This window comes from Paenibacillus camerounensis, from assembly GCF_000723885.1.
GTDB classification, from domain to species: domain Bacteria; phylum Bacillota; class Bacilli; order Paenibacillales; family Paenibacillaceae; genus Paenibacillus_AQ; species Paenibacillus_AQ camerounensis.
In genome coordinates, this window is sequence record NZ_CCDG010000037.1 from 1 (window position 1) to 57,671 (window position 57,671).

A 57,671-nucleotide genomic window follows, 5' to 3' on the forward strand; every position below is an offset into this window, starting at 1 on the left:
ACAGCGGCCAGGAGCAGCTGCTGGCGGGCAGCACGCAGCTGACGGGGGCGCAGCAGCAGCTGTATGACGGCGCTGCTGCACTGAGCAGCGGCGGAACGCAGCTGGTCACCGGCCTGAGCACATTCGGCGACAAGCTGAATGCTGCGACCTCCGGCAGCAGCAAGCTGGCTGCCGGGGCTTCGGCCCTGAAGCAGGGTGCTTCGCAGCTGGCTGAAGGGCTGACGAAGCTGTCCGGAGGCGTCGACGGCCTGTCAGAGGGCGCCGGCAAGCTGACGGACGGCGCCGGTGAGCTGCAGGACGGCTCCGGCAAGCTGGCCAGCGGCAGCGGGGAGCTGGCGCAGAAGCTGAATGATGCTGCTGCTGATACAGCAAGCGTCAATTCCGGCGATGATACGGTAAGCATGTTCGCTGAGCCGGTCAAGCTGGTCGAGAACACTGACCGTAAGCTGGATCATTACGGGCTGGGCATCGCCCCGTATTTCTTATCGCTTGCGCTCTTTATGGGAGCTCTGGTGTTCACAACGGTATTCTCCCTGCGGGAATCCAGTGTACCGGATGCATCCCCGATGGGCCGGTTCGCCAGCCGTACGCTAATGTTCATGCTGGTCAGTGTACTGCAGTCAGTGCTTGCCGATGCAGTCCTCCTGTACGGCTTGAAGCTGGAGGTGCAGAGCGTACCGCTGTTCTATCTGTTCACGCTGATCGTCAGCTTCACCTTCACGATGATTGTCCAGGCGCTCGTAACCTGGCTGGATAATCCGGGCCGCTTCCTGGCGATCGTGCTGATGATCTTCCAGCTGACCTCCAGCGCCGGAACCTTCCCGCTGGAGCTGCTTCCGCAGTGGATGCAGAAGGTTAACCCCTGGCTGCCGATGACCCACAGCATCGTGGGCTACAAAGCGATCATCGCCAGCGGTGACTACGGATTGATGCGTGAGCAGATTGTCTATCTGCTTAGCTATGCCGCCGTGTTCCTCGGCCTGACGTTCTTCTACTTCCTGCGCCAGAGCGGCAAACGGACGAAAACCTCCGTTCAGGAGCTGACAGTTTAAATGAAATGAAAAACTCCCGCACGCCTGCTAAGGCGGTGCGGGAGTTTTGTTGTGAGGAGCGGCGGATGGCTGCGGGCAGCGCAGCTGTGGGGGAGGGGGACGGCTAATCCAGCATGTACTCCCTGTATTTGTTCTTTCGTGGATTCAGGACAAACCAAATGCCGCTGGCATAACCGGATACGGCATTGAAATTGCGCTTCAGCGTAGACTTGCCGGTCAGATAAGTAAGCGTCCAGAGGAGGGCGGCGTAATTTTTGACCGGTGCTTTGCGCAGATTAAGCAGATAGTAATGATTCACCGCCGTGGCCCGGGCTACCCGTCCGGCTTTATCCCGGGAACTCGGCGACTCATGATGGGTAATCTTCATCTCAGGGTTGATGACAAGCTTGCCGTATCTGCTGGCCAGGTGGCACATGTAGATGTCGTCAGCCACGGCATAGCTGGTCATCCATGGATAAGGCTTCATGTCCTTGAGTGCCTCACGCTTGAATGACATGTTGCAGCCGTGGAAGAAGTCGGTCTCAAAAATATTCTCCGTCTCCCCCCAGAGCAGCAGTGAGCCTGCAAGGGTGCTTGCTGACAGTCTGCCCGGTGAAGCTGACATCTGGCAGGTCAGTCTGCCGAGCAGCTTCCCGGATGCACTGCTGGACAGACCCTTGGCGATGCCGCCGACGCCGGCAATAGAGGGATCGGATGTATAGGTGTCGAGCATCCGGCGGATATAGAGCGGGTCGTCCAGCTCGGCATCATCATCGAAGCTCAGCACGATCTCACCGTCAATCAGCCCGAGTGCTTCATAGCGGGAGAGCCAGACGCCGGGCTTGGTTTTGCGGTAATAATGCAGCTCGGCGTTAGGCATCTGGGCCAGCACCTTACGGAAATGCGCCAGGACACTGTCCTCAATCTCGCCGTCATCGACAATCAGCAGCTCTATTGAGACATCCTCCAGCTCGGTTTGCCTGCCGATGGATTCAATGCACAGCGTAAGATCGCTGATCCGGTTGCGCGTGGGAATGACTATGGATACATCATGCATGCTGCCTGCTCCTTCCGGGACGCCCTGAGCCGTCCGTTTGACTTGGATTAAGAATGCTTCCGGATAAAATCTTGTTAACCCAAGTGTACCCTCACCCCCGGGAGGCCGTATATACCACTTTTGTGTACTTTTTTGCTGCAGGATTGCACCAGAATGACGTTTTTTGCCTGCTGATTACGCTGTGTTAAATTTAGTTGGATAATCACTGCTTAATTCCTCTGTACTAATCCGCAGGAAGATATTATATAGATTGAACTTGAAACCTTAAAGTAAGGGAGAAGTGGCGGAAGGAATTTTGGAACTGTAGGAGCGGAGCGTCCGCCTTTATGTTTGGATTTCTACCGCGTTCAGCGGTTTAAATTAGGAAATCCAAACATAACAGCGGCCGGAAGTCCAAATATTCCTGGAGCCACGGCCGACCCCGAAATAAAAAGTTATCAATTCAATCTATATATTAGGAAAAACGCCGCTTAAACGTATTGAATGTACCCTCAAAGCCGCTAATGTACCGAATTAGCTGTTTTTTCTATTCAGCTGAATTTGTGCTTGTTCCTCCATGTGCAGAGTCAAATAATGCGTTTGTAATTTTCGGTTTATAACTATATAATAGTAAGTGACATATTATTTGTTAATGAAGCCTGGAGAAGTGCGCGGTTGTTCCGGTACGAACAGGCACCATTAAATAGCTTTATCAACAATTAGGAGGTACTCACAATGAGAATAGATGTATGGTCTGATTATGCCTGCCCGTTCTGCTACATCGGCAAAAGACGGCTGGAACACGCGCTGAGCCAGTTCCCGGACCGCGATAAGGTGGAGGTTGTATTCCGCAGCTTCCAGCTCGACCCGACAGCCCGGACGGATGAAAGCAGAGATATTCATGAAATGCTGGCCTCCAAGTATGGAATGACCCGTGATAAGGCTGTAGCGATGAACGAACAGCTTGCAGAGCAGGCACAGGGCGTCGGCTTGCAGTTTAACTTTGATACACTGGTGCCAACCAATACTTTTGACGGACACCGCCTGAGCCATTACGCTGCCACCAAAGGCAAAGACAAGGAGCTGACTGAACGTCTGCTGCAAGCGTACTTCACCGACTCGGTGAACATCGGCAAGCATGATGTCCTGGCTTCGCTGGCTGCCGAAACGGGCCTTGATGCGGAAGAGGTATCCGCCGTCCTGAACAGCGATGCTTATTCGGCTGAGGTGAATCAGGATATTGACGCAGCCCGCCAGCTGAATGTGACCGGTGTACCGTTCTTTGTCTTCAATAATAAATATGCCGTATCCGGTGCACAGCCCGGCCCGGTATTTACAGAGGTGCTTGGCACCGTCTGGGCGGAAGAGCAGAGCAAGCCTGCATTACAGGTTGTCGGCCAGCCCAAGTCCCAGACGCCGGAAGGCGAAGGCTGCGATGACGGCTCCTGCAGCATCTGATTGATTGCTGAACCGCAGCGGATTAAAGAGTCCGCTGCAGATGGCTAAATCGACCGGAGAATGCCGGATTTAATTGGGAAACTGTTCCAGCCGCCCCCCGGCTAACAGACAGCAGGGACGTTATTATGCCTCTACTTAGTAACTATGGATTCTAACGGACTCAGATGACGCTATTGGCTTCCTTAATCTGAATTTATGGTATTTTCGGCAAATTGGTTAGAATTACCGGCGTAGTTATTCCCTGCGCTGTGCAGCTTACACAACAAAACGCCAGACCTCGCAAATGGAGATCTGGCGTTTTTGCGATAGATTCACATGATATGTGACGATGATTCCTGTAAGCCTGCAGATTACAGCATTAAACCGCAGCAAATATCGCAGCAGCGCCCCGTCCGCTATCTGAACGAAGTCACGAAGCTGGCGAACAGCGTCCGCACATCGTAATGGTACTGGCGGATCGGTTCCACAGGACGGCCCATGCCGAGAAGGGTGTAGACAGCGGTCCGCGCTGCACGTACAGAGTACTCCTCCGTGAACACAACGTCGTCCGGAATTTCACAGAACTGGCTGATAAATGCCAGATTGGTTGAGCCGGCCGGAACTACCTGCGGCCGGTCAGTGCCAAGCCGCGGCATGAACTGGGATGTAATGTACGGCATCATGCACGGGATACAGTTGGCTGTCGCCATGATCTCGTCCCGGTGCGCCTCAAAATGCAGATGGCCGATCAGCTCCTGCATAATCTCTTCCCCGGTACAGTCGCACATTCTTTTGTTGACGAAATCACCGACCTTGTCCGGGTAGAGCCCGTAGCCCCAGAATACCTTGACATGCTCCGGCTGATTGCGGAAATGCGGCTGGAAGGCCAGCACCACCGACATGAACCAGCTGGAATCCTTGAAGGTGACAAGCGCGCCTGTGCCGGCCCGGTTGCGGGTGAACTGCTCCATCAGGTCAAAGAAGACGGAATCCTGAAAGGTGACGGTGAACGATTCCCATTTTGATTCATCCACACAATCAGCGAAAGGAGACGGATTGCCAAGCCCCGGCTTTTTGGCGGCGATGTTCTCCCACAGCTTCCAGGAGCTGCCTTTGCCGTTCAGTTCAGGGGCAGCAGTCATGGAGCCGAGGCTTGAGCCCTCGGTCATGGAGCCGTTCGTGACGATGACGAGGTCATCTTCTTTTACCTCAATGACATCCGCAACGCCCTCGCGCAGCACGTTCATCTGAGTAACTGTAATGCCGTCGCCGTCCTTGAACTGCAGGTCGGTTACGGTACATTTTAATGAAAAGTCCACGCCAAGCGGCTCCAGATACTTTTGCAGCGGCAGAATAATGGAATCATACTGGTTATAAGGAGTGCGCGTTACTCCCTCCAGTGTCTGAATCCGCGGAAACTCATGCATGAAGCGGAGCATGTACCGTTTGAACTCAACTGCACTGTGCCAAGGCTGGAAAGCGAAGGTAGTCGCCCACATATACCAGAAATTTGTCTCAAAAAAATGCGGTCCGAACCAGTCATTAATCCGTGCCTTGCCCATCGCTTCCTCGGGAGTAATGATCAGCTTGCCCATCGCCAGCCGGTCGGCCATATCGAAGCCCATCGACAGCACATCCTGAACCTGGCCGCTACGGTCGATCAGCCGTGCATTGGAATGTGTGGGATTTGCAGTATCGAAGGCGATGATCTCCTCGCGCACCGATTGTCCCGGATGGTCGATAGAGGGGATGGTGCTCAGCAGCTCCCACAGATTTTCATATACTTCATCGTTAAGCATCCGCCCGCCGCGGATCACATAACCCTGATCCACATCGCCTATACCGTCATTGCTGCCGCCGAGAATGTGCATTTCTTCAATAATATGAATATCTGATCCCGCAAAATTACAGTCCCTGACGAGATAAGCTGCTCCCGCAAGGGATGCAATGCCGCCGCCTACAAAATAAACCTGCCGGTTACCATACTCTTTTGTCACAAAAGTCGCCTCCATAGGGTTGTTTGATGTGCTGTTCACTTGCTGCACCTAATGTAATCCAAGAGCGGAGCAGAGAGTATAATCAAAACACCCGGAGTGTCCAGATTTTGGTCATTTGGCATAAAGTGTCTAGTGATTTGACAACAATACCGAAAAAGGAACATTAATGTATCCCCCGAATAGTTAAGAGAGCCATATAGGCGCAAATTTGCTTGACAGACTGGAGCTGGATGCGATGATCAAGGGTTTTGGCGGAATATTCTGGAGAACAGGCAACCTGGAGGCAACAAAAAAATGGTACAGTGAAGTGCTGCAGCTGGATATCGGCGAGTGGAACGGGACGGTGATCAGACCACAGGCGGGAAATGAGACGGCCTTTTCCTTTTTTACCGGGGATGACGGGTATTTTCCGTTGGGGCAGCAGGTGATGCTGAACTTTGAAGTAGACAGTCTGAACGAAATGATGGGGCATCTTGAACACCTCGGTATCCCCCTTGCAAGGGAACGGCAGACCGGTGAATACGGGACATTTATCTGGATCGAGGACCCTGACGGCAGGCTGGTTGAGTTATGGGAGAAATAACGGGTATATACAAAAAAAGCTGCGTACCGGGAGGTTACGTCAGCTTTTTCTCGTATTTATGCAGCGCTTTGGTGAAATTGCCCTCAATCATCACGCTGAGCTGTTCAATCATATGCTTCGGCTGGTCCTTCATGCCGCTGCGCATCCATTGAATAATAAGTCCTGTGAAGGCCAGTGTGTAGAAATTGGCGATAAACGCCTTGTCCTCACAGCTGACGTCCATCCCGGCTGACAGCTCCTGAAGCACGCCCATAACAAGATCGCTGGTCACCTCATACAAGTAGGTATCCAGATGCGTTCTGCCGAGGGAATCCAGTGTATTGCAGCAGAAGGCTTTGTTATTTTCAATATAGCAAAAGATTCTGTAAAAGCCGTCCGTCCATGTGCTGTAGCTGCGGTACCGGGCAATGCCCTCAACTGCCTCTGTCCGGTATATCCAGCCGAGCAGCTCAAAAATATCCTGAAAATGATAATAAAAGGTCTGGCGGTTCAAGCCGCAGTCCTCCACAAGATGCCTGACGGTGATTTTGTTCAGCGGAGTGTGCTCCATCAGCTGCTTGAGGGAATTGGCCAGTGCTTTTTTGGTCAGAAAGGAAGTAGACATAAGGGTCACCTCATTTTGAAGTCCTTTGAAATAGAAGCATGTGTAGCTGCCGGGTACGTCACGTTCTAAAGCCCGCCTTAGGCCTGACGCCTGCGCCTAACCAGGAAATAGATTCCTTCTGCCGCCAGTCCCAGCGCGAAACCGCCCATTGTAAACAATACGAAAGTTAGAAAGCCCGCCAGATCCTCCCAGCCCGACATATCCCTGTACGAGTAGCTGAACATCAGAACAAGTCCGGTAATCAGCCCCGCCGTGGACAGGTACCAGACCAGCCGTCCGCCGAGCCAGCCGAGCAGATTGAACAGGCCGGACACCACCAGTGCAAGCAGTCCGAACCGCAGGGCGATCATTATGTCAAAAGGCTCAGCAAGCACAACAAAGCGGTAGAGAAGCATCACTGCCCAGAACAGGAGGCCGTAGACGGCCATCCAGCGGAACCAGATGTTGTTTTTGGCGGTTGGCAGAAATCTCATAGCCGGTTCACCCCGTGTAGTCAGATTAAATACTCTCCAGCTCTTCCGCACTCTGCAGCAGATGGGTCAGCAGGCTCGGGATATCCTCCATCTGCTCCTCGGTGATCTGCCGCTTGAACGTAAGCTGAATACAGTTGTTGTAGGTCTGTTCCTCTTGGGCATAGCGGAAGCTTAGAGATTGCTCAGGCTTCAGCTCAGGCCCCCAGATACCAGTCAGAACGCGTTCAATTGCCGGGCACTGGAGCGCTGTGTCGGTAATTTCCATATAAAAGCGGAGCAGCAGGCTGCAGCCGGGATCACTGTCCGGCGTTTCCATGATTTCATCGCTGAGCTCCTTCACAGAGGAGCGGAGGACGACCTCTGAGGTCACCTTCATTCCGTCCGTAAGCTTAAAGGCAAGCGTGAATTCCCTGGACATTACGGCCAGATTGAGCAGGTCGGTGCGGCCTGAAATCGTCAGGATACCGTCGAGATTATCGTAGTCGTACAGCTGATTTTCAAAGGCAATCTTGATGTTGTCAAAAACAGTAGGGTGGAACAAGAAAGCACCTTCTTACCTTTTTTTCTTTTTATTGTATCATGACGCAAAAGAGAGCGGAAATGTTCCGGCATCGGGCTTTCTTTAGAATGTCTGCAATACGGAAATGAAGGGATGATCGCCGGGCAGGCTGTGCTGTGCCGGGCCCGGTAGGCTAAGGGTAAAGGGGTGTCCAGGCGGTATTATTGTCCGAGCACCCCTTTTGCAGCTGGTGCGCTTCATGCGGGGCTGCCCCGAACTGGATAACTCAGGTCGCACACCGACATAGCTGCACTTTATACACTTATTTCGACGTATTATCGGGAAAATGAGAGAATAACTGTAGTTTGTGTATCTATATTCGCCAATTAAGCGATATTTACAGGAAAAACGCAAAAATAACTGCACAAAGTGCAGTTATTTTGGACAATCACCAGTAATCAGGCAGGATAGCTGCACAAAGTGCAACTATCTGCTTTGTTACTCGGGAGGCGGTGCAGATTCCGGTCAAATCATACTCAGATTGCGGTCAAACCATGCTCAGCCCCGGCCAATTTCATGCTCAGCATGCTCAGCCCCGGCCAATTTATGCTCTGCTTTCAGCTCATTCATTCTCTGCCCCGGTCATCTGCCGTCGTATTCTTTCTTAATTCGCCGGTGCCGGCGCGGTGTACTTCAGGAAAGTCTTTGGAATCGGGCTCTCGAAGGTCAGGAGATCACCGGTTGTCGGGTGAACGAAGGAGAGCACACGGGCATGCAGGCCGAGCCGGCCGACTGCCTTGGTCTCGGCACCGTATTTTTTGTCTCCGGCGATCGGGTGGCCGATGTCGGCCATATGGACGCGGATCTGGTTTTTGCGTCCGGTCTCCAGCCGCACTTCAAGCAGGGAGAAGTGGCGGTTCGCCTGGATCAGCTTATAGTGGGTCACAGCATGCTGGCCGTCGCCCTCATGCGGACTGGAGTACATTTTGAGTGTGGAGGTTTCCTTCAGCCAGGAGCTGATTGTGCCTTCGGCTTTTTTGACGGCTCCTTCCACAAGCGCCACGTATGAGCGTTCCTTGACGGTGTCCTTCCAGTTGATCTGCAGCTTCTGCTGCACGGCCTCGCTTTTGGCGAACATCATCACACCTGAGGTGTCACGGTCCAGCCGGTGTACTACAAAGATACGGTTACGCGGATTGCCGAGGCGCACATGCTCCATCAGCTGGCGGTATGCGGTTTGTTCATTCTCGTCGCCGGTGGCAATCGACAGCAGTCCGGCATCCTTCTGGATGACAATCAGATCATCATCCTCATGGACGATAGTCAGTCCGGCCATTTCCTTGGCCTGGACCTGCTTTTCAAGATCGAGGGCTACGGTCTGGCCCGGCTGCAGCAGATAGTTATGCTTTGTAACGGCCTTGCCGTCCACGGATATCTGCCCGCGGGACAGCAGCGATTTAACAGAATTGCGCCCGCGCCCGCTGAGCTTGTCCAGCAGGAACGGCAGGAGCTCGGACGGCTCGGATACGGTATAGCTTTTGACCTGAGGCGCAGCCTTTGCTCTGGCTGCCGGACCAGGCTTGTTGCCCGGTTTATTGGAACGGGTTCTTGCACCCGGTTTTGGCTGTGACTGTGCCTGGGAGGAGGCACCTGGTTTGGCATTCCGTCTGGCTGCTTCCTTGGGATTTCTTCTTGTGTTCATGGCCACATTCTCCGTCCTGTAATAGAGTACTCTTCAATATACCACGGGTGCTGAAGAAATACTATGGAGCCGCCGCGAAAGCCAAGCCTTGCAACCGGCACCGCCGCGCCCTGTGTTACAGATGAATCAGCAGTCCGGCGGGTATGAACCCGGCTGCACCTGTACAGGCCCGGCCCGTTACAGCTGCATATTTGGAATCGCTCGCCCGGCTGCTGGTCCGGCGGATATTCCGGTCAACCGCCAGCAGCACCAGAGGGTCCGCTCCTTTGGATTGGCAGTATGGAGGGGTTCCTTCTGGCTGGGCAATGCAGGCATAAGGCACTGAATAAAGAACAGGCAGCAGTACGAAGGGGGGCTTAAATTGTCCTTTCTGCGGTTGCTCAATGCCCCGTTGCCCGGTAAACTAAAGAGAGGATAAAAAGCAGATTGAATAACGGGGATTCTCAGAAACTTTTAGGAGTTATGATCGCGATGAATATACAAGCACCTACTATGGAACAGGCGCAGGCTGAACTGCAGAAATATTACGGCTATCCCGATTTCCGGGAAGGCCAGAAAAGAATCGTACAGCATCTGCTCGAAGGCGGCGATACGCTGGGTATCATGCCGACCGGCGGAGGCAAATCAATCTGTTATCAGGTTCCGGCGCTTTTGATGCCGGGCCTGACACTGGTAATCTCGCCGCTGATCTCGCTGATGAAGGATCAGGTGGATGCCCTGACCACGGCCGGTATTTCGGCCGCTTACATTAACAGCACCCTGAGCGGAAAGGAAGTGAACGAGCGGATCCGCGCCGCACGCCGAGGCGAGCTGAAGCTGCTCTACGTGGCGCCCGAGCGGCTGGAGCTGGACTGGTTCCGCCTGGAGATGGCGGGCCTTTCCATCTCCTGCGTGGCTGTAGACGAAGCCCACTGTGTATCGCAGTGGGGACATGACTTCCGAACCAGCTACCTGGCAGTAGCGCCGTTTGTCGAGGAACTGCCACAGCGGCCGATTCTCGCTGCCTTTACGGCGACGGCGACACCGGAGGTAATGGAGGACATGGTCCGGCTGCTGCGCCTGCGCCAGCCGGGCGTGTTCATGACCGGGCTGGGCCGGGACAATCTGGCGATGTCAGTGCTGCGCGGCGAGAACAAGCGCGAATTTGTGCTCGACTATGCTGCAAGCCATTCACACCAGCCGGGCATTGTGTATGCTGCGACCCGCAAAGAGGTCGATGATCTTCACCAGCGGCTGCAGGCTTCGGGAATTGCCGCAGGCCGCTATCATGCCGGAATGAGCGACCAGGAGCGGGCGGACAGCCAGGAAGGCTTCCTCTATGACGACATCCGGGTTATGGTTGCGACCAATGCGTTCGGAATGGGGATCGACAAATCCAACGTGCGCTATGTTATTCACTACAACATGCCGAAGAATATGGAGGCTTATGTCCAGGAGGCCGGGCGCGCCGGCCGGGACGGGGAGCCGAGTGAGTGTATCCTGCTGTTCAGCGCGCAGGATATAATGACCCAGAAATTCCTGATCGAGCAGAACCCGCAGGATGCTGAGCGCAAGGCCAATGAATACCGCAAGCTGCAGCAGATGATCGACTACTGCTATACGACCCGCTGCCTGCGCAGCGCGCAGCTTGCCTATTTCGGCGAAGATGATGAGGACAACCTGTGCGGAATCTGCAGCAACTGCACGGATGAACGCGAACTGGTCAATATGACCGTGGACGCGCAGAAGATCTTCTCCTGCATCCACCGCATGCGTGAGCGCTTCGGGGTGGCGCTGGTGGCGTCGGTGCTGAAGGGCTCCCGCAACCAGAAGGTGCTGCAGTACGGCTTCGAGCAGCTGCCGACGCATGGTGCGATGTCGAGCCGCACGGAGAAGGAAATTACCGAGAGCATCAATGTGATGATCTCGGAGGGGTATCTGGCCCTCTCAGAGGGCCAGTATCCTGTAGTGCGGCTGCAGCCGGCGGCTGCCGAGGTGCTGCGCGGCCAGCGCCAGGTGCAGCAGCGGGTGGCGCGGCCGCTGGTTACCGGCGGAGCGGGCTCCGGTCGGAGCCGCAGCCGGGGCTACGATCATTCACCGTCCGCCGTCAACGAGACGGTGTTTGAGCAGCTGCGCCTGATCCGCCGCGATCTGGCGGGGCGCGAGCATGTGCCGTCCTATATTATTTTTAATGATGCGACCCTGCGCGAGATGAGTGTGGTTTGTCCGCAGACGGAAGCGGAGATGCTGAGAGTGAAGGGCGTCGGGGAAGTGAAGTACCGGAAATACGGCAAGCCGTTCCTGGAGTTTTTTCAAAATGATATGTAAAGAAGGTTATAAGGCATGAGAATCGTCCTGGCCACATTAAACGCCAAGTACATCCACACCTCGCTGGCTATCCGTCTCCTTAAGGCGTACAGTGAGCATGAATTCCCGGATATTGTGCTGGCGGAATACACCATCAAAGATCCTGCGATGAATATCGTGTCAGACTTATTCCAGAAGAAGCCCGATGTGATCGGCTTTTCCTGTTATATATGGAACATCGAGGAGACGATCAAGCTGGTCGGTATCCTTAAGCAGGTGCTGCCGGAAGTTAAGATTATTCTGGGCGGGCCGGAAGTATCCTATGAGCCGCTCTACTGGATGAAGCGGGAGGCGGGCGTTGATTTTGTCGTTAACGGTGACGGGGAGGAGACCTTTCACCATCTGCTGCAGGAGCTGCGGGATGAGCGCAAATTCCATTTTGTCTATGGGGCAGCCTACCGTAAGGGCGAAGAGCTGATCGTCAACCCTCCGCGTCCCAAAAGCGATCTCAACACACTGCCGACACCGCACCGGTTCGCCGATGATCTGCCGGATCTAAGCAAGCGGATTGTTTATTTTGAGACCAGCCGGGGCTGTCCGTTCAATTGCCAGTTCTGCTTATCGAGTATCGAGGTCGGTGTACGCTATTACGATATTGAGCGGGTGAAGTCGGATCTGCTCTATCTGATCAATAACGGGGCGAAGGTCATTAAATTTCTGGACCGTACGTTCAACATCAACCGCAGCTATGCGATGGAAATGTTCCAGTTCCTAATTGACAACCATCAGGGCTGTGTGTTCCAGTTCGAGATTACAGCCGACATTATGCGGCCGGAGGTGCTGGATTTTCTGTCCGAGAATGCGCCGCCGGGTATCTTCCGCTTTGAAATCGGCGTGCAGTCGACCAACGATGAGACGAATGAGCTGGTCAAGCGCCGCCAGAATTTCACCAAGCTGTCCCGTACCGTGATGAAGATCAAAGCCAGCGGCAACATCGACCAGCATCTGGATCTGATCGCCGGGCTGCCGCAGGAGGATTATGCGACCTTCCGCAAGACCTTCAACGACGTGTTCGTGATGGAGCCGGAGGAGCTTCAGCTGGGCTTCCTCAAAATGCTGCGCGGCACCGGGCTGCGCTCCCAGGCGGCCAAATACGATTACACCTACATGGAGCATGCGCCATACGAGATTCTCAGCTCCCACGTCATGTCCTTCTCCGATATTATCTCGCTGAAGCGGCTGGAGGATGTACTGGAGAAATACTGGAACAGCCACCGGCTGGATCATACGGTCAAGTATCTGATCCGCCATGTTTTTGAGTCACCGTTTGATTTCTTCCAGGAGTTCGGTGATTACTGGGAGGAGCGGGGCTGGCAGAAGATCGGCCATCAGCTGGAGGATCTGTTCACCCGGCTGCATGCGTTCCTGACGGACAGGGACACCCCGCAGGTGGAGATTATTACAGGGCTGATGAAGCTGGATTATTTCCTGGGGCACAAGTACAAGCCGCGCAAAATCTGGTGGGACAACGCACTGGAGAAGCCGGATTGGGCGCGCCACATGAAAGAAATCGCCGCTCATCCGGAGCGTGTCTCCGCAGCACTTGCAGATGCCGGCTACAGCGAGCGTGAGCTGCAGAAATTCCTGGTGCTCGAGGTGCTGCCGTTCCGGCTTGCACCTGTGCTGGATTCGATCAGCGGGCTGCGGGCGGATACGGTGCAGGAGCAGGAAGCCCTGCTTGTTGCCGGAGGAGAAGACACAGGCAATACAGCAGGTGCTGATGCAGAGCAGAAGGCGCAATATGCGGCATCCGCAGCAGTAGCGGTAGCTGCGCCGCAGACAGAAGGCAGTACCCTGCTGATTGTGCTGTATCAGCAGGATGAGAGCCAGCGTGCGCAGTATTATGCTTTGCCTTTGAGTTAAATGCAGGGAGAGATGCTGAAGTGGCTGACGGATTCCAGGATTCACGGCAGGGGGATGAAACGGGCTTTCAAGGGCGGCTGTATCATGAACGTCTGACCGGCGTATTCCGGGAGAGCCCGCTGCTGATGGAGGTTTTCCGCAAGGCGCAATATCTGGATCCGCTACCTTATTATGTTGGGGCTGGCAGCCTTGTCCAGACCGTATGGAATCAGCTGACCGGCCGCCCGGCAGAGTACGGCATCAGCGATATTGATCTGGTTTATTTTTACCCGGATGACCTTAGCTTTGAGGCGGAAGGGGAGCGGATTGCTGAGGGGATGGAGCGCTTTAACGGGATCTCCGTTCCAGTGGATATTAAGAATCAGGCCCGTGTCCATCTGTGGTATCCGGAAAAGTTCGGTGTGCGGATCAGACCTTATTCCAGCTTAGAAGCAGCCATTGACAGCTGGCCGACAACAGCAACCTCACTTGGAGCCAGACTTGAGCCGGCCGGAGATTGGAATGTTTACGCTCCCTTTGGTCTGGAGGATCTATTCAGCCTGACAGTAAGGCCGAATAAGACACTGATCAGTGAGGCTGTATACCGCGGCAAGGCAGAGAAATGGCAGGCGAAATGGCCGGAGCTGCAGATTATCCCTTGGGAATATTAACGGGCCGACAGCATATTTTCATACACATTGTTCCGCGTAACTAAAGCAATAGAAAGCCCTCTTGTTCTGTAACAAGAGGGCCGTCTGCTGGAAAGAGTAATGCAGCCAGCACTAATTATAAAAAGCCGTTCCTTCAGCCAAACAGCGGCACAGGAACGGCTTCTTTGTGTTATATCACTTTAAATACACTTCAGTTCGCAGCCGGCTGCAGCAGAAGGGACTCTGCCGGAAGATGGCGGACCAGCCAGTCGAGGATATCGGCGGTGACCTCCTCGTGATTCACCTCATTCAGCATTTCATGACGTCCCTCCGGATACAGGCGGCATTCCACATCAGTCAGGCCCTGTTCCTCGTAGAGTGAGGCCAGGCGCAGCACGCCCTGACCGTTCATGCCTACCGGATCATTGGCACCGGAGAACAGATAGACCGGCTTATCCTTGCAAAGGCTCTGCAAAGTCTCACGGCAATGGATATCCCGCAGCAGCCGGAAGAAATCCCGGAAGAAGCGGGTCGTGCAGATCGCTCCGCAGAACGGATCGGCGATGAAGCGGTCGACCTCCTGCGGGTCACTGCTCAGCCAGTCAAAGGCCGTGCGGATAGGAGAGAACGAGCGGTTGTAGGCGCCGAATACGATACCGTTCAGCAGCACGCTGCGGTGGCGTTCGCCTTGAAGCCTTAGCTGCAGCGCCGCCAGCGATTCTCCGGCCCGCAGCATATTGCGGGGACCGTTGCTGCCGCTTAATATATAACCGGCATAGATATCACTGCCCTCCTCGCACATCAGCTTCTGGCCGAGAAAGGAGCCCATGCTGTGAGCCAGCAGGAAGACAGGCAAGCCTTCATGCCGGGAACGTGCGATATTCGCAAGCTGCACCAGATCGCGCCGCATCCAGTAGAAGCCGTTGTCACCGGTGTCACCAAGCAGGTTGACCTTTCCGGCCGTTTTGCCGTGACCGCGGTGGTCATTAGCGTAGACGGCATATCCGGCAGCAGTCAATGCTGAGGCAAAACGTGTATAACGGGCAGCGGTCTCACACATGCCGTGGGCGATCTGCACTACACCTCTGACCGGAGCCTCCGGTTCAGGCAGCCACACGTAGACATGAATGTTTACGCCTAAGGGATCGGTCATCGTAAAGCTGTTTTCCCTCATTGTATGTCCTCCTGAAAGTTTTGTAAGCGACTCTACTGTGAGATTACTCCGTACAAAACTGCTTCGAAAGCATATGCCTGGTTTTGTAGAAAATTCTTCGTGGAGACAACATCAACAAAACTCACTTCGGAAGCATACGCTTGTTTTGTAAGCGACTCTACTGTGAGATTACTCCGTACAAAACTGCTTCGAAAGCATATGCCTGGTTTTGTAGAGAATTCTTCGTGGAGACAACATCAACAAAACTCACTCCGAAAGCATATGCTTATTTTGTAAGCGACTCTACTGTGAGATTACTCCGTACAAAACTGCTTCGAAAGTGTACTCGAAAGCATACACCTGGTTTCCTCGCTCCTACAGCATATTCCTATGGCAAATAAGAGCGAAGCACAGTGGAATGTCCTTCAATACCATATGCGCCAAGCGTAGACGGCAGCAGGTAGCATTCGCCTGCGGCATACGGCTGGGAGCCGCCCTCCCAGGTCAGATGGCCGCTGCCTTCGCAGATGACCAGAATAGTGAAGCTGTCCGGGGTTGTAGAAAGATTCCATTCCCCGTTGACAATCCCTTTTTCGACGATGAAATAAGGGGAGGAGGCGATTCGCAGCCATTCGCCGGGAACAGCGCTGTCTGTCTTCATGGAAGTGGCGCCGGCGCCTTCATAAGCAGTAACGTTCAGTGAGTCCTCAACATGCAGCTCGCGCGGCTTGCCGTCAAGGCCCGGGCGGTCATAATCATATATGCGGTATGTAGTATCTGAATTCTGCTGAATCTCCGCTACAACGACACCGGCGCAAAGAGCATGCACGGTTCCGGCCGGAATGTAGAAGGCATCGCCTGCGGCAACGGTTATTTCCTGCATAGTATCCATCACCGTACCGTTCTCCAGCGCAGCCTGCAGGCTTTCGCGGGTAACGTTTTCCTTCAGGCCGTAGATAATTTTGGCACCGGGCTTAGCGTCAAGTACATACCACATTTCTGTTTTGCCCAGTTCGCCCTTCGGCAATCCCTCATAATCATCTGTCGGGTGTACCTGTACAGACAGATTGTCATTGCAGTCAAGCAGCTTGATCAGCAGCGGGAAACGGGTGCCTTCTCCGGTAATGCCCTTGCTGCCGAACCAATCCCGGCCGAATTGCTCACGGATCTGATCCAGGCCTTGTCCGGCCAGCTCACCGTTAATAACCGAGGATACGCCGTTCGGATGGTCAGCGATCATCCAGCCTTCTCCGATATGGCCTTCCGGCAGATCTAGACCAAACTTCTCCAGGGCACGGCCGCCCCACACGCGTTCTTTGAACTCTGGCTGAAACTTAAGCGGATATGGTTTTGTCATTACAGTATCTTCCTCTCCAATTGGGTTTAACCTGTTTCTATTATCTGCGCGTTGATTCGAAAAACTCGAGCTTTTCACCGTCCGGACCGTCAAAAAAGAAATAACGGCTGCCGTTTGCAAGCTTACTGATATCCGTCAGCCCGGGAAGCTGCAGCGCGGCTATCCGGCTGTGTTCAGCCTCGATTCCGGTGACGGTGAAAGCGACGTGGCTGACCTTTCCTTCATCGGGCAGCCCGGTCCATACGCGTTGGATCAGCTCAATCTCTACGCTGGTCTGTCCGGGGAAGCTCAGGAAAGCGAGGCGCAGGCTGTCGCCCGGTTCACCGATCGTGTTCTGCAGGGTAAGGCCGATTACTTGCTGATAGAAGGCGAGAGACTGCTCAAGCTGTGCTACTTTAATGCCGATGTGCTCGATCTTGCTAACTGCCATCCTGGGATTCAGCTCCTTTTTTCTTCTCAACTGCAATAACGTAAGGGGCGCTGCCCCGCTGCAGCTGGCGGTAAATAATGCTCTGCGCAAGCCGCTGCGGCAAGCCCGCAGCCCAGGCTTCCACGGCGGCGGCTTCGCGGTCGCCGCCGTCGTGGCCGGGGTAGAGCACGGCTGTAACAATGCCGCCCGGACGCAGCAGCGTCAGGGCGGCATCCAGCGCAGCCAGCGTGCTCCCGGTCTCGGTGATGATGGTCTTGTCGGCATCGCCTGACGGCAGATAGCCGAGGTTGAACATCACCGCCGAGACCCTGCCGTGCCACTGCGGCGGCACGGCCTCAACCATTGCTGCATGGCTGCGCGCAAGCAGCGTTACGGGAGCAAGCGCAGCAGGCGCTTCCTCCCGGGCCAGCCGCAGGCGCTCTTCCGCAAGCGTAAGCGCCGCAGGCTGGATGTCGAACCCGTACACCCCGCCGCGTGCGCCCGCGCACTTGGCGAGGAACAGCGTATCCGCACCGGTTCCCACGGTGGCGTCAACGGCGAGTCCGCCGGAAGCCAGGCGCTCCGCGGTTACCTTATGGGCAAAGCTGAGAACGGACAGGAAGCCCATCAGGCCTTCCTCCAGTACTTACCCTGCCAGCTGCCGCGTGCAACGAGCTCGGCATCAATTGCATTCAGCACTTCCCATTTCTTCAGGCTCCAGAGCGGCCCGATCAGGGCTTCACGCGGTGCATCCCCCGTAAGGCGGTGGACAATCATCTCCGGCGGAAGGAGCTCCAGAGAGTCAACGATCAGCTTGACGTATTCGTCCTGCTCCATGAATCGCAGCAGGCCGGCTTCGTACTGCTTGACCATCGGTGTCTTGCGCATGAGATGCAGCAGGTGAATCTTGATGCCCTGCACATCCATGGCAGCCACAGCCGACACAGTCTCCAGCATCATTTCATGAGTCTCCTGCGGCAGGCCGTGAATAATATGGGTGCAGACCCGGATGCCGTGGGCGCGCAGCTTGGCGACAGCATCGATATAGCACTGGGAATCATGGGCACGGTTGATCAGGTCCGAGGTGGAGTTATGAATCGTCTGCAGACCCATTTCAATCCACAGGTAGGTCCGCTGGTTAAGCTCCGCCAGATATTCAATAACATCATCCGGCAGGCAGTCCGGCCGTGTGGCTATGGATAGGCCGACCACGCCCGGCTGCTGCAGAATGATCTCATAATATTCCCTAAGCTCCTCTACCGGGGCATATGTATTGGTGTAGGCCTGGAAATAACCGATATACTTGGCGTTCGGCCATTTCAGATGCTGGCGGTCACGCACCTTGTTGAACTGGGTGACCAGATCGTCGCGGCGGCTGCCGGCGAAATCACCGGAGCCTCTGGCGCTGCAGAAGGTGCAGCCTCCCTTGGCGATTGAGCCGTCACGGTTCGGACAGGTAAAGCCGGCGTCAAGCATGACCTTGAACACCTTCGTATCCATCGTTTCGCGCATTTCGTAGTTCCAGGTATGGAACCGCTTATCTCCCCACATCAGCGGAGAGGAGGTCTGTAAAAGACTCACGGTGAAGCTCCTTTCCTAAATATAAGAACGTTTATTTTGAGAGCCTGGCATCAGCAGCCGGGCCGGCATAATCCTTATATTTGTATCGAACAGGCATACGGTCTGTTTCAAGAAGTGCAGCCATTTCTTTAAACATCAGATAGTGTAAGTCTAAGGATTTTACACAGGTCTGATATTCCTCGCAGAAACGGTTGCCGACTTCCCTGAAGGACCGCGAAGCCATTTCTACTTGCTAACTCGTCTATTGTATCAAAATTCAGCGTCAAGCGTAATATTGGCACCCGGAAAAAAGGTGAAAAATAGGCAGGGAAAACCCGCTATTTTCCTTGTAAATGCTTACACTATATGTTATATTTGAATTGTAAAAAAAACGTTTGCAGCAACTTAAAAACTCTATTCCTGAATTCATACTTTCGTGTCGTCCCGCCCATACTAAACCTAAGAGGTGATCACGATGAATTCTCAAACGGCTTATGCCGAAGGTAAAGGTTCGATTGATGTACAGCTAACTCCCGATGAGGCCCTGGCGCTTACCGGCGTTGAATTTAACGGAAATCATAAGATCAAGACCGAAGCACAGCGCAAGATCAGAAACGCTTTTGAAAAGAAATTTGATTTTGATTCGCCGGCAAGGTAGACTATGAACTGTTGAAAAATGGACCCCAATTCCAAATACAACAAGTAGAAACGGCATTTGTCGGCCTTTTATGGGCGATATCCGTTTCTGCGAGAAAGAGAAGGATTTTTTATTGCGCAAAGCATATAAATTCTTATCTTTCAAAAAAGGAATTCTCCAGCGGCCGCTTCCTGCCCTCCGGAGAATTCCTTTTTGCTGTTTTTAGAGTAAATCCCTTTACTTTTGCGGACAAGTTCGGCACAATGTTTCAAGTAGCAGTAAAGAGCAGTGTATAAGAGAACAAGCGGAGGAATACTATGCGTTTACGCGGAAGAAAAGGAATACGTGAAAGCCTGGAGGAACAGACAGACCTGGTGGTTCTCGATCCACGGAGCCTTAAGGGGCGATGGTCAGAGGTGTTCGGCAATAATAACCCGATCCATGTTGAATTCGGAATGGGCAAAGGGCAGTTTATCAGCCAGATGAGCTTTAAATATCCCGGTATTAATTTTATCGGCGTTGATATGTACGATGAGCTGATCCGCCGTGCGGCGGAGAAGGCAAGACTGGTATGGGAGCCGGCAGGACATGAGACCCCGCCCAACCTGAAGGTGGCCCTGGCGAATATCGACTATGCGGAGGAAGTGTTTGCACCGGGGGAGCTGGAGCGCATCTATCTCAACTTCAGTGATCCGTGGCCTAAAAGCAAGCATGCCCGCCGCCGTCTGACCCATCCGCGCTTCCTCGACAAATACCGCGGACTGCTCAGCCCGCTGGGTGAAATTCATCTGAAGACGGATTCGCGCAGCCTGTTTGAATTCTCGCTGAATGCCTTTGCCGATTTCGGTCTGCAGATGAAGAATATTTCATTGGATCTGCATACAGATGGGATTATTAACGAAGAGCATGTAATGACAGAATATGAGACTAAATTTTATAACCGCGGTGTGAATATTCACCGCTGCGAGGCGATTGTCGGAGCAGAGGCTCTGGCGCGCTATCAGGCTGGCCGCCTGGACAAATACCGGCTGTAGCAGATGTGTGTCTGCGGCAGCAAAGATAAAAACGGCAGTCACGGGAATTCCCGCGGCTGCCGTTTTTATCATATTCCCCTTGTTCTTGTCTACCTCAATCCAGCATATCAATAATGCTCTGGGCACTTTGCAGCGGGTTGAATCTGGCTATATCCTCCAGATGGCTCTTCCGCTTAGCCTGTACATCATCATAATGGTAGAGCAGCCGCTCCATCCATTTGTCAACTACTTCAAGAGAGGAAATCGGCTCCCCGAGGCCTGCTGAGGTGAAATAACGGACATTCTCCTCTTCCTGTCCAGGCAGCGGGTTATGAAAAAGCATCGGAATCCCCTTGGCCAGGCCTTCGCTGCAGGTCATTCCGCCGGGCTTCGTCACAAGCAGGTCCGAGACCTCCATCAGCCTGTCTATGTTACGGGTGAAGCCGAGCAGTGAAATGTTCGGATGCCGGTAAGCAGGGTCAGCCCTCATTTCTTCCAGCAGCTTCTCGTTTCTGCCGAGGCAAAAGACAATCTGTACTTTCTCCCGCCAGCCGGCCAGTGCCTCGTTAATCACCTGATCGTTCATCATGCCCCAGCCGCCGCCCATGACCAGCACAGTTGGCAGATCCTGCAGGCTGAACTGCTCAAGAATCTCCTGCCTGCCGGGATGCTCCCAGAAGCTCGGATGAACCGGCATGCCGGTCACCCGGATTTTGGCGGCAGGAACGCCGCGCCGGCGCAGCTTCGATTTCACCTCCGGGGTGGAGACAAAATACCGGTCTACCTCCGGGCTGATCCAGCTGGCATGGGCATCGTAATCGGTGATGACTGTAACCAGAGGAGCCTTGAAGCCGGGGTCCAGACGCTTAAGCCGCGATATTACGGCACCCGGAATGAAATGGGTGCAGACAATAATATCAGGCTTTAGCTGCCGCACAATATTTTGTGTATGCGTATAAAATAAGCGGTGCAGGGCAAGCGTGGTAAGACGGTTAAATGATTTCTGGTGACGGTAGACGTATCCCATCAGCCTTGGCTGGGAGGTTACCGTTTTGCGGTAGGCTGAGACAATCAGCGGAGCCATTTTGGGATTAAGAAAGTTACCCAGCTCCAGCACCTTGGTTTGAATATTAGGCGACAAGCTGCGCAGGCTGCTGGACAAAGCGTAGGCTGCCTGCGTATGTCCTGCACCAAAACCTTCCGACAGCAACAATACTCTTTTTTTGCGCAATGTTTGATTCACCTGTTCCCTAAATGGTTTTCCCGGGTCCTTGCCTGCTGCCGGGACTTCAGATCCACAGGGCAATCGTGCCTGCTGCAACGCCGCTGCCGATTACTGCGCCAGCCATCACATCCGAAGGATAATGGAGCCCCAAATAAATCCGCGAGAAGCCGACAATGCACGCCAGCGGCAGCAGAACAACGGTAAGTGCAGGATAGGCTGCCATATAGGGAACCGTAGAGGCGAAGATAGCTGTAGTATGGCCTGATGGAAAAGAGTGATCCTTTAACGGATTGTGGAACGTATTGGTTCCCGGAAGCGCAAGATACGGCCGCATGCGCGGGTACAGCTTTTTGGCGACGGCTACAGGCAGATGGCTGACCGCCAGCGCCGTGAGAGCCTGAAGGCCTGTTGTTCTAAGCGGCTGGGGAGCAAAGGCCCAGATTAGCACATTAATGCCGATTGCGCTTGTAGCGCCGCCCAGATGGGTAAGATAGAAGAGCCAGAAGTTCAGAAAAGGGTTATGCAGGCGGCCGTTAATCCATTTGAAAAGACGGCGCTCCCAGAGATGTAGTTTCATGAATAAATGTCTCATATCTTGTCCCTCCGATAGTCCGGCTGAGGTTAGCTGGCGCTGTTGCCGCCAGTCCAAATTAATACCCCAAAGCTGTCTTTATCATACGTTTTATAGGTAGTCCATTTCAAGGAAAAGCTCTGGTTAAGCGCGGAATTTGTCAGTTTTGACTTAAGAACCCTGACACCGTACAATGATTCAAGCGGACCGGACGCGTTTAAAAGGTAACAGAGAAAATGAGGAAACCGTTACAGCGGGAATCCCTATACCATCCTTTAAACGTTATACAAATAAATGATAGCCAGGCCGCGGATAAGGGAACTTGCTTAACTATTGTAAGGGATGCAACAAAAGGGTCAGTAACATCGTTTAACCTGCCAGAGACAAATAATATTGGCAGACTAATGAAAAAGGGGGCATCAAAAGATCATGGCAGACGCACTGTTTGTTACGCTCCAAGTGATCTTGGCGGCAATTGCAGTCTATCAGTTCACGTTTTCGTTGTTCGGACTGCACCGTAAAAAGAAAAAGGAGCAGTTTGCACCGGAAAAGTCATTTGCAGTTCTGGTTGCAGCGCACAATGAGGAAGAGGTTGTGGGCGCACTGATGGAAAACCTGAAGCAGCTTAATTATCCCCAGGATCTGTACGATGTATTTGTCATTTGCGACAACTGCACGGACGGGACGGCAAAGATCGTGAGGGAGCATGGCATGAACGCCTGTGTCCGCACCAACAATAACCTGCGGGGCAAGGGCTATGCCATTGAATGGATGCTTAAGGAGCTATGGGCTATGCCGCGCCAATATGATGCTGTAGTCATGTTCGACGCTGACAATCTGGCCCATACGGAATTCCTGATGGAGATGAACAATGATCTTTGTTCCGGCGCCAAAGTCATTCAGGGTTATATTGATACGAAGAACCCTGAGGATTCCTGGATCACGGCCGCATACGGGGTATCGTATTGGTATATCAACCGCCTGTGGCAGCTGTCACGGCACAATCTGCTGATGGCTAACTTTCTGGGCGGAACCGGCATGTGCTTCGAGACTGCATTGCTTAAGGAAATGGGCTGGGGCGCTACCAGCCTGGTAGAGGATCTGGAATTTACCATGCGCAGCGCCTCCAAGGGCGTCTATCCGAAATTCAATTATGACGCCAAAGTATTCGATGAGAAGCCGCTTACCTTTAAGGCTTCCTCCAGACAGCGTTTGCGCTGGATGCAGGGCCACTTTACAGTAGCCCGCCGTTATTTCTTCCCGCTGCTGTGGCAGAGTATTAAGGAACGCAGCCTGACGAAGTTTGACCTGGCGCTGTACGGGGCTAATGTCTATATCGTTCTGCTTACGTTTCTGATGACCGCAGTGATGTGGATTGACACCTCGCTGTTTGACGGCCCGAACATTGCGAACATTTACGGACACCTGCCGATTTGGCTGAGCTACATTGCCATTGGTGCGAATATCCTGACGTTCCTTTTGGCAATGGCACTGGAAAAGGTGAAGTACAAGAAGGTATATCTGTACCTCCTGGTCTTCCCGATTTATCTGCTGTCCTGGTACCCGATCACGTTCTATGCATTCTTCACACAGAACAACAAGCAGTGGAGCCACACGAAGCATACGCGGGTTGTCCGGCTCGAGGAAGTACAGAGTAAGCAGGTTTAATATCAATGCAAGGCTGCATCCAGCCGGCTTCAATTTCTGACTTTTATAAGTGTTGACAAAGCTTTGTGCATTGGTGTATAGTATTCAAGTATGCAAAACATAGGGATTGCAAGCAGAAGCACCGGCTTCTCACCTGACTGGCAATATGTCAGCTGGTTTTGATCTCAATGCTTTATGAATGTTAGAATTCATGAACGTTGATCAAACACGGGGTGTCGGGAGTTACCGGCACCCCTTTTTTATGGAGAACCGCAACAAATTGTTCAAATAGATCCGGAGGTGGAGCGTTATCAGTAAGGAACATATGATCAATGATGAAATTCGGGCCAGAGAGGTCCGGTTGGTTGGAGCGGAAGGTGAGCAAATCGGAATTACGCCGATCCGCGAGGCGCTGCAGATGGCGATTGATCTGAATTTGGATTTAGTCAACGTAGCTCCGCAGGCGAAACCGCCGGTATGCCGCATCATGGATTACGGCAAGTTCCGTTATGAAACACAGAAGAAAGAAAAGGAAGCGCGTAAGAATCAGAAGATCGTTGATCTTAAGGAAGTCTGGTTCCGTGCTAACATTGAAGAACATGATTATCAGACCAAGTTCCGCAATGTGATCAAATTCCTGGGTGAAGGCGATAAAGTGAAGTGCTCCGTTCGTTTCCGCGGACGTGAGATCACACACGCGAACATCGGCCAGAAGATCCTGGAACGCGTTAAGAATGAAGTGGTTGATATAGCTGTTGTGGAGCGCCAGCCTAAGCTGGAAGGCCGCAGCATGATTATGATTCTGGCTCCTAAGCCTCAATAATTCTGGAGTCACTTGCACAGCAATTTGGCGCCGCATAATATTCAAGGAGGAAACACCATGCCTAAAATGAAAACACATAGCAGCCTGAAAGGCCGCTTCAAGATCACCGGATCCGGTAAAGTTCTGCGCTACAAAGCTCACAAGAACCACTTGCTGTCCCACAAGTCCAAACGTGCTAAGCGCGTATTGAACGGTAATCCTGTTATGGCCCCTGGGGATGTAAGACGTTTGAAACAAGGACTTGCTAACTTGAAATAGTTTGATCACACATTTTTGGGAGGTTTATTATTATGGCAAGAGTTAAAGGCGGCTTTGTAGTTCGTCGTAGACATAAAAAGGTATTGAAGCTGGCAAAAGGTTATTTCGGTTCGAAGCACCGCATTTTCAAAACAGCTAAAGAGCAAGTAATGAAATCGATGGTTTACGCATACCGTGACCGTCGTCAGACTAAGCGTAACTTCCGCAGACTGTGGATCGTTCGTATCAATGCTGCAGCCCGCTTGAACGGTCTTTCCTACAGCAAGCTTGTATACGGCCTGAAACTGGCTGGCGTAGAAGTGAACCGCAAAATGCTGGCAGATCTGGCTGTAAACGACCTGAACGCATTCAACTCTCTGGCTGTTGTAGCTAAAGAGAAGATCAACGCGTAAGTGTTATAAATAACCGAAAAGCACCGCCTGCGGGGGAACCCGTGTGACGGTGCTTTTTTTGTGCGGCTAAGGGTCGGTAACTATTCCCAGTACTTGGTGGTGCTGAGCTGCGCGGCAAGCTTTTTACTGCTGGCGCGTCTGATTTTGCGCAGCTCGGAGCGTTCATCGGCTGATTCGCTGATCAGCTTCTCTTCATCGGTCTCCGGAATAACGGCTGGAACCGGTGCAGGGGTGCCGTCCTCCTCAATAGCTACAAAGGTAAGGAATGAAGTGGCAGCGACGGCACGTTCGCCGGTGTAAAGGTTCTCGGAGATCACCTTGACAAAAACCTCGATGCTGGTACGGCCTGTCCAGGAAACGAAGGACTCGAAGCAGACAGAATCGGATGGACGGATCGGCCTGAGGAAGTCTACGGAGTCTGTAGAGGCTGTTACAACATTCTTACGGCAATGCCGCATAGCTGAAATTGAAGCGACTTCATCTATGATGCTCATCAGCTTGCCGCCGAACAGTGTCTTATGGTTGTTTACGTCATTGGGAAATACCCGTCCTGTCTTAAACACGCGCGATTCGCGGCTGTACTTGAAGGGCGGAACGGTTTGGGAATGGGTTTGCTCTTCCATAGTTTGAATAACTCCCTTTTCTTACAATATGTAAGCATTCATGATAATAGAAAAGCGTTTGGCGTGCAATAATATTATAGACAACTTACAGCGGAAAAATGACTCATGAGGTTTTCTGACGCATTGTGACGGATAATCTAACGCAATATGTCACAGTAAACGTTTTCTTGTGAGAAAATGCAAATAATTATTGACCTGAGGTCATTTATGGACTGGATTTTAGCTTTTTTTGCAGGTATAATTTGAGCTAATGGTATGTCCAAGCAGAAGACAGAAGACATCCAATTTTTTAAGGGGGATCACAATCGATGAAAAAGTTTTTGAAAACGTCGCTCGTTATGTTGACCGCTTGCACAGCTATCCTGGCAGGATGCGGAAACAATAACGCTAACTCAGGAAATGCAGCCAACGGAGAAACCGGCGGTAACGCTGGAACAGCTACTAATGCACCTGCAGCGACTGACGCTCCAAAATCCGATGTGAAGGTCGGTCTGGTTACTGACGTAGGCGGAGTAAACGACAAATCGTTTAACCAATCCGCTTGGGAAGCACTTGAAGCCCTTAAGACAGAAGCAGGCGTTGAAATTAAATATCTGCAAAGTAACTCCAATGCTGACTACGAACCGAACCTTAACCAGTTCGTTAAAGGCGGCTACAACCTGACTTGGGGTATCGGTTTTGACCTTGGTGATGCACTTCTGAAGGTTGCTAAAGAGAACCCGGATGCTAACCTGGCAATCATCGACAGCGTAGTAGACGCTCCTAACGTTGAATCCGTAACATTCGCTGAGAATGAAGGCTCCTTCCTGGTTGGTGTGGTTGCAGGTCTGACTACAAAAACTAACAAAGTAGGTTTCATCGGCGGTATGGAAAGCCCGGTTATCAAACGTTTTGAAGTTGGCTTTAAAGCCGGCGTTGAAGCAGTTAACCCTGATGCAACGGTAAGCATCACTTATGCAGGTGCATATGACAAGCCTGACACTGGTAAATCCCTGGCTGCTACTCTGTACAATGCCGGTAACGACATTATCTTCCCGGCTGCAGGCGCAACTGGTAACGGTGTGTTCAATGAAGCTAAGTCCCGCAACGATGCAGGCGGCGACAAAGTATGGGTTATCGGTGTAGACAAAGACCAATCCCTGGAGTTTGGTGATGAAGTAACCCTGACTTCCATGATCAAACGCGTTGACGAAGCGGTTAAGAGAGTATCCCAGCAAGTGGTTGACGGAACCTTCAAAGGCGGTACTACAACTGTACTGACTCTGAAAGACAACGGTGTAGGCCTTCCTGAGACTTCCAAGGCTAACGTTTCCGCTGAAATCCTGGCTAAGGTAGAAGAGTACAAACAACAAATCATCGACGGAACTATCGTTGTTCCTGGTGAGTAATACTTGTCTTGATTGTTTTGCTTAACAGCATAGAACAAGGGAACAAGGCCGGTCTTTAAGCTGGCCTTGTTCCCTGTTAAGGTATGATTTGGTTTGATACAGATAGCCGCCCCGTCCAGGGCGGTTAACCGTGTCTGTAAGGTATTTATATATTCTGTGATGAGGGTGATTCCATGAGTGCTGCGGCTCCTGTCGTAGAGTTGAAGCAAATCACAAAACGCTTTCCCGGTATTGTCGCGAACGACTCCATAAGTCTGACGCTCAAAAAAGGGGAGATTCATGCACTGCTCGGGGAAAACGGGGCAGGCAAGTCAACCTTGATGAATATCGTATTCGGACTATACCAGCCCGATGAAGGCAGCATTGAAATCGACGGGAAACCGGTAATTATCGATAGCCCCAATAAAGCTATTGAGCTTGGCATTGGTATGGTTCACCAGCATTTCAAGCTTGTTGAGCCTTTTACGGTGACTGAGAATATTGTTCTTGGCATGGAACCGAAAAAAGGTCTTAAAATCGACTATAAATCCGCAGCGGAACAGGTTCGTAAGCTGTCCGAGCAGTACGGCCTGCAGGTTGATCCGAATGCCCGGATTCATGATATTTCGGTCGGCATGCAGCAGCGGGTAGAAATTATGAAAACCCTGTACCGCGGAGCGGATATACTTATATTCGACGAGCCTACCGCTGTTTTAACGCCTCAGGAAATAACAGAATTAATGGCGATTATGAAGCGGCTCGTTGCAGAGGGCAAGTCCATCATTCTGATTACGCACAAGCTTAAGGAAATCATGCAGATCTCTGACCGGGTAACCATTATCCGCCGGGGTAAAGTAATTGATACTGTTGAGACTTCCGGCACAAACCCGAATGAGCTTGCTGAGAAGATGGTCGGACGCGGTGTAACCTTCAAGGTGGATAAGCAGGTTCCGCATGTCGGGGACAGCGTGCTTAAGCTGACAAATGTCAACAGCAAGAGCAAGGACGGGGTTCCTGTCCTGAACGGTCTCAGCTTTGAAGTCAAGGCAGGGGAGATCCTGGGTATTGCAGGTGTCGACGGCAACGGACAAAGTGAACTGATCCAAGCCATTACCGGCCTGCGCAAGATTGATTCAGGCTCCATTAAGGTTTCAGGACAGGAGATTGCCAACCTGTCGCCGCGTAAGATTTCCGAACTGAACGTTTCCCATATTCCGGAGGACCGCCACAAACACGGTCTGGTACTGGATTTCACCGTAAGCGAGAATATGGTACTCGAAACTTATTATATGAGCCCTTATAATCAAGGCGGATTCCTCAAGATGGATGTTATTGACCGCCACGCTGAGGATTTGATTAAGCAGTTTGACGTCCGCACCCCATCTATTGAGACCAAGGCGCGCTCCCTGTCAGGCGGTAACCAGCAGAAAGCGATTATTGCTCGGGAAATAGACAAAAATCCGATTCTGCTGATTGCAGCGCAGCCGACGCGCGGTTTGGATGTTGGGGCGATCGAGTTCGTACAGAAGCAGTTGATCGCCCAGCGTGACCAGGGCAAAGCTGTACTTCTGATTTCCTTCGAGCTGGATGAAATTATGAATGTGTCCGACAGGATTGCCGTGATTTATGAAGGCCAAATCGTCGGTGAAGTGTTCCCGCAGGATACGAATGACCAGGAACTGGGTCTGATGATGGCGGGCAGCTTGAAGCGGGGAGGAAACGCGGGTGCATAGATTGAAAAAAATCTTCGCAACAGACAGCTATGTCGTGCCTCTGGTTGCGATTCTACTGGGCTTCCTGGTCGGCGCCGTCGTTATGCTCATTGGCGGATACGATCCTATAGCTGCATACTCGGCATTGTTTAAACGGGTATTCGGCAGTCCCTATGACTTTGGTGAGGCCATCCGTGAGATGACTCCGCTGATGTTCACCGGTCTTGCTGTTGCCTTCGCCTTCCGCTCAGGGATGTTCAACATCGGTGCTGACGGGCAGGTGCTTATTGGTATGACTGCGGCTACTCTGGTGGGAATCAAGCTGGCCGGCCTGCCGATGTTCCTGCTGGTTCCGCTTGCTGTAATTGCAGCCGGACTTGCCGGTGGACTGTGGGCCGGTATTGCCGGATACTTGAAGGCAAAGCGCGGTATTAACGAAGTTATAACTACAATCATGCTGAACTGGATTGCGCTGTATCTGTCGAATTATATTGTGCGGAACTTTCTGCTGCTCAAAGGCCAGAATCGTTCCGAAGATATACCGGCATCGTTGTCCATGACCTTCCTGAACGGGGTATTCGACAATGCCCGTGTTCACTGGGGAACAGCTATTGCGATTTGTGCGGCCATTTTCTTCTATGTTTACTTATGGAAAACCAAACAGGGCTACGAAATGCGTGCGGTAGGCCTGAATCCGAATGCTGCTGAGTATGCCGGGATGAATGTTGGACGTAACGTTGTGAAGGCCATGTTTATCAGCGGCGCATTTGCCGGACTTGCAGGTGCGGGTGAAGTGCTGGGCGTATTCCACTACCAGTCTGTATTCGCTGCATCGCCAGGCTACGGCTTCAACGGGATTGCTGTTGCTTTGCTGGGTCTGACACATCCGCTTGGTGTTATTCTGGCGGCTATACTGTACGGTATGCTCACTTACGGTGCTGCGGGTATGAGCTTCGGGGCGGATGTTCCGCCGGAGCTGATCCGTATCGTAATCGGGTCCATCATATTCTTTATTGCAGCACAAGGAATTGTCCGCTGGGTGCTTAAGCCCTTTTATCTCAAGCGGAAGAAAGAGAAGGTGTCATAAATGGATTTAGTGACGTTAGGACAATTGCTCAATACGACGCTTGTTTTTTCCACGGCGCTCATTTTCGCCGCACTTGGCGGCATCTTCTCTGAACGTTCCGGTGTTGTAAATATCGGTCTTGAAGGCTTGATGATGTTCGGTGCTTTTGCTGCTGCGGTAGGCGGACATTATGCGCAGGATGCAGGGATGGGAGCCTGGGCTCCTTGGGTTGGCGTGCTCTGTGCAATGGCAGTCGGAGTTATCGGCTCGCTGATCCATGCGGTTGCGTCAATTACCTTCAAAGCGGATCAGACCATCAGCGGTACGGTTATCAACTTCCTCGCGGCAGGAAGTACGCTGTACATGGTTAAGCTGTTTTTTGACGGGGCAGGCGAGTCTCCGCTGATTGACGGATTCAAGAAGTTCTCAGTTCCTGTATTGTCCAAAATCCCGGTTATCGGTGAAGGCATATTCAATTCCTATCCGACAACCTATCTGGCGATCATCCTTGTTATCGTCATTTATTTTGTACTGTTCAAAACGCCATTTGGTCTGCGTCTCCGCGCTGTCGGAGAGCATCCGAGTGCGGCAGATACCCTTGGTGTCAATGTAAAACGGATGAGATACATCGGTGTAATGCTGAGCGGTCTGCTGGCAGGGATCGGCGGAGCGACCATCACCTTGACGACTACAGGCACGTTTGCGCATAATACGATTTCCGGTCAGGGCTTCATTGCTATTGCCGCAATGATCTTTGGTAAATGGAATCCGCTGGGTGCCTTTGGAGCAGCTGTATTCTTCGGCTTCTCGCAGGCGATACGCAACTATGTGCAGCTGTTCGAATGGTCGAAGAGCATTCCGCAGGAATTCATTTTCATGATTCCGTATGTACTGACCATTATCGTATTGGTAAGTGCCGTAGGACGCTCCTCTGCGCCCAAAGCATTGGGAGAACCGTACGATCCGGGTAAACGTTAAAGTAACGAGTCTGTGCATTTGTGCAGCATCAAAAGATCAGGAGCGCATGTCCAGTTTTGCTGGATATGCGCTTTTTGCTGTTTTCCGGCTGTGTTCCCGTTGCCCGCATGTCTGCCCGGGGAGCTGCCGGGACAGCTGTACAGGCGAACGCTATCTAATCCGAATAGACTATGGTTGAAGCTCAGCTAACAAAACGAAGTGTATGCTTCCGAAGTAAGTTTTGTACGAAGAAATCCCAAGGAAGCTAAGCTCACAAAACTTTTAAGGAGGAATATTATGGCACAGCCAGTTACAAAGAAACAGGTTATGAAGCTGGTCGGCAAGCATATCGTCGCTGTAAAAAAAGATGGCTCGAAGGTGACGGGCAAGCTGGTGCGCGTTGCGGGCAACCGTCTTATTCTGCAGCGTGTAAGTGGTAAAAAAGTGCAAACCAAAGCCCTGATTCCGCTGGTGCTGTTTGATCTGCTTGCTGTTGGTACGGCTCCTTATGCCGGCTACGGCGGCGGTTATGGCTACGGCGGGGGACCGTACGGAGGTTACGGGCCTGGGCCCGGCTACGGAGGCTATGGGCCTGGACCGGGTTACGGAGCTCCTTATCCGCCAATCGGCTTCTTTTAGGCTTAACTGAACTGCTTCTCGAATTCAAAGCAAAAATTCTGCGGCTGATAACGGGCTACGCTGTAGCCCATTTTTTCATAAAAGGAAATACCAGCTGTATTCCCGGTGTCAACAGCTACCCTGGCCCGCTTACAGCCGCGGGATAATGCAAAACGCTCTGCACGGTCCATCAGCATATTCCCCCAGTGCTTGCGGCGTGCAGCCGGGGCGATGGCCAGCATATCAATATAGAGCAGATCACCGTGCAGCATGAAATGGACAAACCCCAGCGGATCGCTCTCATAGTCAGGACAGGCTACAAGGGTAACACCCTGGCTTAAACGGCGGGGCAGGTCCTTTCTGACCTGGTTAATTATAGTCTGCGGCAGATGTGACAACGGGACGAGCTGCTTTTCAATTAAATCCATAATGACGCTGTCATCCTGCTTGGGTCTGCGGTAACGAATCATCGCACGTCCCCCTTTCCACGCATTGTCGTACATCATATGCCTGCAGCGGTGTGGGCGTTACGAAAGCAAAGAACAACGTTTTGTGACAGATTAGGAAATATGGGTATTGACTTATCCATGTGAGGAATCATATAATGTGTCTAAACATTTTAACGAACATACTTGTATCGGCAATGATGAGGACGAAGTTTTAAGGGCTCTTTTGCTCAGAGAGTGTGAGGATCTGCTGCAACCTCCACCAAAACCCCTTATATACGAGCTCACCTCGGAGCTGTTTTCCTGAAAGGTCCATCAGTAAGAGCGGTGGAATTATTAGGGGGAATCGTTTGGTCCGCGTTACGGACTTCAGGTTACAAAGATTTGGGCCCTGCCTACATCGATGGATTTTTGTTACCTGATAAGGCGTTGCATCGCGAGATGTAATGCAAACATGGGTGGTACCACGGAAGATCAACCTTTCGTCCCTCACGCGCTTTACTTTGGCGCGTGGGAGGCGAAAGGTTTTTTTGATTTAGACCCCCTATTGCTGGATAAAAGACGGTCCGTCATTAGCATAATGAATGTTAACTATCGAAGGGAGGAATACTGATGAGCGCGCAAACACCGGAAGTGCGGTCTACAGAAGAGTTACGGGAGAAATGGAAAAATCCAGAGGTGATATCGGGCTCTGAAGTCCTGCTGCGCAGCCTGGTTCTGGAGGGTGTAGACACTGTGTTCGGTTATCCCGGCGGAGCGGTACTATATATCTACGATGCCCTTCACGGTTTTGATGACTTCAAGCATATCCTGACCCGCCATGAGCAGGGCGCGATTCATGCGGCTGACGGCTATGCAAGAGCAAGCGGTAAACCGGGCGTGTGTATTGCAACCTCCGGCCCCGGAGCAACGAATCTCGTTACCGGCATTGCAACGGCGTTTATGGACTCGGTTCCGCTTGTAGTCATTACGGGAAATGTCTTCTCCAGCCTGATTGGAACAGACGCCTTCCAGGAAGCTGATATTACAGGAATTACGATGCCGATTACGAAGCACAGCTATCTGGTGCGGGATGTTGAAGACCTGCCGCGGATTATCCATGAAGCGTTCCATATTGCGAATACCGGACGCAAGGGTCCGGTACTGATCGACATTCCGAAGGATGTATCGGCAGCGAAGACGCTGTTTACACCCGTACAGTACCAGGGAGTCAATCTTCGCGGTTATAACCCGCGTACGGTTCCGAACAAGCTGCAGCTTGATAAGCTGATCCGGGCAATCTCAGCGGCGGAGCGTCCAATTATTATAGCGGGCGGCGGCGTTATCTACTCCGGAGCACATGAAGCAATGACCGAATTTGTAAAACGGACAGAAATTCCGATTACAACAACCCTGCTGGGACTTGGCTGCTTCCCTAGTGCAGAAGATCTCTGGATGGGAATGCCGGGTATGCACGGCACTTATACAGCCAATAATGCCATACAGCAGTGTGATTTGCTGATTAACATCGGTGCAAGATTTGATGACCGCGTGACCGGCAAGCTGGACGGCTTTGCACCGAAAGCAAAGATTGTCCATATTGATATCGACCCTGCAGAAATCGGCAAAAATGTCACTCCGGATATTCCGATTGTCGGCGATGTGAAGACGGTGCTGGAAATGCTGCTTCCGGATCTTACCCGCGCTGCCAATGCGGATGCCTGGAGAACGCAGATTGCCCAGTGGAAGCAGGAGAAACCTCTCCGCTATAACGATTCGGACACAGAGCTTAAGCCGCAATGGGTCATTGAAATGATTAATGATACAACAAAAGGCGAAGCTATTGTTACAACTGACGTCGGCCAGCATCAGATGTGGGCTGCACAGTATTATAAATTTAACCACCCGCGCTCATGGATTACTTCCGGAGGCCTCGGAACAATGGGCTTCGGATTCCCGTCAGCGATCGGCGCACAAATGGCTCAGCCGGATCGGCTGGTAGTTTCCATCAACGGCGACGGCGGTATGCAGATGTGCTCCCAGGAGCTTGCTATCTGTGCTATCAATAATATCCCGGTCAAAATCGTAGTCATCAACAATCAGGTTCTGGGTATGGTACGGCAGTGGCAGAATCTCATTTATGAGAAGCGCTATAGCTACACAGACCTCGCCGGAAGCCCGGACTTTGTAAAGCTGGCTGAAGCTTACGGTGTAAAAGGACTGCGGGCAACGAACAAAGAAGAAGCAGGCGCAGCGTGGAAAGAAGCACTGGAAACGCCGGGACCCGTTCTGGTAGAATTCGTTGTTCCCAAAGACGAGAATGTTTACCCGATGGTAACTCAAGGGTCAACCATTGATCAAATGCTTATGGGGGATGAATGACAGTGATGAAACACACCATTTCTGTGCTTGTGAATGACCAGCCGGGTGTACTGCAGCGGGTATCAGGCTTGTTCGGCCGCCGCGGCTTCAATATTGAGAGTATTACGGTCGGGCAGTCCGAAGAAACCGGGCTGTCCCGGATGGTTATCGTTACACTCGGTGACCAGCATACGCTGGAGCAGATTGAGAAGCAGCTTTACAAGCTGATCGATGTCATCAAGGTGGTGGATCTTGGTTCCAAGCCGATGGTTGCCCGTGAGCTGGCCCTGATCAAGGTAAAAGCCGAGCCGGCTGAGCGCCCGGAAATCATGGGTGTTGTTGAGACATTCCGTGCTTCCGTAGTTGATATCGGCACGAACAGCCTGTTGGTTCAGGTGGTAGGAGATACCCAGAAAATCGATGCGATGATTGAGCTGCTGAAGCCTTACGGAATCAAGGAGCTGTCCCGCACCGGAGTTACCGCAATGATCCGCGGTAATGCCTAGTCGGTATATTTTACAGCTTTAACGGATTGCTGCTTGTATGCATTAATTTGATAATATTATAACGAATTGCCCGCGAAAGAGCGGGGACTTGAGGAGCAGTTCAGAGCTGCGAGTCCAGACGGCCTCAGGTGCTCTTGAAGTACCCGCTCTTTACGATGGGTCCCAAATTAAAGGAGGATATTGACAATGGCAGTGACAACTTACTATGAACAGGATGCAGAACTCAGCGTATTAAAAGGAAAGACAGTTGCGGTAATCGGGTACGGTAGCCAGGGGCATGCCCAGGCGCAGAACCTGCGCGACAGCGGTCTTCAGGTTGTCATCGGCCTGCGTGAAGGTAAATCCTTTGAAACCGCCAAGAATGACGGCTTTGAAGTATTGCCTGTAGCTGAAGCAGTATCCCGTGCAGATGTAGTACAAATTCTGTTGCCTGACGAAACACAGGCATCCGTATATAAAAATGATATTGAGCCTAACCTCAAAAAAGGTGCAGCTCTGATGTTCTCCCACGGCTTTAACGTGCATTTCGGCCAGATCGTTGCTCCTAAGGATGCTGACGTGCTTCTGGTAGCACCTAAATCCCCGGGCCACATGGTACGCCGTACTTATGTTGAAGGCTTCGGCGTTCCTGGTCTGATCGCAATCGAGCAGGATGCAACCGGAAATGCCAAGGCAATCGGACTTGCTTATGCTAAAGGTATCGGCTGTACCCGTGCAGGAGTTATCGAAACTTCCTTCCGTGAAGAAACCGAAACCGATCTGTTCGGTGAGCAGGCAGTTCTGTGCGGTGGTGTATCCGCACTGATCAAAGCCGGCTTTGAAACACTGACTGAAGCAGGTTATGCTCCTGAAATGGCATACTTCGAATGTCTGCATGAGCTTAAGCTGATCGTTGACCTGGTATATGAAGGCGGACTTGCTACTATGCGTGATTCGATCTCCAACACTGCTGAGTACGGTGACTATGTAACTGGACCTCGTATCGTTACAGACGAAACCAAAAAAGCAATGAAAGCTGTACTGACCGATATCCAGCAAGGTAAATTTGCCCGTGACTTTATCCTTGAGAACCAGTCCGGCCGTGCTTTCCTGACTGCTACACGCCGCAACGAAGCCGCTCATCCGGTAGAAGTAGTCGGCAGCCAGCTGCGTGAAATGATGCACTGGATTAAGAAATAGGCTCATATACTTATATCAGCTACAACCAATAGTGTGATGCTCAGATGCGGCCGTGATTTTGCGAGCCGCATTTGAGGGTTTTAGGACAACTTTCAGGAGGTGCTCAGCTTGCGGAAAATCTATGTGTTCGACACGACGCTGCGTGACGGAGAGCAGTCGCCGGGTGTGAACCTGAATACGCGTGAGAAGGTGGAAATCGCCTACCAGCTTGAAAAGCTCGGGATTGACCGGATGGAGGCGGGTTTTCCCGCAGCATCGCCCGGTGATCTGGCTGCGGTGAACGCCGTTGCCCGGGCAGTGAAGGATGTTACCGTTATTGGGCTTTCCCGTTCCAGAGAGACTGATATTGATGCGGTTAAAGAAGCGCTTCAGGGTGCACAGGACCCTTGTATCCATATTTTCCTGGCAACCTCGCCGATTCACCGTCAGCATAAGCTGCGTATGGAAAAAGCCCAAGTCCTTGAAACGGCACAATCCGCAATCCGGTATGCTAAGAAATATTTTTCCAAGCTAGAGTTTTCATTAGAGGATGCGGGCCGTACAGAACGTGATTTCATGGCCGAGATGGTAGCTATGGCGATCCGTGAAGGGGCAAATGTAGTCAATATTCCTGATACCGTCGGTTATTTGAACCCTGCGGAATATGGGGCGATCTTCAAATTTCTGAAGGATACTGTGCCTGATATTGAAAAGGTTCAGCTGAGTGCGCACTGTCATAATGACCTTGGAATGGCGACTGCGAATACGCTGGCTGCAATCCAGAACGGTGCTGACCAGATTGAAGGTACCATCAACGGAATCGGTGAACGTGCCGGGAATACGGCAATCGAAGAGGTGGCGCTGGCGCTGGAGACACGCAGTGAATTTTTCGGAGCCAAAACCTCGCTGGTTCTGTCGGAAATCTCCCGCACGAGCCGTCTGGTGAGCAAGCTTACTGGGATGGTTGTGCCTGGCAACAAGGCGATTGTCGGTGCTAATGCCTTCGCGCATGAATCAGGGATTCATCAGGACGGCATGCTGAAGGAGAAGACCACCTACGAGATCATGACACCGGAAACGATCGGGCTGAAGGAGAGCAAGCTGGTGTTAGGCAAGCACTCCGGACGCCACGCCTTCCGTGATAAGCTCAGTGATCTTGGTTATGATGTTTCTGAGGAAGAAATCAACGCGGCTTTTGCCAAATTTAAGGATCTGGCCGACAAGAAAAAGGAAGTATCGGATGAGGATATCCTCGCTCTTCTGGAAGAGAAGCTGACTGATACGCCTGAAACCTACAGTCTGCAGACTATTTATGTCACATACGGCAATGAAGCCACCCCAACGGCAAAGGTTATTATTAACGGGCAGGAGCCGCAGCCGATCGTAGCAGCTGCTGAGGGGAACGGTTCTGTCGATGCTATCTATAACGCCATCGATCAGGCGACCGGTGAAGAGGTTACACTGGGCGACTATTCGATCAAAGCAGTAAGCCGGGGCAAGGATGCGCAAGGCGAGGTTCATGTTGTACTGTCACAGGGTGAGGTGGCTGCACAAGGCCGCGGACTGAGCACTGATATTCTGGAAGCAAGTGCCAGAGCCTATCTGGATGCGCTGAACAAGCTTATTGAGAAGCGTAAGACATATACACGCCGGGATCATGCACAACTATAGAGCTATTCTATAGAAGAAACGGTTTAAAATAATACCAGCCATACAATCCGCAAAGGGCTCTTTGCGGGATGTATGGCTTTTTTGTGCCGGCCGATGAATAATTTCCATTGTATGCTATTTCACCAAACGAGTGTAAGGGATTTATCAGTACTTTATCAGTGGAAATAGTTAAAATGTAGCTTGTGCAAATTTCACTTATGCGCATTATTGTTACTCAAGCCGTATTTATAGGGATTTTGTAGGGGGAAATGCAGTACTTATATATCTGTTCTTATTAAAGAATGAGAGAGGGAATGAGTCTTGAGATTAATTAAAAAGAAAAAGTGGGCTGTATGGCTCGGTATCGTTATGCTTGTAACAAATGTTGCTACTGCAGTCGGATTTTTTACAAATGTCAATGCAGATGCAGTGGATGGTAACATTACTGAGGATATTATTAAGACCGTAAGCCTGTCCGTGTACGAAAACGGCACGCAGGTTACCAGCAATGTGTACAAGTTCGATTCCGCCTACAGGTTCAATCTGACCTATGAGCTTCCTGATGATACATATAAAGAAGGAGCGAAGTACACCTACATACTGCCAACGCAGCTGGAGATTGATCAGGCATACACGGGTAAGCTGGTTAACAGCGAGTTTCCTGATGGTATGGGGACTTATGCTGTAGGCACTGATAATAAAGTGGTGCTCACATTTAATAAGAATATTGAAGAGCTATTTGATATAAAAGGGAACCTTTGGGTAGAATCCAAGCTGAGCAAGACCAGAGTTACCGGCAGTACCACTCAGCAGCTTCTTTTTCCGATAGCAGGCAATGCGAGTAACTCCATTACGATTAATGTTCAGCCTAATAACGGAGCAGCGATTAAAAAAAGCGGAGTTGCGTTGCCGCGAACCTATAATGCCAGCACTATCGACTGGACGGTCGATGTAAATACGCTTTTGAATAGAATAGACAATGCCGTAATTACCGATAGCATCCCGGCAGGTCTTGATCTGGATACGGTCTCTATTGCCGTATATGGACTGAACGTTGATGCTCAGGCGAATGTGACTCAGGGTGCGGTGATCAGTCCGGCACTGTACAATACGTCTGCCAGTACGGCAAGGAATCTGAACCTGAAGTTTAATGACTCTATAAATGAAGCCTACCGTGTGAAGTTCTCCGCCCAAATCACAGGTACAAGCTCAACTACTTTTAATAATACAGCAACACTGACAGGTACCGGAACACCAGCGACTTCATCTGCAGCTGTCAGCGTCACTTTTGGAAAGGCTCTGGAAAAGACTGCAGGCAGTTTTGATTCAACAAAAGAGGAAATTAACTGGACGGTCAAGTTTAACTACAATGAAAAAACAATACCTGCGTCTCAGGCTGTTCTGACCGATCGCTTTAATATCAGCCAGGATTACGTTGCCGGCTCAATGGTCATTACTAAGATGAAGCTGGATGTGAACGGGAACACAACAACGGACGGGACGCTGACAGCAGGTGTGGAGTATACCTTAACTGATCTCCCTGACGATCCCGCGGTTAATCCTACTACGGCAGGCTTTAAGATTCAGTTCAACAATGATATCAACTCTGCCTATCGGATTGAATATAAGACTAAGGTAGCCGGACGGGTATATGCCGGAGAGAGCATTGTCAATAAAATAACCCAAAATGGACAGACTGTTCAGGCAGCTGCTTCTACCACCCAACGTATTCTGAACAAGCAGGGTGTGGATAAAACGTCAACGCCAACAAATGATGTGGATTATCTCAATAAAACAGTGAAATGGAAAATTAATCTTAACGAAGATAAACGAGACATGACAAACCTCGTGCTGACGGATAAATTCGGGAATGCAGGATTGCAACTGGCAGCAAAACCTGAAATTACTCTCCTGGCGGATTCTTCGGTTAAGCTGGTCGAGAACGTTGATTATGAGATTGAAATGCTGCAACATAACGATTTCAGTACCGGTGATGGCTTTAAAATTATATTTTTAAGGAAGATTACTGAGGCTTACAGAATTACTTACACCACTAAATTCGATTATTACAAGTTAAAAAGCGGGGTATCGGACTTTTCCAATACAGCCTCTATTATGTGGGATGAAAAAGCCGCAGGCACACCAGCGCAGACATCCTCTAGCTCATTTGATCCTGACAGTAAGGTCAAGAACAACGGATTCAAATCAGGCACATATGATGTTGCCAGTAAGAAAATTACCTGGACCGTTGGTGCCAATTATAACAAAAGAGTATTGGCTGCAGGTGCAGAGCTGGTTGACACAATTCCTGCCGGGCAAATTGCAGATGAAAACAGTGTAATTGTTAATAAAATGAATTATAATGCTGCGGGCACTCCTTCTGCCCTAACTCCTGCCCTGGTTAAAAACACGGATTACACCGTTTCTTTGGCAGACGGGAAGCTGCGAGTTAAATTTAAAGATGCTGTGGATTATGCCTTCTATGTGGTATTCAAAACAGAATTTGAAGCAGGAGATGTCAACGCATCAAGCATCACTAATAGAGCTGTTCTGAATAACGCCCAGGGTGACGCCGTTTCGCAAACCTTACAGGGCACTGCAGCTGTAACAAAAGGCGGAGAATATGTAACAAAAACCGGAGCAGTCGATTCTGCAGACAAAACCATGATGAACTGGTCAATCACCATTAATGCGAACCAGTCTATAGTGGATAATGCACAGGTTATTGATACGCCAAGTGCGAATCAGGTACTGCTGCCGGCGAGCTTCCAGGTATTTGAGACTAATATCAGCTCGGGCGGGACAGTAACTGCAACGAATACAAAGCTGACTAAGGATTCAGATTATACGCTCGAATTTACTACGGACTCAAGCGGTAAGGATATTTTCAAACTGGCCTTTAAAAATAACATAACCAAACCTTACATTCTTAAATATCAGTCAGTTATTACGGCAGTTGATAATGTAACGGTTACCAATGCGGCATCTTTCAGCGGTAAAGGTTCTTCAACTATAAGTAAACCTTTTAGCGAGAGCTGGTCCGTTAGAATCGTTGACACCGGAGGTACCGGAAGCGGGGTTACAGGCTCGCTTAGTATACTAAAAACGAATGCTGACAAAACCCTGCCGCTATCCGGGGCTGAATTCTCTCTGGGCCGGATTGTAGGTTCAGAGCTTAAGGATACCAAGACGGCAATCAGCAATTCCAGCGGTAATCTGGAGTTCACCGGGCTGCGGGCCGGGAAATATAAGCTAAAGGAAACGAAGGCGCCAGCCGGATATGCGGTTGATACCACCGAACGTATTGTTACCATTAACTCATCCACACCTGTTCAAATGACAGTAACCAATGACTATAACGGATCACTTAAAGTGACCAAGGTAGCGAAGGGGAATACGTCAACCAAGCTTGCAGGAGCAGAATTTGAGCTGTATAACGCCGCTAACCAGCTAGCCGGATCAGGAACTACGGATGTCAACGGTGAAGTGCTGTTCAGTAAATTAATGGGCGGGAACTACACTCTTAAAGAGACAAAGGCACCTGCCGGTTATGTAATAACAGCAATCAGTACTGCGGTAACCATTGACCCGGCCCAGCAAAAAACATTGACGATAACGAATGATAAAGTGGTGTTAGGCTCACTGAAAATTACCAAGGTGGACCAGGCTAACACATCGAAGGTGCTTACAGGAGCAGAATTCAAGCTGTATGATGCGAACAAGGTTGAGGTTGCAACGGCTACTACTGATGTGAATGGAGTCGCTGAATTCAAGGACCTGAAGCTTGGGGCTTATACATTTAAGGAAACAAAAGCTCCGGCCGGATATGTACTGAACACTGTTGAAGGCAGTGTCAGCCTTACTTCAGCTCAGCCGGATGCAGCGCAGCAGATTACCAATAAGGAAATGCTGGGCTCGCTGAAGCTTACGAAGGTCGATCAGGATGATGCAGTCAAGAAGCTTGCCGGAGCAGAGTTCAAGCTATATGATGCGGGCAAGACTCTGGTAGCAACCAAAACAACAGATGCAGCCGGAGTTGTTGAATTTAAGGATCTGAAGCTTGGTTCGTATACCTACAAGGAAACAGCCGCACCGGCGGGATACGTTCTGAATGACACGGAACGCACGCTCAGCATTACTGCGTCCGTACCGGACGTGCAGCAGCAGATCACGAACAAAGAGATCCTCGGCTCACTGAAGCTGATTAAGGTCGATCAGGATAATGCTGCTCAGAAGCTGGCAGGAGCGGAATTCAAGCTCTACAATTCCAGCGAGGCTGCAGTGGCGACGGGGGTTACTGATGCCAATGGCGAAATCGTGTTTAGTGCTTTGAAGCTTGGGGCTTATACGTTAAAAGAAACCAAAGCTCCAGCCGGATATCAGTTAGATACAGCTGTACACCATGTCAATATTCAATCGGGCGCCCAGATTGCTCTGGACCCGATCAAGAACAAGTTGATCCCGGCTACACCGGCACCGACAGCTTTACCAACGGCTGCACCAACGGCTGCACCAACGCCGTCGCCGACAACGGCTCCGGTAACGGCAAATCCGGGCGGACCGGCTCCGACACCAGCCGCTTCTACCGTACCGGGATCTGTTGTAACGCCTGGCCCTTCAGCAGCGGTAACTCCTGGAGTTACCGCTACACCGGGACTTACGCCAGGACCAGCAGCAGTAACACCTCGGCCGTCACCTGCAGTAAGCAGCGCACCGACGCCGCAAGCGACAACCGCAACGACTATTGAGGATATTCCGATTGACGGCGAAATTCCTCTTGGAGGCATTCCAAGCATTAGTGAAGAGCCGGCACACGGTAAGGCAGTACTTACACCAGATGGTAAATGGACCTATACTCCTGATCCCGGATATACGGGTAAGGATAAATTCACCATTACAGTAACGGATGAGGACGGCAACGAGCAGGAGGTCATTATTGAAGTTGGTATAGATGAAATACCTCTGGGCACGGTCCCTGACAGTAATAATGGTACGGATTCGGATAATGACAATAACGGTCTGCCGGGCAATCTCCCTAAGACAGGTGAAGGAAGTTCGCTTCCGCTGTATCTGGCAGGCGGAGCCCTGGTTATAATCGGTATTATCCTGGCGTTAAGATTCAGAACACGCAATAAGCCGGAGTAATTTAATCGCTCTACACAACCCACCCGCAGCATGTTACGGGTGGGTTTGCTTTATGCCATCACTCAAGAAATCTTCAGACTTCTGAGGAACGTTTTATTGTAAGATAGGGTGGAGATAATTTTTTATAAAAAATAATGGAACGGCTTGCAGGGGAAGCGGAATGTCCGGCGTCTAATGTTATGAAGAAGGAGGGGAGATCGTCTTGGAAGAGGCAGAATGGATTTCAGCCGTGCTTAACGGGCAGAGCCAGGCTTTTGGGCATCTGGTGACGCGTTATCAGGGCATGGTATACCGAGTGTGCATCAAAATAACGGGAGAAGCCGAGTCAGCCAAAGACATGGCCCAGGAAGTCTTCATCAAAGCCTACAAGGCGCTCCCCTCCTTCAGGGGCCAGTCCTCATTCTCCACCTGGCTGTACCGGATTGCTTACAGGACCTGTCTGGACTGGAAACGGGCCAATGACAGAGAGTGGCGGCACCGCAGTACAGCAGATTATACAGAGAATGACTGGGTAACCTCACAAACACCTGAGCAGGCTGCCCTTAGCAAGGAAGCCTCAGAGGAGCTGGATCAGAATCTGAACAGTCTCACAGAACCGTACCGGTCGGTTGTGCAGCTGTATTATTTTCAGCACCACTCCTATCAGGAAATTGCCGAACAGAAGGGCGTCTCGGTCAAAACAGTGGAATCACAGCTCTACAGAGCCAGGCAGATGATGCGAAAAAGCGGGGAGGAATGGCGATGAATTGTGCAACAGTCAAAGAATGGATGCCGTATTATATCGAAGGCACACTGTCTCCGGAGATGGAGCTGAATATCCGTCTGCACATTGAAGCTTGTCCCGGCTGCTCGTCGTGGCTGGAGGAGGCCAAAGGGCTTGCCGCACTGTGGAATGAGATGGAAGCCGGATTAGAAATGCCTGAATCAGGGGATTGTCCCGATATAACGAATGAAGTAATGGCGCATATTGAACAGCTTGAAGCAGGCCGCCGTGAGCGCGCTGTTAGAGCGACCGCAGCCAGACGCCGGACTGCACCGGGGACCTCCTGGATGCACTACGGGGTTGCGGTGGGCCTTACCTTCCTGCTGCTGCAGTTTGGGGTGTTTGAGAATTTGGCCTATGGCATCACCGAGATCAACGGACAGATGTCGACCTCGGTTACGGCATGGTTTAACGCCCAAGGAAGCCAAAAATAAATTTGAACGATAATTAAGCAGAGAAGGATTCCACAAACTTTTAGGAGGATATAGCATGATTAAGAAAAAACGCTGGCTTACTTTTTTCCTGGCGCTCGTGCCGGGTCTGGGACATTTATATTTGGGATTTAAAAAGCTGGGCCTGCAATATATGCTGGGAGCCTCGGCCTGCATTATTTTCATTCCCTCGATGCCGACCGTATTTCCGTTCGCGCTGGCTGCTCTCTGGTTTTACCAGTTATTTGACGCTCTGCAAAAAGCGGCCTGGATGAAGCTGACGATCGCCGAGCATGAACGGATGATGTTCCATCCTGACAGCTTTGGGGCTCCATGGACTATGGGTATGCCTCCGGTGTCGGAATATCCGCAGGATGATGTGAATCCGGTATGGCTGGGGATCGGCTGTGTCGCTGCAGGCTTCGTGCTGCTGGTGGCTACCGCTTTTCCATGGCTCTGGCGTATTCTTACCGATATGAATATCGGATCGATCCTGTTGTCGCTGGCCCTGATCGGCTACGGCTTCAGAATGCTCAAAAAAAATTCCAAAGCATAAGAAATGGGGACTTCATCCATGGGGAGATGGAAAATCGGCAGCTTTTCGGCTGCACTAGGCTGCATAGCAGTGGGGGTACTCATTGTTCTGGCCCAATACAATGTAATTTCATATGATGCGCTCGGTTATCTGTGGCCGGCATTGCTCATTCTGTTTGGACTGGAAATGCTGATCCGGCTGTTTATCCGCTCGGACGTCAAGACCCGGGTAAGCGGCTGGGGAATCCTGCTGATTATTGTCCTCGTGCTGGCTAGCGGCGGGCAGACGGTGCTTGCCGGCGGTACGCTTGGAGGGATTTTTGGACGGACACAGCTGGTTCCGCTTAACGGAGCAATAGAGGTGCAGTCCAAGATTGAGCGCGTGAAGATTGAGCTGCCGAGCGGAAAAGTAATGATTCAAGGGACAGACGGGAACACCCTTGATTATGAAGGCAAGCTCGAGCTGCCGGGCAAGAACGAAAGTGAAGCGGCTAATGCTATGGAAAAGAAATGGAAGGTAACTGAAGATGGCGATACGCTTGTTCTGAAGCTCGATCTGGAGACGAACTGGCTGTCGAACATTCACTTCGGTGTCTATACCAAAGAGCCTTATTTGAATATCAGCCTTCCGCAGAACCTGACGGTCCAAGTGGAGACCAGTGACGGGGCGGTAGAGGCCGGTAACCTGGCAGGCGGGCTTGAGGTGGACACCAGCAACGGGACACTGGATATTCATGATATCACCGGCGGTGTAGATGCCCACACCAGCAACGGAACGATTGCTGTTCAGAATGTACAGGGCGAAATCGAGCTCTCCAGCTCAAATGGTGCAATTACATTAACCAATATTGACGGCTCTGTCTCGGCCGAGAGCAGCAACGGCAGAATCACGGTTAACTCTGCAGTTACAGGCGACTGGGAGCTGGACTCCAGTAACGGTAAAATTACAGTCAGCCTTCCGGCAGCAACGAACGCTGAGATTAAGGCGGAGACGAGCAACGGCGGATTGAAGGGCAATATTGCCTGGGACCGTGATGATGATAACCAGGGAAGAGCAGTGCTGGGTGAAGGTACCCATGAGGTATCTTTGTCTACCAGCAACGGTACCATTACTGTGGACACCGCTGAATAAAAAAAGAAGCAGCCGCCCGGACATTGTCCGGGTAAGGCTGCTTTTTTTGTTTAAACAGGGATTGTCCGGCTGGTTACCAGGCATACGCCTTCGGTGCTGCGCCGCCGGGACCCGGGAATATTTCGTCAAGCCGCTTCAGCACGCTCTCGTCCAGTACAACCTCAAGGCAGCGCAGTGCGCTTTCGAACTGCTCCAGCGTGCGCGGGCCGATGATCGGCGCGGTGACAGCCGGATTAGCCAGCAGCCAGGCAAGCGCGATATTATCCTGCGGCTCGCCCAGCTCGCGGCTAAGCTCCGCAAAAGCCTCCAGCTGGCTCTTGTGCTGTTCAATGCGTTCTGCATTGCCGCCGCTGCGGCTGCCCTCGATCTTCATGAGCGCATTGCGGCCGAGCAGCCCACCGTCGAGCGGACTCCATGGAATAACGCCAAGCCCGAGATTCTGTGCCGCAGGCAGCACCTCAAGCTCCGGCAGCCGGCAGGTCAGGCTGTATTTATGCTGCTCGGAGACCAAACCGAGAAAACCCCGGGCCTTCGCTTCTGACTGGGCAACAGCTATGTCCCAGCCGGCGAAGTTGCTGGAGCCGGTGTAGCCGATTTTGCCCTGGCTCACGGCAAGCTCAAAGGCGCCCCACAGCTCGTCCCAGGACACGTTTCGGTCTACGTGGTGCATCTGGTAGAGCTCAATGTGATCGGTCTGAAGGCGCCGAAGAGAGCCTTCCAGATGGCGGCGGATAATATAGGAGGAGAGGCCGCTCTCATCATTAGGACCGTCCAGTTTGTCGTTCATCGCACCGTATACCTTGGTCGCCAGCACAACCTTCTCGCGGCGTCCGCCGCCCAGCTTGAACCAGCGGCCGATGATCGTCTCTGTAAGTCCGGCATTTTCACCCCAGCCGTAAATATTGGCGGTATCAAAAAAATTAACGCCTGCATCCAGTGCAGCATCCATAATACGGAATGCTTCCTTCTCGTCGGTAATCGGTCCGAAGTTCATCGTACCCAGACAGAGCCGGCTTACCTTCAACCCGGATTTTCCAAGCTTACTATACTGCATTTCACGCTCACTCCTTCTATGAAATAGATCAGCGATACAAGGAAAACAACAGCATATTTATTGTATACAACCAGGTAATGAAGAGCAAACGCCAGGCACGGGGGAAATCCTATAGGTAATGCCTATCACTTTCATAGAATCTGTATCTTTGTCCTTTGGCGCATGTTATGTTACAACAATATACAGAAGAACTATGTCTGCGTACAGCAGACCATCTAAGGAGTGACGGGAATGAGCGAGGTTAAAAAAATTGCCGTAATTGCCGGGGACGGTATCGGACCTGAAGTTGTGGCTGAAGCGGAAAAAGTATTGAAAAAAGCGGAAGAAGTATTCGGCTACGCCTTCGAAACTGAGCACGCCCTGTTTGGCGGAATTGCTATTGACGAGCGGGGAACTCCGCTTCCGGAGGATACACTGGAAATCTGCCGCAGTGCAGACGCTGTATTGCTGGGGGCTGTCGGCGGACCCAAATGGGACAACAATCCGAAGGAGCTTCGTCCGGAAACAGGACTTCTCGGAATCCGCAAAGCGCTTGGCCTGTTCTCCAATCTGCGTCCGGCTAACGTATTTGACTGCCTGAAGGATGCATCTACCTTGAAGCCTGAAGTGCTTGAAGGTACAGACCTGATGGTTGTGCGTGAGCTGACCGGAGGCATCTATTTCGGAGACAAGCTGCGCCGTCAGGGGGAGCATGGAGAAGAAGCGGTTGATACCTGTGTATACAACGTGACTGAAGTTGAACGCATTGTACGTCAGGCATTTGAAATTGCCGGCAAACGCCGCAACAAGCTGGCCAGCGTCGACAAAGCGAATGTACTGGAAACTTCCCGCCTGTGGCGTGAGGTGGTTAACCGGATTGCTCCTGAATATCCGCAGGTGGAGCTTGAGCACGTGCTGGTTGATAACTGCGCAATGCAGCTGCTGCGCCGTCCGTCCAGCTTCGACGTGATTGTGACCGAGAATATGTTCGGGGATATCCTGAGTGACGAAGCAGCGATGCTGACCGGTTCAATCGGGATGCTGGCTTCTGCTTCTCTTGGTGAGGGCAGCTACGGCTTGTACGAGCCTGTGCACGGATCTGCTCCTGACATCGCCGGCCAGGGCCTGGCGAATCCGATTGCCACAATCCTGTCACTGGCTCTCATGTTCCGCATGACCTTCGGTTATGAGGAAGCAGCGGCAGCCATTGAAGCCGCTGTAGCCGAGGTGCTTGATGCCGGACACCGGACAAGCGACATCGCAGTAGATAAGAGCAAGGCAATCAGCACTACCGAAATGGGCGACCTGATTGTTGCCGCAATCCGTAAAGCGTAAACAGCCAGAACCTTCCTCCTTTGACGTAGAAAAACATAAAACTTCACAAAAAGTTGCTTATTTATAATTATTATAAAAAAGTAATGAGTGTAATATTGACTTTGATTTGGTGCGGTGATACCATTTGGTCTATAGCCAAGAGTAAGTGGCCAAGCCTTCATATCAAGTGAATTATATTGTTTTTCTTACATAATCAAAGGAGGAATAAAAGCAATGGCAGAACGTTTGGTAGGTAAACAAGCCCCGGACTTCACAATGGAAACAGTAACAGGCGACGGTAAAGATTTTGGTAAGGTCAGCTTGTCTGACTATCGCGGCAAATGGCTTGTATTCTTCTTTTACCCGCTAGACTTTACCTTTGTATGTCCGACTGAAATTACAGCACTTAGTGATGCTGCTGCTGAATTCGCGGAGCTTGATACAGAAATCCTTGGCGTGAGCATTGATTCGGTTCACAGCCACAAGGCATGGATTACAACTCCCCGCGATATGAACGGCCTGGGACCAGTGAACTTCCCGCTGGCTTCGGATATCACCAAGAAGGTTGCCAGTGATTACGGTGTTCTAATCGAAGAAGAAGGCATAGCCCTTCGCGGATTGTTCATTATCGATCCGGACGGCGAATTGAAATATGCAGTAGTTAACCACAACGATGTAGGACGCAGCGTAGAGGAAACACTCCGTGTACTGCAGGCTCTGCAATCCGGCGGACTGTGCGCAATGAACTGGAAACCGGGCGACAAGAACCTGTAAGGGATGTCCGCTCTTTGAGAGACTAATAAGACCTCCTTGCGGGAAAGGTTTCCGCCAAGGGGGTTTTTTGCAACAAAATGCCTCTAACTATCAGTAATACTGTTTAAAATTAGGCGCCGAGGTTAATATAATGGCTGTAGGAGAGGAATCTCCTGCACTATTCTGTAATACAATAATAAGAAATCAATGGAACTTACCCAAGGAGGGTGAACAAAAATGAGCTTTTGCTGTGGAGCGAGTATGGTTGGAACGAAGGGAACCCTTAAACATTATCGCACGCAAGTCCATAATGTTCCCCTGCTGTTTTGCCCGGTATGCCACCGGGTAGAGGTACATTACAAAGTCGAGAACGAGTATGAGATCCTTGCGGAATATGCTCATGGCGATGGAGTGACTGACGTTGATTTCCAGGATTATGTAATGGAAGATGAGGAAGCAATCTTCGAGAATGTTATTAATATGGAGAGTGAAGATCCGCTGGCAATCATCCGCAGCCAGATCGATATGGCGCTTGACCTCCTGGCCGTAGCCAAACAGATCGGAGACAGCAAGTGGGAGCGGGAGCTTAAGAAGCGCCTGGCGGTAATGAGCCAGCGCCGTCACCGCCTTCAGCAGAAAGCCTGACTTTTCCTAAACGTAACACAATACAGGCCGGTATCTGCCGGCGCAGAAGCCCCTGCATCAGCGGGGGCTTTTTTGGCGTTACCCCGTATATAATCTACGGGAAATGAAGATTTTCGCCGGAATATGGATTTCTTGTTAATATTTAGTATGCCTTAAGAATCATTTTAACAAGTTTTTTGCCATTCGACAGTTTCTCTGATTGCGTTGTCTTCTTCTCTTGGATATGATTGGAATATAGTTGAAACGGTTGGATAATATAATACGATTTTCGAATGTTCTGGCGGCTTCGTCATATACTCATTTACATAGTAATTTGATGTCGCTTAAGCGTCTACGCCAAATGCAGTAAAAGGGGGAACTTCGTATCGTGATAAGCCAATTTCAGGAAAGCTTGATTTTACCACGAACGTTTCAATCCGTGACAATGGACACTTCATATGAGGATGTGCTGGAGCACATTGACAGCGGAATTATGCTTTTTGATGAAGATGGAGTTTTGACTTTTGCCAATAAACAGATGTTTGACATACTGGAGCTGCCGCGGCTTGCCATCATGGGCTGCGCTATAACGCATCTCCTGGCGAATATTCAGCTTAACCGTTTCAAGAAAAAGCAGATGCTGCGCGGTTACCGGGAAATGGTGCTGAAGGGTAAGCCAAACTACGAATTTGTTGATGAATATGGCCGATATTGGCGGGTAAGTCTGCATTCCGGTGAGCCGATGAAGGGCAGCTACCTGTTTACGTTCAAGGAAATTTCCGATTATAAGCTGATCGAGCAGACTGCCTATCAGAATGATAGCCTGGCCATGCTGGGTAAATTATCTGCATCTATTGCACATGAGATCCGTAATCCGCTGACAGCAATCCGCGGATTTATTCAATTGCTGCACCCTCACCTGCACCAGCTGGGCAAGGAAGAGTACGCCAAGATTATACTGGCTGAAATCGACCGGGCCAATGACATTATTCACGAGTTTTTGACATCATCCAAACCATCCGCCCCCCAGATCGGCATGATTCCTGTAGCGGCATTACTGAAAGAGGTTGTACTGCTTACGGAGAGTGAAGCCTTGATGAATGGCTGCCAGATTAATCTCCATCCGTTCCAGGGCGATATGATTATTTCCGGCGATGCCAAACAAATGAAGCAGGTAGTGCTAAATATGATAAGAAACGCAATGGAAGCGATTGCAGAGCGTGCGGATAATTTCATAGGCAAGATTGAAGTAGGGGCTCGCAGAGAAGGTGCAGAGGTCCGTATCTTTATCTCTGATAACGGCAAGGGGATGGATATTTGCACACTTGACCGGCTGTTTAATCCGTTTTTTACTACTAAAGAGAACGGTACGGGGCTCGGATTATCCGTCAGTGAACGGATCATCAAGAATCATGGAGGCTGCATTTCGGTCAGCAGCAGAGTTAACGAAGGTACCCGGTTTGTTATTTCTTTACCTCTGATTTAATAGGAGCGCTGCAGCTGTGTTCAAAGCAGGCCATGTTATAATATAGAAATGCTAAAGAGGCTGATTCCTGTGCTTCACGATTTCAATTCGTGCAGGAAGTCAGCCTTATCTGTGTTAATGTGGGTCAGCAGGTTCAAGAACAGCTGGAGGTTATGCCATGAATATTGAATGGAGCAATTCCGTAACGCCTGCCGCTGCGGCAGGGGATGTTTTATGTATGATGATATCCGAGAACAGTCTGACAGACAGCAGCCTGGCACCCGAATGGAGGGCGGCTATTGAGCCGCTAACGAAGGCCGGGCTTTTCTCGGGCAGGCTGAATCAGATTTATATCCTTCCGGTTACAGCATTATCCCGGTACTCTATAGTCATTCTCGCAGGCAGCGGAAAGGGAGATCCCGGGATCGGGGAGGTCAGGGTGCTTGCAGCCCATATAGTCCGTGCTGCAATGCGGCTGAAGGCTGCGCTGCTTGACATTGAGATTTCCGAGCAGGTTCTGTCCAGGGAAGGGGCGGCACAGGCGCTCGCGGAAGGTCTGAAGCTCGGAAGCGAACGCAGAAAGCACTATAAGCAGGAGCAGGCATCTTATGTGAGACCGGATAAGGTAATCTTGTATCCGCAGCAGCCGGCAGACGACACACTGGACCGGGCCTGGCGCCAGGGGATACAGCGCGGCTCTGTTTTTGGGGATTCAGCCAATCTGGCCCGTGAGCTGACCAATCTTCCCGGCAATCTCCTAACTCCGTCCGGACTTGCAGCAGCAGCGGTCGAGGTGGCCGAGCGGCACGGCCTTCCTGTAGAGGTGCTGGATGAACGGGAGATTGAACAGAAGGGAATGGGCGGACTGCTTGCGGTCGGCAAAGGGAGTATTCATCCGCCGAGGATGATTGTCATCCGTTATCAGGGTACGGGGGATTGGACAGACGTTACCGGAATTATCGGCAAGGGGATTACCTTTGATACCGGCGGAATATCGCTCAAGCGGGCGCCGGGGATGGAAGATATGATCAGCGATATGGGCGGTGCAGCTGCTGTACTGGGTGTCATGGAGGCGCTTGGCAGGTTGCGGCCGCGAATTAATGTAGTCATGGTTATTCCTGCGGCAGAGAATATGCCCTCTCCAGCAGCCTTTAAGCCGGGGGATATCATCACTACGCTGAGCGGAAAAACCGTAGAGGTGCTGAATACCGATGCCGAGGGCCGGGTAGTGCTCGGTGATGGTTTGACCTATGCCAGAGAGTGGGGGGCGGAGCGTCTCATTGATGTCGCTACGCTGACAGGAGCCGTCGTGTCCATTCTCGGTGATGTTGCTACCGGAGCAGTTACGAATGATAAGCAGCTGATGCAGGATCTGCTGGCGGCATCAGACCGTTCTGGTGAGCCTGTGTGGCAGCTCCCAGTCTATCCTGAGTTCCGTGAGATGCTTAGAAGCGAGGTTGCCGACATCCGCAATGCTGCCGGCAGATTCGGAAGCGCCTCGACCGCCGGTCTTTTTATCGGTGAATTTGCTGAAGGGCTGCCCTGGGTTCACCTCGATATTGCCGGAACGGCATTTCTGTCGAAGGAGCGGGGAGTTCATTCCAAAGGTGCAACGGGTGTTATGGTCCGTACATTACTGGAGTATCTGCTGAGTCCCAGCCTGGATCAGCCTCCGGGTCCGCTTGCAAGGGAATAAGACTAACAGGCTCATACGCAAAAAGCCGCAACGCTCTTAATTAAGAGTGTTACGGCTTTTTGTGCTGCCTGCGGACTGAGTGAGCCGCCGGGGCAGCTATAACGGTTTATCCGTTCCGTTTAGACTTTACCTGGGATGTGAAGGACTGGATTCCATTCATAATTTTATCACGTGTATCTTTATTTCTGAGTAAGTAGACTGCTCCAAGCGCTGCGGTAGTAAATAACGTCTTCTTAGTATTCATGGTTATTCCTCCTTAGGTAGTGGTCTGGCTGCAGTTGCTTATAACAAACATACCCGTAACCGGGGGAGTTTAAACCTGCTGTATAAAGCTGCCAGCCTTCGTCGATAGCCCCGTTACTGAAAACAGATATGGAAGATAGCAGAAATAATCTTTACAATTTATTCTTCATTAAAGTATGATTGTACGATAATGATTGCATAGTAAGCTTATGCTGGCGGAAATACTGAAGGATATGCTGAAGGGAGAACATATTGTGAAGAATAATCAGAGTAAAATTGTCGATTGCACCATCCGGGACGGAGGTCTCGTTAACAACTGGGATTTTAGCATTGAATTTGTACAGAAGCTGTATGCCGGGCTGAATGAAGCCGGGGTTGAATATATGGAAATCGGCTATAAAAACTCCCCTAAGCTGCTTAAAGGAGCGGAAAGTGCCGGACCTTGGCGGTTCCTGAACGATGATTTTCTGCGCAAAGTCATTCCTGAGAAGGGCAATACCAAGCTGTCTGCACTCGTTGATATCGGCCGGGTCGATGAAAATGATATCCTGCCGCGCAGCGAGAGCATGCTGGATCTGATCCGTGTGGCCTGCTACAGTAAGGATGTGGACAAGGCGCTGCAATTGGTTCAGATTTTCCATGACCGGGGATACGAAACGACGATTAATATTATGGCGTTGTCCAATGTAATGGAGAATGAGCTGCTGGAAGCCTTTGATATGATCCGCGACAGCGTGGTAGACGTTGTATATATTGTGGATTCTTACGGCAGCCTGGATCACAACGATATTAAATATCTGGTCGACAAGTTCAAAACCCATCTGCCGAATAAGCGTCTGGGCGTGCATACCCATAACAATCTGCAGCTGGCCTTCTCCAATACGCTGGTTGCTTCTGAACTCGGAGTAGAGCTGCTGGATGCATCCTGCTACGGTATGGGGCGTGCGGCCGGCAACTGTCCGACTGAACTGCTGGTTACCCACCTGAAGAACACCAAATATACACTGCGTCCTGTGCTTGGTATTATTGAGCAGCTGATGATTCCGCTCCGTGAGAAGGAAGAGTGGGGGTACATCATTCCTTATATGATTACCGGTACGCTTGACGAGCATCCACGCTCGGCTATGGCGCTCCGCGCATCGGAGGATAAAGATAAGGCTGTTGATTTTTATGACAAGCTGACTACGCCTGAAGTTACCTTCGGCGATAAATAATAATCTTTAGGGCAGAAGCACTGACCTCTACGGGGGATAGGTGCTTTTTTCTTTTATATTGTAGTGGAGGAATGTAACTTTACGGGATGGATAAGCCGATATTTATAGAAGGGCTTGAATACATCATTCATACTAATTATAGATATCATTTTCAGACGCGAGGGACTTATGAGACAAGAAGAGAGAAAGACAATTCAAGCGGCGATTATAGGGGCCGTACTGTTCCTTCTGATTCAAATATTCCGTACTCCGCTCAGTCAGGTTGAGAATCAGGACGTCATGCTGGCGCTTTACCTTATAGCCGGCTGCTGCAATATAGCTTTCGGCTTTGCGATTTTTGCCCAGGGCGGGCTTTTTTTCTCCGATAAATTATCCAAAGCAAGATTGTACATCTCAGCCCTGTTTTTGGGGGTATGTACCTTTGATTTTCTACACATCTTAAGCTTTGTGGGCATTCCGGCAATATCCTCTATTATCAGCCCGGACCAGTCCCTTTGGCTGCTTACCTTCTCGCGCCTGGCCAGCGCATTCGGCATATTGTTTATTTTCAGTAAGGAAGATGAACCGGTATCCATACGCGGAAAAAAGAAAGTATTCGCGGTGTCGCTGGTTGTGATTACCCTTTCACTGCTGCTGCTTATTTTCAGTGATAGCCTTACTCAGGGATTGCAGACATACACCTGGCTGGGCACGGTCAAGCATCTGGTTGATATGGCGGTGCTGTTTATCTATCTGCTCAGTGTCGGAATGATCGTGTATCCGGGCAGAATTGAGAAATCTGCTTCACTGCTTATCATTATCCGTGCGCTGATCTTTTTTGCATTAGCCCAGGTATTCTTCATGAATCTGCTGAGTGTCGGGGAGGTGGACAATCTCTTTGGCATGATCAGCAGCGGAATAGCGTATTACCTCATGCTGACCGGGGTCTACCGGCTGACAATTGAAGAACCGTTCCATGAGAACCAGCAGGCGGAGGCAAGGATTAACTACCTGGCGTATCACGATGATCTTACAGGCCTGCCGAACCGGCGGAAGCTGATGCAGCGTGTGGAAGAAATGATTATCCAGAGTGAAAAAGAGAAAGGAAAAGGCGGTTTCTCGGCGCTGGTCATCATGAATATCAACCATTTCAAAAACATCAATGACTCGCTGGGGCATACTGCCGGCGACCGGTTGCTGCAACTGGTGTCACAGCGGATACAGAACGAGGTAAAGGGGCACGAAGAGCTGTTCAGTATGGGGGCGGATGAGTTTGCATTCCTGATGACCGGGCGTACCGGGGTGGAAGGCTGTCTGGTCCGTGCATCCGAGCTGCTGCATCTCTTTGAAACTCCGGTTCAGCTGGAATCAGGGGAATATCATATCTCGCTGAGCCTGGGGATGAGCATCTATCCCGGAGACGGAAATACAGCAGAGCAGCTGATTCAGAATGCGGATACGGCTGTACATAATGCCAAAGAACAGAATGTGGAGATCCGCCGCTATATCCCATCCATGCAGATGAAAGCCAAAGAACGCCTGAAGCTGGAAAATGATCTGCGCCGGGCACTGGAGCGTAATGAATTCTATCTCGTCTATCAGCCGCAGGTGCTGCTTGAGACTGAAGAAATTGTCGGTATGGAAGCGCTGCTGCGCTGGGAGCATCCGAAGAGGGGGATTGTATCTCCTGTGGAGTTCATCCCGATTGCCGAGGAGAGCGGGCTGATCGTACCGATCGGCGACTGGGTGCTGAGAACGGCCTGTGAGCAGAATAAAGCGTGGCAGCTGGCGGGGTACCGTCATATCTGCGTATCCATTAACCTGTCCATGCGCCAATTTCTGCAGCCGAACCTCGCCGGCAAAATAGATTTGCTGCTGCAGGAAATCGGGCTTGATCCATGCTATGTTGACCTGGAGATTACGGAGAGTATGACGCTGGACAAGGAGACAGCCTTTGACCAGCTTAACCGCTTGAAGCGGCTGGGGGTATTCATCAGCATAGATGACTTCGGCACCGGCTACAGCTCACTGCATTATCTTAAGAATATGCCGATTGACCGGCTGAAAATTGACCGTTCCTTCGTCTCCGATGTGCTGGAGGACAGCAACAATGCAGCGATTGTCTCAACCATTACATCAATGGCCCATCATTTGAAGCTGAAGGTTACGGCAGAAGGGGTGGAGAACAAGGAGCAGCTTCAGTTTTTGCGCCAGCAGCATTGCCATGAGGCCCAGGGTTACCTGTTCAGTAAGCCGATCAAAGCGGACGAATTCGAAGCGATTTTCCTGAAACCTCTGCTCATCGTGCCAACGTAAGCCCGGATACATTACCAAAGGGTTGCATTTTATTCAAAGGAATGTTACAATATTCTTTGTCTTCACCATATTCTCGCGGGTGTAGTTCAATGGTAGAACTTTAGCCTTCCAAGCTAATAGCGTGGGTTCGATTCCCATCACCCGCTCCAATATTAATACTTACAACCTTTGCGATGCAAAGGTTTTTTTGCGTCTACTATCAGAAATTCACCAAGTAAAGCCTGATATAGGCCGGATTTATCTGTGAACCCAGTCAATACACAGCCTGCAGGCATATTCTAAGCTGTACCCAATTGCAAAGGAGGAAAAGATCCATGAGCGAGAACGTTGCAGGTTATGGCGGAGGCTTCGGCGGAATGACATCTACAGCGGCTATTCTGGTCCTGTTTATTCTGCTGGTTATCATCTCCAAGGCTTTTGTACTGTAGTCCCGTAATATAATAAGCCAGGGTTTCCGCGCAGTTAGCGGAGACCCTGGCTTTATTTGTTAACTGAGCGGTATGGCTGGCCCGAGTTAGACCGTCTTCAGGAACTCAACAATGGTCAGCAGGCCCTTATCAAAGTTCTCCAGATTGAAATGCTCGTCCGGAGCGTGCAGGTTCTCGTCATCCAGGCCAAAGCCCATCAGCACAACCGGTGCCTTCAGAATGCGGGAGAAGCTCTCCATAATCGGGATCGACCCGCCGTCTTTGGTGAAGAGGGCGCGTGTGCCGTATACTTTACCGAAGGCGTCTGCAGCAGTCTGCAGGATCGGATCAGAAGGATCGATGTTGAAGGCGCGTGCTTTTTCCATCTGCTTCACCTTTACGTTAGCGCCCTTCTGGATGTTGGCTTTCAGATGAGCTTCCACGGCATCAAGGATATGCTGCGGGTCCTGGTCGCCGACGAGACGGCAGGTGATTTTGGCATGGGCTTCCTTAGGAATGACAGTCTTGCTGCCTTCACCCTGGAATCCGCCGTAGACGCCGTTAAGCTCAAGAGTCGGACGGGCGCCGACCCGCTCAACGAAGCTGTAGCCGTCTTCCCCGTACAACTGTTCAAGACCGAGGGATTCTCTAATCTTCTCTTCGTTCACGCCCTGCTTGGCGAATTCCTCACGCAGAGCGGCAGTCAGCTCAGGAACGCCCTGGTAGAAGCCTTCTACGGCTACTCGGCCCTGATTATCATGCAGAGAGCTGAGCAGGGAGACGAGGGCATGCAGCGCATTGGGTACTCCGCCGCCATACGAGCCGGAGTGCAGGTCAGTGGAAGCAGTATGAACACTTACCTCCATGGAGCAAAGGCCGCGCAGTCCGGTGCAGATGGCCGGGCGTCCGCGTTCCAGCAGCGCAGTATCGGAGA

Annotated in this window: 52 protein-coding genes and 1 tRNA gene (1 of these 53 running past the window's edge); 35 read left to right on the plus strand and 18 right to left on the minus strand. The window is 51.3% G+C overall.

Translation table 11 applies throughout. From position 1 onward, the window contains the following. Positions 1 to 1,052 (plus strand): YhgE/Pip family protein (locus BN3772_RS13785; protein ID WP_042200098.1); only part of this gene is annotated, 1,052 nt, incomplete at its 5' end. A 103-nt stretch (positions 1,053 to 1,155) separates the two neighbouring features. Here the strand turns inward: BN3772_RS13785 and BN3772_RS13790 are convergent. Then, positions 1,156 to 2,088, minus strand: coding sequence for a glycosyltransferase family 2 protein (locus BN3772_RS13790; protein WP_042200100.1), 933 nt, complete (start codon positions 2,086 to 2,088; stop codon positions 1,156 to 1,158). Between the two features lie 714 nt (positions 2,089 to 2,802). On the opposite strand from BN3772_RS13790, the gene BN3772_RS13795 reads away from it, so the two are divergent. Then, positions 2,803 to 3,525: a DsbA family oxidoreductase gene (locus BN3772_RS13795; RefSeq protein WP_042200102.1), complete on the plus strand. Its 723-nt coding sequence runs from the start codon at positions 2,803 to 2,805 to the stop codon at positions 3,523 to 3,525. A 395-nt stretch (positions 3,526 to 3,920) separates the two neighbouring features. Here the strand turns inward: BN3772_RS13795 and BN3772_RS13800 are convergent, their stop codons facing one another. Next, positions 3,921 to 5,501 (minus strand): oleate hydratase, encoded by a 1,581-nt coding sequence (locus BN3772_RS13800; RefSeq protein WP_209443650.1) that lies wholly within the window; start codon positions 5,499 to 5,501, stop codon positions 3,921 to 3,923. 235 nt (positions 5,502 to 5,736) lie between these two features. Here BN3772_RS13800 and BN3772_RS13805 point away from each other — a divergent pair, with 235 nt between their 5' ends. Beyond that, positions 5,737 to 6,084: a VOC family protein gene (locus tag BN3772_RS13805; protein ID WP_042200184.1), complete on the plus strand. Its 348-nt coding sequence runs from the start codon at positions 5,737 to 5,739 to the stop codon at positions 6,082 to 6,084. A 34-nt stretch (positions 6,085 to 6,118) separates the two neighbouring features. On the opposite strand, the gene dhaS is transcribed toward BN3772_RS13805, so the two are convergent. The 5 genes from dhaS to BN3772_RS31525 form a co-directional block, all read right to left on the minus strand. Further along, complete coding sequence (gene dhaS / locus BN3772_RS13810) at positions 6,119 to 6,688, minus strand: dihydroxyacetone kinase transcriptional activator DhaS (RefSeq protein ID WP_042200106.1); 570 nt, start codon at positions 6,686 to 6,688, stop codon at positions 6,119 to 6,121. Positions 6,689 to 6,765: 77 nt separating this feature from the next. Continuing rightward, the gene (locus BN3772_RS13815) at positions 6,766 to 7,161 is read right to left on the minus strand and encodes a hypothetical protein (protein ID WP_042200108.1); all 396 of its coding nucleotides are present in this window, start codon (positions 7,159 to 7,161) and stop codon (positions 6,766 to 6,768) included. A 25-nt stretch (positions 7,162 to 7,186) separates the two neighbouring features. Beyond that, complete coding sequence (locus BN3772_RS13820) at positions 7,187 to 7,702, minus strand: hypothetical protein (protein ID WP_042200110.1); 516 nt, start codon at positions 7,700 to 7,702, stop codon at positions 7,187 to 7,189. A 622-nt stretch (positions 7,703 to 8,324) separates the two neighbouring features. Beyond that, entirely contained in the window at positions 8,325 to 9,362 is a 1,038-nt protein-coding gene (locus BN3772_RS13825) for an RluA family pseudouridine synthase (RefSeq protein ID WP_042200111.1), read from the minus strand. A 115-nt stretch (positions 9,363 to 9,477) separates the two neighbouring features. After that, positions 9,478 to 9,612 (minus strand): hypothetical protein, encoded by a 135-nt coding sequence (locus BN3772_RS31525; protein WP_280114388.1) that lies wholly within the window; start codon positions 9,610 to 9,612, stop codon positions 9,478 to 9,480. 221 nt (positions 9,613 to 9,833) lie between these two features. Between BN3772_RS31525 and recQ the strand changes: the two genes are divergently transcribed. Genes recQ through BN3772_RS13840 form a run of 3 tightly spaced genes read left to right on the plus strand, consistent with a single transcriptional unit; the run spans position 9,834 to position 14,221 of the window. Further along, a complete protein-coding gene (recQ, locus tag BN3772_RS13830) occupies positions 9,834 to 11,669 on the plus strand; it encodes a DNA helicase RecQ (RefSeq protein ID WP_042200112.1) in 1,836 nt (611 codons plus the stop codon). Positions 11,670 to 11,684: 15 nt separating this feature from the next. Beyond that, entirely contained in the window at positions 11,685 to 13,571 is a 1,887-nt protein-coding gene (locus BN3772_RS13835; protein WP_042200114.1) for a B12-binding domain-containing radical SAM protein, read from the plus strand. Positions 13,572 to 13,591: 20 nt separating this feature from the next. Further along, the gene (locus BN3772_RS13840; RefSeq protein WP_244444744.1) at positions 13,592 to 14,221 is read left to right on the plus strand and encodes a nucleotidyltransferase family protein; all 630 of its coding nucleotides are present in this window, start codon (positions 13,592 to 13,594) and stop codon (positions 14,219 to 14,221) included. Positions 14,222 to 14,411: 190 nt separating this feature from the next. Here BN3772_RS13840 and BN3772_RS13845 read toward each other — a convergent pair whose 3' ends face one another. The 5 genes from BN3772_RS13845 to mnmL form a co-directional block, all read right to left on the minus strand. Then, positions 14,412 to 15,374 (minus strand): alpha/beta fold hydrolase, encoded by a 963-nt coding sequence (locus tag BN3772_RS13845; protein ID WP_042200116.1) that lies wholly within the window; start codon positions 15,372 to 15,374, stop codon positions 14,412 to 14,414. A gap of 367 nt (positions 15,375 to 15,741) precedes the next feature. After that, entirely contained in the window at positions 15,742 to 16,710 is a 969-nt protein-coding gene (locus BN3772_RS13850; protein WP_042200118.1) for a type I phosphomannose isomerase catalytic subunit, read from the minus strand. Between the two features lie 40 nt (positions 16,711 to 16,750). After that, the gene (locus BN3772_RS13855) at positions 16,751 to 17,140 is read right to left on the minus strand and encodes a VOC family protein (RefSeq protein ID WP_042200119.1); all 390 of its coding nucleotides are present in this window, start codon (positions 17,138 to 17,140) and stop codon (positions 16,751 to 16,753) included. Then, positions 17,130 to 17,747, minus strand: a complete 618-nt coding sequence (gene mnmM, locus BN3772_RS13860) for a tRNA 5-(aminomethyl)-2-thiouridylate-methyltransferase MnmM (protein ID WP_042200120.1) — start codon at positions 17,745 to 17,747, stop codon at positions 17,130 to 17,132. Before mnmM ends, BN3772_RS13855 begins: the two co-directional genes overlap by 11 nt. Then, positions 17,747 to 18,670 (minus strand): tRNA modification radical SAM protein MnmL/YtqA, encoded by a 924-nt coding sequence (gene mnmL / locus BN3772_RS13865; RefSeq protein WP_042182244.1) that lies wholly within the window; start codon positions 18,668 to 18,670, stop codon positions 17,747 to 17,749. Before mnmL ends, mnmM begins: the two co-directional genes overlap by 1 nt. A gap of 484 nt (positions 18,671 to 19,154) precedes the next feature. On the opposite strand from mnmL, the gene BN3772_RS13875 reads away from it, so the two are divergent. Both BN3772_RS13875 and trmB read left to right on the plus strand, forming a co-directional pair. After that, the gene (locus BN3772_RS13875; RefSeq protein WP_039870595.1) at positions 19,155 to 19,337 is read left to right on the plus strand and encodes a hypothetical protein; all 183 of its coding nucleotides are present in this window, start codon (positions 19,155 to 19,157) and stop codon (positions 19,335 to 19,337) included. 296 nt (positions 19,338 to 19,633) lie between these two features. After that, positions 19,634 to 20,350, plus strand: coding sequence for a tRNA (guanosine(46)-N7)-methyltransferase TrmB (gene trmB / locus BN3772_RS13880; protein ID WP_042200122.1), 717 nt, complete (start codon positions 19,634 to 19,636; stop codon positions 20,348 to 20,350). Positions 20,351 to 20,444: 94 nt separating this feature from the next. Here trmB and BN3772_RS13885 read toward each other — a convergent pair whose 3' ends face one another. Continuing rightward, complete coding sequence (locus BN3772_RS13885; protein WP_042200124.1) at positions 20,445 to 21,560, minus strand: UDP-N-acetylglucosamine--LPS N-acetylglucosamine transferase; 1,116 nt, start codon at positions 21,558 to 21,560, stop codon at positions 20,445 to 20,447. 58 nt (positions 21,561 to 21,618) lie between these two features. Further along, a complete protein-coding gene (locus tag BN3772_RS13890; RefSeq protein WP_042173763.1) occupies positions 21,619 to 22,146 on the minus strand; it encodes a phosphatase PAP2 family protein in 528 nt (175 codons plus the stop codon). 408 nt (positions 22,147 to 22,554) lie between these two features. On the opposite strand from BN3772_RS13890, the gene BN3772_RS13895 reads away from it, so the two are divergent. The 4 genes from BN3772_RS13895 to rplT all read left to right on the plus strand — a co-directional run bounded on the left by BN3772_RS13895 (position 22,555) and on the right by rplT (position 25,245). Then, positions 22,555 to 23,793 (plus strand): glycosyltransferase family 2 protein, encoded by a 1,239-nt coding sequence (locus tag BN3772_RS13895; protein WP_042200125.1) that lies wholly within the window; start codon positions 22,555 to 22,557, stop codon positions 23,791 to 23,793. Between the two features lie 304 nt (positions 23,794 to 24,097). Further along, the gene (gene infC, locus BN3772_RS13900; RefSeq protein WP_039870606.1) at positions 24,098 to 24,595 is read left to right on the plus strand and encodes a translation initiation factor IF-3; all 498 of its coding nucleotides are present in this window, start codon (positions 24,098 to 24,100) and stop codon (positions 24,593 to 24,595) included. 57 nt (positions 24,596 to 24,652) lie between these two features. Further along, positions 24,653 to 24,853: a 50S ribosomal protein L35 gene (rpmI, locus tag BN3772_RS13905; protein ID WP_019912828.1), complete on the plus strand. Its 201-nt coding sequence runs from the start codon at positions 24,653 to 24,655 to the stop codon at positions 24,851 to 24,853. A 32-nt stretch (positions 24,854 to 24,885) separates the two neighbouring features. Then, positions 24,886 to 25,245 carry a 50S ribosomal protein L20 gene (gene rplT, locus BN3772_RS13910; RefSeq protein WP_036649386.1) on the plus strand — a complete coding sequence of 120 codons (360 nt, stop codon included), beginning with the start codon at positions 24,886 to 24,888 and terminating at the stop codon, positions 25,243 to 25,245. 80 nt (positions 25,246 to 25,325) lie between these two features. Here the strand turns inward: rplT and BN3772_RS13915 are convergent, their stop codons facing one another. Next, positions 25,326 to 25,868 carry an acyl-CoA thioesterase gene (locus tag BN3772_RS13915; RefSeq protein ID WP_042173767.1) on the minus strand — a complete coding sequence of 181 codons (543 nt, stop codon included), beginning with the start codon at positions 25,866 to 25,868 and terminating at the stop codon, positions 25,326 to 25,328. Between the two features lie 308 nt (positions 25,869 to 26,176). Here BN3772_RS13915 and BN3772_RS13920 point away from each other — a divergent pair, with 308 nt between their 5' ends. The 5 genes from BN3772_RS13920 to BN3772_RS13940 all read left to right on the plus strand — a co-directional run bounded on the left by BN3772_RS13920 (position 26,177) and on the right by BN3772_RS13940 (position 31,609). Then, complete coding sequence (locus tag BN3772_RS13920) at positions 26,177 to 27,256, plus strand: BMP family lipoprotein (protein WP_042200126.1); 1,080 nt, start codon at positions 26,177 to 26,179, stop codon at positions 27,254 to 27,256. A gap of 173 nt (positions 27,257 to 27,429) precedes the next feature. Then, positions 27,430 to 28,968 carry an ABC transporter ATP-binding protein gene (locus BN3772_RS13925; protein ID WP_042173771.1) on the plus strand — a complete coding sequence of 513 codons (1,539 nt, stop codon included), beginning with the start codon at positions 27,430 to 27,432 and terminating at the stop codon, positions 28,966 to 28,968. Continuing rightward, complete coding sequence (locus tag BN3772_RS13930; protein WP_042173773.1) at positions 28,961 to 30,034, plus strand: ABC transporter permease; 1,074 nt, start codon at positions 28,961 to 28,963, stop codon at positions 30,032 to 30,034. The genes BN3772_RS13925 and BN3772_RS13930 overlap by 8 nt, the downstream gene beginning before the upstream one ends. After that, positions 30,035 to 30,991: an ABC transporter permease gene (locus BN3772_RS13935; protein WP_042200127.1), complete on the plus strand. Its 957-nt coding sequence runs from the start codon at positions 30,035 to 30,037 to the stop codon at positions 30,989 to 30,991. Positions 30,992 to 31,267: 276 nt separating this feature from the next. Next, positions 31,268 to 31,609: a hypothetical protein gene (locus BN3772_RS13940; protein ID WP_042200128.1), complete on the plus strand. Its 342-nt coding sequence runs from the start codon at positions 31,268 to 31,270 to the stop codon at positions 31,607 to 31,609. Between the two features lie 2 nt (positions 31,610 to 31,611). On the opposite strand, the gene BN3772_RS13945 is transcribed toward BN3772_RS13940, so the two are convergent. Continuing rightward, the gene (locus tag BN3772_RS13945) at positions 31,612 to 32,058 is read right to left on the minus strand and encodes a GNAT family N-acetyltransferase (protein ID WP_042173780.1); all 447 of its coding nucleotides are present in this window, start codon (positions 32,056 to 32,058) and stop codon (positions 31,612 to 31,614) included. A gap of 588 nt (positions 32,059 to 32,646) precedes the next feature. On the opposite strand from BN3772_RS13945, the gene ilvB reads away from it, so the two are divergent. From ilvB to BN3772_RS13990, 9 genes are all read left to right on the plus strand, one after another. Further along, on the plus strand, positions 32,647 to 34,395 hold the full coding sequence (ilvB, locus tag BN3772_RS13950) for a biosynthetic-type acetolactate synthase large subunit (protein ID WP_042200130.1): 1,749 nt from the start codon (positions 32,647 to 32,649) through the stop codon (positions 34,393 to 34,395). Then, on the plus strand, positions 34,392 to 34,880 hold the full coding sequence (gene ilvN, locus BN3772_RS13955) for an acetolactate synthase small subunit (protein WP_042200131.1): 489 nt from the start codon (positions 34,392 to 34,394) through the stop codon (positions 34,878 to 34,880). The genes ilvB and ilvN overlap by 4 nt, the downstream gene beginning before the upstream one ends. A gap of 186 nt (positions 34,881 to 35,066) precedes the next feature. Further along, complete coding sequence (gene ilvC / locus BN3772_RS13960; RefSeq protein ID WP_042173786.1) at positions 35,067 to 36,059, plus strand: ketol-acid reductoisomerase; 993 nt, start codon at positions 35,067 to 35,069, stop codon at positions 36,057 to 36,059. Between the two features lie 108 nt (positions 36,060 to 36,167). After that, on the plus strand, positions 36,168 to 37,709 hold the full coding sequence (locus BN3772_RS13965) for a 2-isopropylmalate synthase (RefSeq protein ID WP_042173788.1): 1,542 nt from the start codon (positions 36,168 to 36,170) through the stop codon (positions 37,707 to 37,709). 300 nt (positions 37,710 to 38,009) lie between these two features. After that, on the plus strand, positions 38,010 to 42,833 hold the full coding sequence (locus BN3772_RS13970) for a SpaA isopeptide-forming pilin-related protein (protein ID WP_042200133.1): 4,824 nt from the start codon (positions 38,010 to 38,012) through the stop codon (positions 42,831 to 42,833). 202 nt (positions 42,834 to 43,035) lie between these two features. Next, complete coding sequence (locus tag BN3772_RS13975) at positions 43,036 to 43,578, plus strand: RNA polymerase sigma factor (RefSeq protein ID WP_052380503.1); 543 nt, start codon at positions 43,036 to 43,038, stop codon at positions 43,576 to 43,578. Continuing rightward, positions 43,575 to 44,030 (plus strand): zf-HC2 domain-containing protein, encoded by a 456-nt coding sequence (locus BN3772_RS13980; RefSeq protein WP_042200137.1) that lies wholly within the window; start codon positions 43,575 to 43,577, stop codon positions 44,028 to 44,030. Before BN3772_RS13975 ends, BN3772_RS13980 begins: the two co-directional genes overlap by 4 nt. A gap of 55 nt (positions 44,031 to 44,085) precedes the next feature. Beyond that, positions 44,086 to 44,583 carry a hypothetical protein gene (locus BN3772_RS13985; RefSeq protein WP_039870633.1) on the plus strand — a complete coding sequence of 166 codons (498 nt, stop codon included), beginning with the start codon at positions 44,086 to 44,088 and terminating at the stop codon, positions 44,581 to 44,583. An 18-nt stretch (positions 44,584 to 44,601) separates the two neighbouring features. Further along, positions 44,602 to 45,693 carry a DUF4097 family beta strand repeat-containing protein gene (locus tag BN3772_RS13990; protein WP_042200139.1) on the plus strand — a complete coding sequence of 364 codons (1,092 nt, stop codon included), beginning with the start codon at positions 44,602 to 44,604 and terminating at the stop codon, positions 45,691 to 45,693. A 73-nt stretch (positions 45,694 to 45,766) separates the two neighbouring features. Here the strand turns inward: BN3772_RS13990 and BN3772_RS13995 are convergent, their stop codons facing one another. After that, positions 45,767 to 46,747, minus strand: a complete 981-nt coding sequence (locus BN3772_RS13995; protein ID WP_042200141.1) for an aldo/keto reductase — start codon at positions 46,745 to 46,747, stop codon at positions 45,767 to 45,769. A 231-nt stretch (positions 46,748 to 46,978) separates the two neighbouring features. Here BN3772_RS13995 and leuB point away from each other — a divergent pair, with 231 nt between their 5' ends. From leuB to BN3772_RS31040, 9 genes are all read left to right on the plus strand, one after another. After that, positions 46,979 to 48,061: a 3-isopropylmalate dehydrogenase gene (gene leuB, locus BN3772_RS14000; RefSeq protein WP_042173804.1), complete on the plus strand. Its 1,083-nt coding sequence runs from the start codon at positions 46,979 to 46,981 to the stop codon at positions 48,059 to 48,061. Between the two features lie 213 nt (positions 48,062 to 48,274). Then, positions 48,275 to 48,814 carry a peroxiredoxin gene (locus BN3772_RS14005; RefSeq protein ID WP_042173806.1) on the plus strand — a complete coding sequence of 180 codons (540 nt, stop codon included), beginning with the start codon at positions 48,275 to 48,277 and terminating at the stop codon, positions 48,812 to 48,814. A gap of 216 nt (positions 48,815 to 49,030) precedes the next feature. Further along, positions 49,031 to 49,438 carry a hypothetical protein gene (locus tag BN3772_RS14010; RefSeq protein WP_039870638.1) on the plus strand — a complete coding sequence of 136 codons (408 nt, stop codon included), beginning with the start codon at positions 49,031 to 49,033 and terminating at the stop codon, positions 49,436 to 49,438. A 367-nt stretch (positions 49,439 to 49,805) separates the two neighbouring features. Beyond that, positions 49,806 to 50,903, plus strand: a complete 1,098-nt coding sequence (locus BN3772_RS14015; RefSeq protein ID WP_042200143.1) for an ATP-binding protein — start codon at positions 49,806 to 49,808, stop codon at positions 50,901 to 50,903. A 157-nt stretch (positions 50,904 to 51,060) separates the two neighbouring features. Beyond that, entirely contained in the window at positions 51,061 to 52,578 is a 1,518-nt protein-coding gene (locus BN3772_RS14020) for a leucyl aminopeptidase (protein WP_042200145.1), read from the plus strand. A gap of 497 nt (positions 52,579 to 53,075) precedes the next feature. Next, positions 53,076 to 54,035, plus strand: a complete 960-nt coding sequence (locus BN3772_RS14025) for an aldolase catalytic domain-containing protein (protein ID WP_209443651.1) — start codon at positions 53,076 to 53,078, stop codon at positions 54,033 to 54,035. 168 nt (positions 54,036 to 54,203) lie between these two features. After that, positions 54,204 to 56,330, plus strand: a complete 2,127-nt coding sequence (locus BN3772_RS14030; RefSeq protein WP_042200146.1) for a putative bifunctional diguanylate cyclase/phosphodiesterase — start codon at positions 54,204 to 54,206, stop codon at positions 56,328 to 56,330. Between the two features lie 75 nt (positions 56,331 to 56,405). Then, a tRNA-Gly gene (locus BN3772_RS14035) sits at positions 56,406 to 56,479 on the plus strand. Between the two features lie 165 nt (positions 56,480 to 56,644). Continuing rightward, positions 56,645 to 56,758, plus strand: a complete 114-nt coding sequence (locus BN3772_RS31040) for a YjcZ family sporulation protein (RefSeq protein ID WP_209443652.1) — start codon at positions 56,645 to 56,647, stop codon at positions 56,756 to 56,758. A gap of 86 nt (positions 56,759 to 56,844) precedes the next feature. Here BN3772_RS31040 and BN3772_RS14040 read toward each other — a convergent pair whose 3' ends face one another. Then, positions 56,845 to 57,671, minus strand: the 3' portion of a protein-coding gene (locus BN3772_RS14040) for a dipeptidase (protein WP_042200148.1). The gene runs 529 nt beyond the window's last position; the window shows 827 of its 1,356 coding nt (coding positions 530–1,356); its start codon lies off the right edge, out of view — the gene reads right to left on this strand; it ends in the stop codon at positions 56,845 to 56,847.

Bases quoted from the DNA above. Each gene is read 5' to 3' on its own strand.
- BN3772_RS13790 (WP_042200100.1), bottom strand. From the start codon at position 2,088: ATGCATGATGTATCCATAGTCATTCCCACGCGCAACCGGATCAGCGAT.
- BN3772_RS13795 (WP_042200102.1), top strand. From the start codon at position 2,803: ATGAGAATAGATGTATGGTCTGATTATGCCTGCCCGTTCTGCTACATC.
- BN3772_RS13805 (WP_042200184.1), top strand. From the start codon at position 5,737: ATGATCAAGGGTTTTGGCGGAATATTCTGGAGAACAGGCAACCTGGAG.
- dhaS (WP_042200106.1), bottom strand. From the start codon at position 6,688: ATGTCTACTTCCTTTCTGACCAAAAAAGCACTGGCCAATTCCCTCAAG.
- BN3772_RS13815 (WP_042200108.1), bottom strand. From the start codon at position 7,161: ATGAGATTTCTGCCAACCGCCAAAAACAACATCTGGTTCCGCTGGATG.
- BN3772_RS13825 (WP_042200111.1), bottom strand. From the start codon at position 9,362: ATGAACACAAGAAGAAATCCCAAGGAAGCAGCCAGACGGAATGCCAAA.
- recQ (WP_042200112.1), top strand. From the start codon at position 9,834: ATGAATATACAAGCACCTACTATGGAACAGGCGCAGGCTGAACTGCAG.
- BN3772_RS13835 (WP_042200114.1), top strand. From the start codon at position 11,685: ATGAGAATCGTCCTGGCCACATTAAACGCCAAGTACATCCACACCTCG.
- BN3772_RS13845 (WP_042200116.1), bottom strand. From the start codon at position 15,374: ATGAGGGAAAACAGCTTTACGATGACCGATCCCTTAGGCGTAAACATT.
- BN3772_RS13850 (WP_042200118.1), bottom strand. From the start codon at position 16,710: ATGACAAAACCATATCCGCTTAAGTTTCAGCCAGAGTTCAAAGAACGC.
- BN3772_RS13855 (WP_042200119.1), bottom strand. From the start codon at position 17,140: ATGGCAGTTAGCAAGATCGAGCACATCGGCATTAAAGTAGCACAGCTT.
- mnmM (WP_042200120.1), bottom strand. From the start codon at position 17,747: ATGGGCTTCCTGTCCGTTCTCAGCTTTGCCCATAAGGTAACCGCGGAG.
- mnmL (WP_042182244.1), bottom strand. From the start codon at position 18,670: ATGTGGGGAGATAAGCGGTTCCATACCTGGAACTACGAAATGCGCGAA.
- BN3772_RS13875 (WP_039870595.1), top strand. From the start codon at position 19,155: ATGAATTCTCAAACGGCTTATGCCGAAGGTAAAGGTTCGATTGATGTA.
- trmB (WP_042200122.1), top strand. From the start codon at position 19,634: ATGCGTTTACGCGGAAGAAAAGGAATACGTGAAAGCCTGGAGGAACAG.
- BN3772_RS13890 (WP_042173763.1), bottom strand. From the start codon at position 22,146: ATGAGACATTTATTCATGAAACTACATCTCTGGGAGCGCCGTCTTTTC.
- BN3772_RS13895 (WP_042200125.1), top strand. From the start codon at position 22,555: ATGGCAGACGCACTGTTTGTTACGCTCCAAGTGATCTTGGCGGCAATT.
- infC (WP_039870606.1), top strand. From the start codon at position 24,098: ATGATCAATGATGAAATTCGGGCCAGAGAGGTCCGGTTGGTTGGAGCG.
- rpmI (WP_019912828.1), top strand. From the start codon at position 24,653: ATGCCTAAAATGAAAACACATAGCAGCCTGAAAGGCCGCTTCAAGATC.
- rplT (WP_036649386.1), top strand. From the start codon at position 24,886: ATGGCAAGAGTTAAAGGCGGCTTTGTAGTTCGTCGTAGACATAAAAAG.
- BN3772_RS13915 (WP_042173767.1), bottom strand. From the start codon at position 25,868: ATGGAAGAGCAAACCCATTCCCAAACCGTTCCGCCCTTCAAGTACAGC.
- BN3772_RS13920 (WP_042200126.1), top strand. From the start codon at position 26,177: ATGAAAAAGTTTTTGAAAACGTCGCTCGTTATGTTGACCGCTTGCACA.
- BN3772_RS13925 (WP_042173771.1), top strand. From the start codon at position 27,430: ATGAGTGCTGCGGCTCCTGTCGTAGAGTTGAAGCAAATCACAAAACGC.
- BN3772_RS13935 (WP_042200127.1), top strand. From the start codon at position 30,035: ATGGATTTAGTGACGTTAGGACAATTGCTCAATACGACGCTTGTTTTT.
- BN3772_RS13940 (WP_042200128.1), top strand. From the start codon at position 31,268: ATGGCACAGCCAGTTACAAAGAAACAGGTTATGAAGCTGGTCGGCAAG.
- BN3772_RS13945 (WP_042173780.1), bottom strand. From the start codon at position 32,058: ATGATTCGTTACCGCAGACCCAAGCAGGATGACAGCGTCATTATGGAT.
- ilvB (WP_042200130.1), top strand. From the start codon at position 32,647: ATGAGCGCGCAAACACCGGAAGTGCGGTCTACAGAAGAGTTACGGGAG.
- ilvN (WP_042200131.1), top strand. From the start codon at position 34,392: ATGACAGTGATGAAACACACCATTTCTGTGCTTGTGAATGACCAGCCG.
- ilvC (WP_042173786.1), top strand. From the start codon at position 35,067: ATGGCAGTGACAACTTACTATGAACAGGATGCAGAACTCAGCGTATTA.
- BN3772_RS13980 (WP_042200137.1), top strand. From the start codon at position 43,575: ATGAATTGTGCAACAGTCAAAGAATGGATGCCGTATTATATCGAAGGC.
- BN3772_RS13985 (WP_039870633.1), top strand. From the start codon at position 44,086: ATGATTAAGAAAAAACGCTGGCTTACTTTTTTCCTGGCGCTCGTGCCG.
- BN3772_RS13990 (WP_042200139.1), top strand. From the start codon at position 44,602: ATGGGGAGATGGAAAATCGGCAGCTTTTCGGCTGCACTAGGCTGCATA.
- BN3772_RS13995 (WP_042200141.1), bottom strand. From the start codon at position 46,747: ATGCAGTATAGTAAGCTTGGAAAATCCGGGTTGAAGGTAAGCCGGCTC.
- leuB (WP_042173804.1), top strand. From the start codon at position 46,979: ATGAGCGAGGTTAAAAAAATTGCCGTAATTGCCGGGGACGGTATCGGA.
- BN3772_RS14005 (WP_042173806.1), top strand. From the start codon at position 48,275: ATGGCAGAACGTTTGGTAGGTAAACAAGCCCCGGACTTCACAATGGAA.
- BN3772_RS14010 (WP_039870638.1), top strand. From the start codon at position 49,031: ATGAGCTTTTGCTGTGGAGCGAGTATGGTTGGAACGAAGGGAACCCTT.
- BN3772_RS14020 (WP_042200145.1), top strand. From the start codon at position 51,061: ATGAATATTGAATGGAGCAATTCCGTAACGCCTGCCGCTGCGGCAGGG.
- BN3772_RS14030 (WP_042200146.1), top strand. From the start codon at position 54,204: ATGAGACAAGAAGAGAGAAAGACAATTCAAGCGGCGATTATAGGGGCC.
- BN3772_RS31040 (WP_209443652.1), top strand. From the start codon at position 56,645: ATGAGCGAGAACGTTGCAGGTTATGGCGGAGGCTTCGGCGGAATGACA.